Here is a 55949-nt window from a genome sequence, read left to right as displayed (position 1 = left end):
GGCCGCCGGCGTCTTCACGCGCGACCTCGCCCGCGCGCATCGCGTCGTGGCACGCCTCGAGGCCGGCACGACCTGGATCAACACCTACAACATCACGCCCATCGAGCTGCCCTTCGGCGGCGCCAAGGAATCCGGTCTCGGGCGCGAGAACGGCCGCGCGGCGCTGGAGGCCCATACCCAGGTGAAGAGCGTCTTCGTCAATCTCGGGCGCGTCGACGCGCCCTACTGAGTCCGGCCCGGCGCGCGCGCCGGGCGGGGTTCGGTTCTTTTATCCACGCGCCGTGCGAGCGGCCGGGCGGCGCGCCCGGCCCTGCGGGCGCCTTGGGGGAGCCGGCATGGAGATCGAGACCTTCGACTATGTCGTGGTGGGCGCGGGCTCGGCGGGCTGCGTGCTCGCCAACCGCCTTTCGGAGGACGGACGTTCGAGCGTGCTTCTTCTCGAGTTCGGCGGCTCGGACCGCTCGGTCCTGATCCAGATGCCGAGCGCGCTCTCGATCCCCATGAACATGCGAAAGTACAACTGGGGCTACAGTTCCGAACCGGAGCCCAATCTCGGCGGCCGGCGCATGAACGTGCCGCGCGGCAAGGTGCTCGGCGGCTCGTCCTCGATCAACGGCATGGTCTACGTGCGCGGCGCGCCGGCCGACTTCGACCGTTGGGAGCATGAGGGCGCGCGCGGCTGGAGCTATCCCGACGTGCTTCCCTATTTCCGCCGCGCTGAAAACCGCCAGAGCGGCGCGGACGACTACCGGGGCGGCGAGGGCGCGCTCCACACCTCCTACGGCACGCTGGAGAACCCCCTCTACCAAGCCTTCGTCGAGGCGGCCGCGCAGGCCGGCCATCCGACCAACCTCGACGTCAACGGCGGATCCCAAGAGGGCTTCGGGCGCATGGACATGACGGTCCACAAGGGCCGCCGCTGGTCCACCGCCAACGCCTACCTCAGGCCCGCGCTGAACCGCCCGAACCTCGTGGTGCGCACCGGGGCGCTGGTGGAGCGCGTCGTCCTGGAAGGGCGGCGCGCGGTCGGCGTCGCCTACCGCGTCGGTCCGCAGGCGCGCCTGGCGCGAGCGGGCCGCGAGGTCGTCCTGTCGGCGGGATCGATCAACTCGCCCAAGCTTCTGAAGCTGTCGGGCATCGGTCCGGCGGAGGAACTGCGCTCGCACGGCATTGCCGTCGCGCACGATCTGCAGGGCGTCGGCGAGAACCTGCAGGACCACCTGGAATTCTACTTCCAGGTCGCCTGCCGCGAGCCGATCACGCTGTTCCGCTCGACCGGAACGATCGCCAGGGGTCAGATCGGGGCACGCTGGCTCCTCACCAAGCGGGGCCTTGGCGCCACCAACCACTTCGAGAGCTGCGGCTTCATCCGCTCCTCGCCGGACGTGCCCTATCCCGACATCCAGTACCACTTCCTGCCGCTCGCCGTGACCTACGACGGCAAGGGACTGGCGAGCGAGCATTCCTTCCAGGCCCATGTCGGGCCGCTGCGCTCCAAGTCGAAGGGCCATGTGCGCCTCGCCTCCGCCGATCCGGCCGAGGCGCCGCGCATCCTCTTCAACTACATGAGCCATCCGGACGACTGGCGCGAGATGCGGGCCTGCGTGCGCCTGACGCGCGAGATCTTCCGCCAGCCGGCCTTCGACCGGTATCGCGGCCGCGAGATCGCGCCGGGCGAGGCGGTCCAGAGCGACGCCGAGATCGACGCCTTCGTCGAGCGGCACGTCGAGAGCGCGCTGCATCCCTCCTGCACCTGCCGCATGGGCGATCCCGGCGACCCGTCGACGGTGGTGGACCCAGAGGGCCGGGTCGTCGGCATCGATGCGCTGCGCGTCGTCGACTCCTCGATCATGCCGTCCATCACCTCGGGCAATCTCAACGCGCCGACCATCATGCTCGCCGAGAAGCTGAGCGACGCGATCCGCGGTCTCCCCCCGCTCGAGCGGGCGAGCGTTCCCTACCAGCGCGTGAGCTTCGACGCGCAGGCGGCCGAACCCCTGCCTGCGGAAGCCTGAAACGCAAGAACCCGGCCGTCTCCGGCCGGGTTCTTGCGAGAATGGGCGATGGCGTCAGGCCTGTCGCTTTCGCCTGCGGAACGTGTCGCGCAGGTTGTCCCAGAGTTCGATCTTGGCGCCGTTGCGCTTCATGATCACCGCCTGCTGCGTGATCGAGAGCGTGTTGTTCCAAGTCCAGTAGATCACGAGGCCCGCCGGGAACGAGGCCAGCATGAAGGTGAAGATCACCGGCATCCAGGTGAAGATCACCTGCTGGGCGGGATCGGGCGGCGTCGGGTTGAGCCGCATCTGGATGAACATCGTGATGCCCATCAGGATCGGCCAGACGCCGACCATCAGGAGATGGGGCAACGTCACCGGGATCAGGCCGAACAGGTTGAAGACGCTGGTCGGATCGGGCGCGGCGAGGTCCTGGATCCAGCCGAAGAACGGCGCGTGCCGCATCTCGATCGTGATGTAGAGAACCTTGTAGAGCGCGAAGAAGACCGGGATCTGGATGAGCACCGGCCAGCAGCCGGCCGCCGGATTGATCTTCTGCTCCTTATAGATCCGCATCATCTCCTGCTGCTGCTTCATCTTGTCGTCGGCGTATTTCTCGCGCAGCTCGGCGATCAGCGGCTGGGCCGTCTTCATCTTCGCCATCGACTTGTAGCTCTTCGAGGCGAGCGGGAAGAAGATGAGCTTGAGCGTGACCGTGACGAGCAGGATGGCGACGCCGAAGTTGCCGGTCAGACCGTAGAGGTGGTCGATGAACCAGAACATCGGCTTGGTGATGAAGAAGAACCAGCCCCAGTCGATCAACTGGCCGAAGCGCGGGATGTTCTGCGCTTCCTCGTAGTGGTTGATGAGGTCGACGACCTTGGCGCCCGCAAAAACGCGCGTCTGCAGGTCGAGCGTGGCGCCCGGCTGCACGGTGGCCGGGTCCGCCAGGTAGTCCGACTGGTAGAAGGCGCGTCCGTCGGCCGAGTAGCGGAAGCTCGGCTGGAAGGCGCCGTCGCCGGAGCTCGGCACGAGCGCCGTGGCCCAGTACTTGTCGGTGATGCCGAGCCAGCCCGAGGAGACCTTGGGCGGGTTGACGAGCTTCTCCTCCTCGATCGCGTGGTACTTGACCTCCTGGAGGCCGCTCTCGCCGAACACGCCGAGCAGGCCCTCGAACAGGACGTAGGCGGCGGCGACCTCGGGCTTGTTGAAGCGCACGACGCGGCCGTAGTTCGACAGCGTCACGGGCGCCGAACCGCCGTTCTGCACGCTGTCGGCGACCGAGAACATGTAGTTCTCGTCGACCGAGATCGTCCGGCGGAACGTGACGCCTTGCGCGTTCGTGAAGGTGAGGGTGACGGGCGTCTGCGGGGTCAGCGTCTGGCCAGCCTCGGCCTGCCAGACCGTCGCGGGACCCGGCAGGTCGCCGGCGCCCGCGCCGCTGTAGCCGAACTCGACGAAGTAGGCGGCCGTGCCCAGCGCCTCGGGCGATAGAAGGACGATCGTGGGCGAGGTGTCGTCCACGGTCTCGTGGTAGCTCTTGAGGCGAAGGTCGTCGAGGCGCGCGCCGGTCAGGTTGATCGACCCCGACAACTCGGGCGTGTCGATCGCGACGCGGCTGGTCGAGGCGAGCGCCGCCTCGCGCGACTGGCCGGTGATCGCCGCCGCGTCGGAGAGCGGGACCGTGCTCTCGCGGCCCGCGGGAGAGGTGGCCGGGTCCTGCGGCGTGCCGGCCGGCGTCAGCGGGGTCTGGAGCGAGCCTTGGGTTGTCTGGGTCGCGGCCTGCTCGCTCGCCACCCGCGGGTTCACCACGAGGAACTGCCAGCCCACCAGAACGGCGATGGACAAGACCATCGCGATCACGACATTCCGGCTGTTTTCCATCATTCGCTTCCAGGGCGCGGGGTTCGGGCGGACGGTTCCGCTAGCTGCGTCTTGCGCACGCGGCGCGCCAGTTCCCTCGACAGCACGTCGAAGGGAAGGGTGAGGATCTCGCGACGGGCGACGATCACATAGTCGAAGCCGCTCACCATGTCAGCCCCGGCATGGAGGCGGATCGCCTCGCGCAGCCGGCGGCGGATGCGGTTGCGCTCGACCGCGTTGCCGACCTTGCGGGTGATCGTCAGCCCGAAGCGCGGCGGAGCCTCGTCCGGCCGCTTCAGGGCTTCGATCAGGAAATGCGGGCCGTTCAGGCGCCGTCCACGCCGCACGGCGAGGAACTCGGCACGGTTTCGCAGAACCGCGGGCGGGCCCGCTCGCGAGGCTCCGGGCGGACCGGCCCGCCCTTGGGCGGAGTCCGGTTCCGTCCCGGCCTCGTGAGAAATCGTGATCAGGCCGAGAGGCGCTTGCGGCCGCGCGCGCGGCGGGCGGCGAGGACCTTGCGGCCGCCGACGGTCGCCATGCGGGAACGGAAGCCGTGGCGGCGCTTGCGGACGAGCTTGGAGGGCTGGTAGGTGCGCTTCATCTTGGGTCTTCCCGCCGGGTGCGGGCCTTGGTTGGGGGTCTGTCGGGAAACTGTTCGTCGCGGACGCACGAAACAGCCGCTCGGGTCACCCCCGAGCGACACGGCCACCGCTCATGGGCCGGCTTATACGGAGAGGCGCGGGCCAAAGTCAATTCCCGCTCCGGGCGCTCGCGCGGTGCCCTTCCGTTAGCCGTAACGAGCGGCATGGCGCCCGGCATGTCCCTTTCCCGGTGGGAAGAGCCGTCCGGGGGCTGGGCGGGCGGCCCGCGCTCGCCCATGTTGCCCTCGGGGCGGAACCATGCAGGGCCCGTGCGGAGGGCACGGGCGGGAAAGGGCGGCGACGTGAGCGTTGAGACCGAAGGTGAAGCGACGGAGCGGCCCGTTGCCGGTCCGGCCTTCGCCGACCGCTTGTCGGTCCGCCTCTTCACCGTCACGGTGCTTGCGGTGATGATCGCCGAGATCATGATCTTCGTGCCCTCGGTCGCCGCCTTCCGCCGCGAATGGCTCGAGGCCAAGCTCGAGGCGGTCTCGGTCGCGACGCTGGCCGCAAGCTTTGGCGAGGGCGGGTCGCTGCCGACCCCCGCCCAGGAGGCCGAGCTCCTCCACGCGCTCGGCGCGCGCCTCGTCGCGATCCGCGAATCGGGCACGACGCGGCTTCTCGCCCGCCAACCGGACCTCGGGTCCGTGGATCGCAAGGTGGACCTTGAACGCGAGACCGCGCTCGAATCGGTGGGCGAGGCCTTCGGCGTGCTCCTGTCGGACGGCTCGGGCCTCACCCGCCTCGTCGGGCCGGTCGGGGACGGACAGATCCGGGCGGAGATCGTGCTCGACACCGACGCGCTGCGCCGCGCGACGCTCCTCTATTCCCGCAACGTCTTCGCCCTGTCGCTGGCGATCGCCAGCTTCACCGGGCTCCTGGTCTTCGGGGCGATCAGCTGGTTCCTCCTGCGCCCCGTCGGCACCATGACGCGGGCCATGGTGCGCTTCGGCGCGCGGCCGGAGGATACGAGCCGCATCATCGTGCCGGGGCGCCGGCAGGACGAGCTGGGCCTTGCCCAGCGCGAGCTCGCCCGCATGCAGGAGACGCTCTCGCGAACCTTGCGGGAGCAAAGGCATCTGGCCGATCTCGGCCTCGCCGTCTCCAAGATCAACCACGACCTGCGCAACATCCTCGCCTCGGCCCAGCTCATCTCGGACCGCCTGTCCGACCTGCCGGACGCGCAGGTCCAGCGCTTCGCGCCGATCCTCATCCGCTCGCTCGACCGTGCGCTCGGCTACACGCAGTCCGTTCTCGACTACGGCAGGGCGACCGAGAAGCGGCCGAGCCTGCGCCGCGTCGCCCTTCGCCGCCTCGTGGACGAGGTGTTCGAGACGCAGCCCGCCGCGCCTGGCCGGGTCGATCTCGTGAATGCCGTGCCTGCCGGGATCGAGGTCGACGTCGATCCCGAGCAGTTCTTTCGCGTGCTCGCCAACCTCGTGCGCAACGCCATGCAGGCGCTGGAGGGGGAGACCGACGAGGCGGTGATCCGGCGCGTGCGGATCGACGCGGAGGAGCTTGGGGGAGGGGAGGCGGTGATCGGCGTCGAGGATACGGGTCCGGGCGTCTCGGCCGTGGCGCGCGAGAATCTGTTCCGCGCCTTTCGTGGCTCCACCCGCTCGGGCGGCACGGGGCTGGGTCTTGCCATCGCGCGCGAGATCGTCGAGGCGCATGGCGGCGTGATCCGCCTCGTCGAGCGTCGCGAACCGGGAGCTCGATTCGAGATCGCGCTCGCCCCCCGGCAGCCGTCCTTTGCCTGATCGCAGCCGCGCGGCGAGGCGCTCGCCCGCCCAAAACCCCTTCCACGCAAGGGCTTGGCAGGCCCCTCGAGGGAACCGGCCGGAAAGCGTCATCATCGGTTCATTTGCGGCTTGCATTCACCGGGCGAAGCCTTTAGGAACCCCCTCGTGACGGACACACAAGGCGACACCGCCTCGGTCCTCACCGGCGCCCGTAGCTCAGCTGGATAGAGCACCAGACTACGAATCTGGGGGTCAGAGGTTCGAATCCTTTCGGGCGCGCCATCCTAACACATCGAAACGTCTGCCCTTTCGGGCGAAGTAGTTGGCCTCGGTCGGGCTCCGCTTCGTGTTCGCTTCCGCTAGGGGCACGGTTCCCGGTTTGCTTGTGAGCCACGCCTGATCGCCGGCAGGCCGATACCCCTGCCGCCGCACGTCCGTCTCCACGCTTTCCATACGCTCTTCGATCGTAGGTGCGCCAGCGCGCAGTGCCTCGAGGCAGTGCCTCGAGATCGATGATATGAGCGCGAATGGACAACAACGGCGTCCATCACGAGGCCCGAGCGATGATGCCCCGTCCTGCCCATCAAGTTGCTAATCGATGTGCGCTCGCGTTCCCAGCGATGCCGCCACGTCGCCGAGGTCGCGAACCGCGTTCGCAGCGGCTGCGCAAGGCCTGATTGCGGATCTGAGCCTGCCGTGAGCGACCCGTTGATTCAGGTCGTCCCGCAAGGTGATCAGGTCGGTCGAAACAAACGGAATGGCAGCGTTGCGGCCTCACGGTTGGTTCCGATGCAAAATCGGCGTTCCACCGACGTGAGCTGTAGAGGCCCGGCAGCCCTCAGCCCGCGTCTTCTCCCGACTCGCACGAGAGCGAAATGTGACGCGTGCCCCGGCCGAGCGAATGCGTGGCCGTCCTGATCACGAAAAACCCGCCAACGCCGGAGCCGTCATGGCCCCACGGTTCCCTGGAACTCACATGCGCCGAGGCGCCGCGCTCGCTTGGGCGGCAGCCGCCGATCGGCGTGCCGGCACCACTGGCTGCCTGCAGCTCTCAGCGCTCGTCTCAGGCTGTCCGCCTCGTTCAACGATGCCAGCTCAATCCTGCCACGATGCGGGGCGGCACGCCCGTGTCGTTCGCGGGACGCGTCGTCAAGGTCGGCGCCAATGGCGTGTCGCGGTCGAGCATCTCCTCCAGAACCATGGCAATGTCCCTCAGCCGCCCGGCGTCCAGTCGCTTTCCGACATCTTCGCTGGGCGTGAGCGAAGCAAGCCGCAAATCAAGAATCATCGTGGTCAGGTCGATGCGGGTTTGATGATCCACTCATCACTCCTGTTTCGTGAGGCTGACTGACGGATCGGGGATGCCCCGCCCCTACGATCAACCTCATCCGGTTTCCGAAGCGTTGCCGTTTCATAGGTCACGGGTCGCGGCAAAGGGCTCGCAAACGTCTTTCCTGGTCAAAATCGAGTGCGAACGCGGGAAATCGGATCTGCCATGTTCGAAGCGTCGGCACGCCTCGTTTGTCGCGGCTCCGCTCGGCATTCACGCGCGAACCCATGCGCGGCGGGCCGTCCCCGATCGCTCGCGATCCCCGAGGCATCGGCCTCCATGCGACCTGTATCGGCACGCCTGGCGATCAGGACGGCGATCCGCGCGGCATCAGCATGAGGATGCGGAACGACCGTTCAGGCGCGCGGCTTTGCGTCGACGACGACGAGGGGGTCGATATGACGAAGGTTCTCTCCCCGGCTGTAGTCCGAGGCTTCGCCGCCATGCCTTCGGTGCGCGGTTCCCGGTGTCACGCCATGCTGTTCAGGAAGCACGACGGACTGCGCATCAGGGGAGGGGCGGGAGCGCCGAAGCCATGCCGCATCGGCAGGGCGGGGGGCAGGGGGGAACCGCCTCTCGGTCGGGACGGGTGACGTCTGGAGCGCCGCCGCCATCCGCTGTCCGGATGCCGGCGGCGTCGTTCGTCAGTCCGACTCGGAGGGCGTCCGGCGCTCGGCCGCGGCATCGGCCGCCGTCACGGCTGCAGCCTTGTTTCCCCAGGCGCTGCGCACGAAGGTCGCGAGCGCGGCGACCTCCTCGTCCGACAGGCGTCCGGCGAAGCCCGGCATGCGCAGCTTCTGCGGGGCCGTGATCGTCGAGGGCATCTCGGCGCCGAAGAGGATGGCGTGGACGAGGCCCGTGGCGAGCGGCGCGTTGACGGTGGAGTTGCCCGCCAGCGCCGGGAAGACGTTGGGCGCGCCGCGACCGTCGGTGAAGTGGCAGGCGTTGCAGTTGTCCATGTAGAGGCGCGCGCCGAGCGGCAGGTCGGGCTTGGCCTCGGTGAGAAGCCTGGCGGTGGCGTCCGTGCTGCCGCTCGCGGCCGCCGCATCGAGTCGCGCCACCGTGCCGCCCTTCTGGTCGTCCACAGCGGCCGCCTTCGCGCCGCCCGCACCACCGGTACCGATGGAGCAGATGTAGCTGACCATCGCGTCGGCATCCTCGTTGGTGAGGTACTGGAGCGAGTCGGCGACGACGAGCTTCATCTCGCCCGCAACCCCCGCATGGGCGTTTCGGCCCGACACGAGGTAGCGCTTCAGCTCGTCCGCCGACCAGCGCTGGGGACCGCTTTCGGGGCCGCGCAGGTCATGCGCGGTCCAGTTGTCGATCGCGCCGCCGCTGAGGAAGGCAGGGTCGCTGCCCTCGGTGCCGTCCTGCGCCATGAAGAGGTTGCGCGGGCTGTGGCAGGCGGCGCAGTGGCCGGGACCCTCCACCAGATACTCGCCGCGCTTCAGCGTCTCGTCCTGCGATTCCGCGCGGAAACCGGGCGCGTCCAGCGCCATCCAGTTCCAGAGGCGGATGCCCCAGCGCTGGTTGAAGGGGAACTTCAGCGAGGTGACCTCGACCGCGTTGTCGACCGCCGGCACCTCGTTCATGAAGTAGCCGTACATCGCCCGGATGTCGGCTTCCGAGAGCTTGCGGTAGTTCTCGTAGGGCATGGCGGGATAGAGATGCACGCCGCCCCTGCCGATGCCGTCGACCAGCGCCGCGCGGAACTCGTCGAGCGTCCAGCCGCCGATGCCGCTCTTGGCGTCGGGCGTGATGTTGGACGAGTAGATCGTGCCCATCGGGCTGCGGATCTCGCGGCCGCCGGCAAAGGGCTGGCCACCGTCGGCGGTGTGGCAGGCGGCGCAGTCCGCCATCTGCGAGGCGTATTCGCCCGCGCCCTTCGGCGCGGTCCAGTCGGCCGCCAGAACGGGCCCGAGCTTGTCGGCCGGGGTCAGCTGCGGCGGCACGAAGATGATGGCGAGGAGCGCCGCGACGCCCGCGACCACGAGAACGCCGAGGATCTTAAGGAAGGTCTTCATGAGTCCGGTCCTCAAGCCAGCGGCCGCGGGTTCGGCAGGTAATCCTTGCGGATCGCCTCGGCCGCCCAGTAGGCGAGGCCGCCGACGGCGCCGGTCGGGTTGTACTGCGTGTTCTGCGGGAAGGCGGAGGCGCCCATCACGAAGACGTTGTGCGCGTCCCAGCTCTGGAGGTAGCGGTTGAGCACCGAGGTGTTCGGGTCGGTTCCCATGACGGCGCCGCCGACATTGTGCGTCGTCTGGTAGGGGCGCACGTCGTACATGGCGCCCTCCTGCTTGTAGGCGGACTGCATGATCTCGGGCGACAGGCTGCGGCCGATCTCCTCGATCTTGCCCTTCATGAACTGCGACATGCGGATGTCGTTGGGCTGCCAGTTGAACGTCATGCGCATCATCGGCCGGCCGTACTTGTCGGTATAGGTCGGGTCGAGGTCGAGATAGACGTTGCGATACGACATGCACGAGCCGTGCGAGCCGATCGACATGGAGTGGCCGTACCACTCCGCCACGCCCTTCTTCCAGCCCGCGCCCCACTTGGGGGTCTCGGCGGGCATGGCGATGCTGGCGATGGGGCGGCCGTTCGAGGTGCCCGACGAGATGTAGCTGCCGCCGATGAAGCCCTCCTTGCGGAAGTCGATCTGGCCGATGCCGAAGTCGTCGATCGTGACGCCGTTCGAGCCCGTTCCGATGAAGGGGTTGAACTCCTTGTCCTTGAAGAACAGCGTCGTGCCGCCGTTCATCTGGTAGGCGTAGTTGCGCCCCACCACGCCCGTGCCCGCGACCGGGTCGTAGGGCGTGCCGATCTCAGACAGAAGGAGAAGGTGGACGTTGTGCAGCGAGTAGGCCGCCACGATCACGAGGTCGGCCGGCTGGAAGACCTCCTCCTGCGCCTTCTCGTCGAAGTAGGTGACGCCGGTGGACGTCTTGCCGTCGGGGGCCTTCTCGATGCGCAGCACCTCGCATTGAGTGCGGTACCGGAAGTTCGGCTTGCGCTTGAGGGCGTCGAGGACACAGACCTGCGGCGAGGACTTCGAGTAGTTCAGGCAGCCGAAGCGCTCGCAGAAGCCGCAGAAGTTACAGGGGCCGAGGCTCATCCCGTATTCGTTGGTGTAGGCCTGCGAGGCGTTGGCGGCCGGTCGTGTGAAGGGGTGGTAGCCCATGGCCTTCGTGGCCTCGCGGAAGAGCGAGGCGTCGTAGGTGTTGGGCAGCGGCGGCATCGGATAGTCGCGCGAGCGCGGCCCCTCGAACGGATTGCCGCCCTCGATGATCCGGCCGTTCAGGTTGCCGGCCTGGCCGGAGATGCCGGCCATGTACTCGAACCGGTCCATGTAGGGCTCGAGCTCGGCATAGGTGACGCCCCAGTCCTGGATCGTCATGCCTTCCGGGATCATGTCGGCGCCGAAGTTCTCCTCGACATGCGAACGCAGGACGAACTCGCACTCCATGGGACGCCAGTTCAGGCCGTTCCAGTGGATGCCCGCGCCGCCCACTCCGTTGCCCGGCAGGAAGGAGCCGAGCTGGCGATAGGGCAGGGCCGTCTCGTCGAGCGTGCGGCGGATCGTGACGGTGGAATCGCGGGGCTTCTGCATGAAGCCCATGCGGATGCCGTATTTCAGCTCATCGATGACGTTGGGGTACTGGAAGTCGGGAACCGTGTCGCGGTCCTCGCCGCGCTCCAGCGCCAGGATCTCAAGACCCTCGTTGGCCAGCTCCATGCCGAGGATGGAGCCGGTCCAGCCGAGACCGATGATGACGACGTCCTTCTTGGGATCGGTGCGCGCCATGGTTCAGGCCCTCTCGCCGGAGATGGAGACGGGGCCCAGCGGGTAGGCGACGTTGTGCTTGTTGACCCATTCGAGGTAGCTGCCGCGCGCGCCCGGGAAGCCGATATAGGTCCAGGCCTGCATGCGGTGGTTGCCGCCGTAGATCGGGTCGGCGAAGTAGCCCTCGCGCGTGTTCTGCCAGAGGATCGCGAAGAAGTCGCGGATCTTCGGTTCGAGCTTGGGCTCGTTCTTCTCGAGGGCCGCGAGCGCGGCGTCCTGCTTGGCCGCGTCGAGCTCGGCGAAGGCGCCGCCCTGGTTGTCGCGGCACCAGCCGTCGAAGACGGGGATCGCCTGGCGGTAGATCTCGGCTGGCGTCAGCGGCGTCTGGTAGCCGAGGCGCGGGTCGGCGGCGGGATCGTGCGGCCCGGCCATGTACCAGTCCGCCGCGCGGCCGAAGTCGCCCGCAAGCTGCCGGTCGATGAACACGGGAACGCGCGTCTCGATCGCGCCGGGCCCCTCGCCGTCGGAGGGGATCAGCCGGGCGCAGGCCGCCATCACGAAGCGCCACTCCTCGGGCTGGAAGAACTCGGCCTTGTAGGCGTCGAGGGGCGGCGGCTCGGGAAGCGGCTGGGCCTGCGTCGGCATGGCGAGCCCTGCCAGCGTCGCCGTCGCGGCCGAAGCCTTGAGGAAGGTTCGGCGGGATGGGCGCCCGGGAAGGTCGGTCATTGTGTATCAGCTCTTGTCATCTTCGCCGTCGCCGACGGCTCTCGGCCGACGCGATCCTTGGCTGGGAAAATTCTAAGGTGGAGTGAAAATATGGGCAACCATATTTCCGTGGCGGCCTTCCAGAAGATGAATATTCCCCGATCGCGCGACGCGCGTGGTCGGGAACGCGACCCAGACCGCCGCGATCGCCCTTCCGGCGTTCGCGCGGCAGACTGAAGGAATGCATCATGAGATACGTTGTCGGATTGGCCGCGCTCGCGGTCGCCCTCGCGGCGCCGGCACTGGCCCAGACCACGCCCGTGACCTCCAGCGGATCCGCTTCCTCGACACCTGCCGACGGAGCCGAAGAGGTATTGCCCGCGCCCTCCGGCGGAACGTCGGGAACCGTGGAACTACCCGGCGGCGGCACGGTCACCGAGAGCCGCCCGGCCGCCGAACAGGCGGGGCAGGGTGGGCGGGCGACCGGCCAGGGTTCGGACTCGTCCGGCAACCGCCCGGCGGAGGCCTCGACCGGCAACCCCCCAGCCAAGCCGAACTGACCCCGCGAGGGCGGCGCGGCTCGGCTAGACCGTGCGCAGAACGCGCGAGGCGTCGATCACCCGCCGCAGTTCCCGGCCGGCGATACTGCGAGCGTCACCCAGCGCACGCACCGCCGTCATGTGGTCCTCACCTGGCAGGACCAACCGGCGCGTCGCCGCTCCTCCGGTTCCGAGATGCTTGGCGAGCTGCGCCGCCTGCTCGTGGAACGGCGCGGTTTCGTGTTCGCCCACGAGCAACGACACGGATGCGTCGGCGCGCAGCCGCCTGCGCAGCGGCGACCATCGTTCCACCTCCTCATCCGTCAGCCCGATCAGGTCGTGCAGGAACGAGGTGCGCAGAGGGGCGAGGTCGTAGACGCCGCTGAGCAGCAGCGCCGACGCGACGCGCATCCCGGCCGCGTCTGGATCGAGCAGCCAGCAGCACAGGTGCGCGCCCGCCGAATGGCCACTGACGGAAAGAGCCGTTGCGTCGCCGCCGAAGCGCCAGATCTCGGTTGCGACCCAGCGGGCCGCGCGACGCACCTCGTCGACGATCCGATCCATGCGCGCGTGCGGCATGAGATCGTAGCCGATCACCACGGCGATCGCGCCCGCCTCGACCACCGTCTCCGCCACGAACGAGAAGTCCTCCTTGGCGAACATGCGCCAGTAGCCCCCGTGCACGAAGACGTGGACGGGGGCGTCGGGACCCGGCTCCCTCGGCAGGAAGAGGTCCAGCCGCTCTCGCGGCGCCTTGCCGTATGGGATGTCCAGAACCGAGCGTTGCCGCGCGCGCGTGGTCGCGCTCCGGACCGCGTAGTCACGGACAATCTCGTCGAAGCGGGGAACATGGTCCCGCGTGCGGAACGGGTCCATGTTCGGCGTTCTCAGAAGGAGACGGCGATGTATTTGGGCTCGAGATAGTCGAGCACGCCGTGATGCCCGCCCTCGCGCCCGAGCCCGCTCTGCTTGACGCCGCCGAAAGGGGCCGCCGGGTCGGAGACGAGGCCCCGGTTGACGGCCACCATGCCCGCCTCGATGCGGCCGGCGACGCCGAGCGCGCGCTTGAGGTCGCGCGAGTAGACGTAGCTCGCCAAGCCGAACTCCGTATCGTTGGCGGCTGCGACCGCCTCGTCCTCGTTGTCGAACCGGCAGAGCGCTGCGACGGGACCGAAGATCTCCTCGCGCATCAGGAGCGCATCGGGCGGCACGTCGCCGAGCACCGTCGGCGGGTAGAAGTAGCCCGAGCCGCTCAGCGCCTTGCCGCCCTGCAGGACCTTCGCCCCGCGAGCGACGGCGTCCGCCACCAGATACTCGATCTTTTCCACGGCCTTGCGTGTGATCATCGGACCGCAGCGGGTCGCGGGATCGGTGCCCGCGCCGACGGTCAGCGCGGCCATGCGCCCGACCAGTCCCTCGACGAAGCGGTCGTAGATGCCGTTCTGGACGTAGAAGCGGTTGGCAGCGGTGCAGGCCTCGCCGGCGTTGCGCATCTTGGCAATCATCGCGCCGTCCAGGGCCGCGTCGAGGTCGGCATCGTCGAACACGAGGAAGGGAGCGTTGCCGCCGAGTTCCATCGCGCAGCCGACGACGGTTCGGGCGGCCTCGGCGAGCAGCGTGCGGCCGACGCCGGTCGAGCCCGTGAAGGAAAGCTTGCGCACGCGCGGGTCGTCCAGAATGGCGGCGGTGACCGGCCCCGGACGCGACGTTGTGACGACGTTGACGACGCCGTCCGGCACGCCCGCCTCGCGGTAGAGTCCGGCGAGCGCGTAGGCGGTCAGCGGCGTCTCGCTGGCCGGCTTGAGGACCACCGTGCAGCCCGCCGCCAGCGCCGGGGCGATCTTGCGCGTCGCCATGGCGGCCGGAAAGTTCCAGGGCGTCACCAGAAGGGCGATGCCGACCGGTACGTAGTCTACCAGAATGCGGTTCGAGCCCGAGGGCGCCAGACCGAGCTCGCCCGACAGGCGCACGGCTTCCTCCGCATTCCACCGGAAGAACTCGGCGGCATAGGCGACCTCGCCCCTGGCATCCACCAGGGCCTTGCCGTTCTCGAGCGAGATCAGCGCGGCGAGCTCGTCGGCGCGTTGGGTCATCAGCTCGAAGCAGCGGCGCAGTATCTCGGAGCGCTCGCGCGGCGACTTGGCGCGCCACAGGGGCGCGGCCCGGTCGGCGGCGTCCACCGCCGCCATCGCCTCCTCGACGCCGGCGTCGGCGACATGAGCGATCTCGCGTTCCGTGGACGGATCGACGACGGCGATCTGCGCCTCGGTCTGCCGCCATTCGCCGTCGATGAAGAGACCCTTGGCGAAGGGCGCGCAGTCGATGGGCGCCGGCGTATCGGCGGCGGGCGGGGCGGAGATGTGGTTCATGACGCACTCCTTGCAGGCTGCGGCTCGGTCAGAGCCTGGCGGTCGCCGTCGAACGCGGCCGCGACGAGGCGCTTCATCGCATCGAGATCGACGAGGCGCGGGTTGTTCTTGATGAGGCGCTCGATGCCGAGCGCCTGCTCGGCCGTCCAGTCCCGTTTGTCGCGCGGCAGGCCGAGTGCGTCGAGAGAGCGCGGAATGCCGATCGCGCCCAGCAACGAGGCGATCCGCTCGACCACGCGGTCGGCGAAGACATCCAGGGGCTCGCCCTGTGCATCCAGCCCCATCGCCGCGCCGATCTGCGCCAGTTCCGGCAGGCAGGCCGAGCGGTTGAAGGTCATCACATAGGGCAACAGCGCGGCAACGCCGAGGCCATGGGCGGAATGGGTCAGCGCGCCGATCGGATACTGGATCGCGTGGGCGGCCGCCGTGCCCGCGGTTCCGAACGCGCAGCCGGCCGCCAGCGCCCCCATCATGACGTCGGCGCGCGCCGCCTCGTCCCCGCCGTCGCGGAAGGCCCGCTCCAGGCTTCGGGACAGAAGCTCGATCGCCAGCAGCGCGAAATGGTCGGTGAGGGCGCTCTTGCCGACGAAGACGTGCGCCTGGGCGAGGTCGGCGTCGGGTTCGCGCCGCTTGGCCATGAAGGCCTCGATCGCATGGGTCAGGGCGTCCGCCCCGGCGATCGCCGTCAGCTGCGGCGGGCAGGTCAGCGTCAGGTCGGGATCGCAGATCGCCGCCTGCGGGACGAGATGAGGGCTGGAGATACCTACCTTGAGGAGCCGATCGGGGTCCGACAGGACGGCGACGGGGGTCACCTCCGAGCCGGTGCCGGCCGTGGTCGGCACGGCGATCACGGGCAGGATCGGCCCCGGCACGCGCCGCTCGCCGTAGTAATCGGCCGGCGAGCCGCCGTGGGCCAGAAGCAGCGACGCGCACTTCGCCATGTCGAGACAGCTCCCGCCGCCGATCCCGATCACGAGGTCGGGCGCGAAGTCCCGGGCGGCCGCGGCGCAGGCATGGGCCGAGTCGCGCGGAACATCGGGAAGCACGCCGTCGTCGACCCGCACCGCCAGGCCATGGTGGCGGAGGTCCGCCATCATGGCCTGAAACTGCGGGTCCCCGCTCAGCCGCGCGTCCGTGCAGACAAGGGCGCGTCGCCCGAGACGGGCGGCGACCGTTCCAAGGGCCGCACGCTGGCCCTTGCCGAAGAGGATTTCCCGCGGAAGCCGCAGGGCTGCGAAAAGCGTCATGGTCTGTCCTTCGTCGGCGGCGTTCCGCCGAAAGAGCCGGCACGGCCGGTGGTCGGGGATGCGAGCCGGGACACGTCTCCGCGGCACTGCCGGGGTCCGCGTCGCGGGAACCCTGTCGCCCGCCGGCGAGACATGCCGACGATCCGATCGTTTGACGCCGGCCGTGGGCTGAAAGAGGTGGTCGAAGCCAAGGACGCTACCGGTTCCACTGCGTTCTACGGAGCAGTATCACACGATCGTATAGGATATACGATTGAATGTCGGAAATTCGTGTGTTACCGGTTGTGCGTTGTCAAGGGGTGAACATGCGAAACGCGACCGCCTTCCAGCCTGGTCCCTCGGCCTCCACGCCGGTCCAGCGGCCTTCGAGCCTCGTGGACGACGTGTATGGCGCGATCTACGCCCAGCTCATGGCGTTGAAGATCGCGCCCGGTGCGCGGATCACGGTCGACAGTCTGGCGCGCGAGCTCGCGGTTTCTCAAACCCCCATTCGCGAGGCCCTTGGCCGGCTGGAAGGCGAGGGTCTGGTCATCAAGACCCACCTCGTCGGCTACAGTGCCGCCCCGCAGATCACGCGGGATCGCTTCGAGGATCTCTACGAGCTGCGCCTGCGCCTTGAGCCCTATGCCGCCGGTCGCGCCGCCGCCAAGATGACGCCGGAGGCGCTCGATGCCCTGACCGAGGCGGCGGGTGTCATGGCCCGGCGCAACGGCGGCGCCGACGAGCGTGTCCGCTACTCGCAGTTCGCCCGGCAGGACGCCGAATTCCACGACCTGATCGTCGGTTTGGCGGGCAATGCGCTGATCCGCGAGTCGCTGGCGCACCTCCACACCCACTTCCACATCTTCCGGCTGATGTTCCACGCGCGCGTCACGCAGGAGGCGCTCGAGGAGCACGAGCGGATCCTGGCCGCCTTCGCCGCTGCGGACGTCGCTGCCGCCGAGGCCGCCATGCGCGAGCATATCGAACGCTCGCGCGACCGCCTCCGGCCGGCCTTCGAGGCGCTGCCGTGAGCGCCATCGCCGTCCCGGCCACGAACGCCCCGGGAGAGCCCGCGCCCGGGGCGCCGGTTCTCGCGGTGCGCGGCCTCTCCAAGACCTACGGGCCGAACACGGTCCTGTCCGGTGTCGATCTCGACATCCGCTCGGGCGAGATCCTGGCGGTGATCGGCGAGAACGGCGCCGGCAAGTCGACCTTCATGAAAATCCTGTCGGGACATGTCGCGCCGACGCGCGGCACGCTGGCTTTGGAAGGCGAGCCCGTCGCGTTTCGCAGTCCGGCCGAAGCCGAGCGCGCGGGCATCGTCCTCGTGCATCAGGAAATCCTGCTCGCCGACGACCTGACGGTCGCCGAAAACCTCTTTCTCGGGCGGGAGCTGACACGCGGCGGCCTGATCGACGACCGCCGGATGCGGGCGATCGCGCGCGACAGGCTCGCGGCCATCGGCGGCGCGATCGAGCCCGACGCCATCGTCGGCACGCTCAGCCTCGCCGACCGCCAGCTCGTCCAGATCGCCCGCGCCCTTCTGGAACACCACAAGCTGGTCATCTTCGACGAGCCGACCGCCGTCCTCACCTCAGAGGAAGTCGGCACGCTACTGGCCCTGATCCGCCGCCTGCGCGAGGCAGGCGCGGCCATTCTCTACATCTCGCATCGTCTCGACGAGGTGGAGGCGATCGCGGACCGGGTGAGCGTCCTGCGCGACGGGCAGCTCGTGGGAACCTTCGAGGCGACATCGCTCGGCCAGCCCGACATGGCGCGGCTGATGGTGGGGCGCGAACTCTCGACGCTCTTTCCGCCCAAGGCTTCGCCCGCGTCCGCGGTGCCGCTGCTCGAGGTCGAGCATGCCGAGGTGCCGGGCTTCATCCGCGACGTCTCCTTCTCGGTCGCCCGAGGCGAGGTTCTCGGATTCGGCGGCATGATCGGCGCGGGTCGCACCGAACTCTTCGAGGGCATCCTCGGCCTTCGCGCCGGGCGGGTCGCCGCCCTCAGGCTGGACGGCCGCGAACTCCGTATCCGCCAGGCGGCGGATGCGATCGCGGCGGGCATCGGCTACCTGACCGAGGACCGCAAGGGCAAGGGCCTCCTTCTCGACGCGACCATGGCCCCGAACCTCACCTTGAGCGCGTTGCGGCGATTTCATCCCGGCATCGGGCTCGACCGGCGTCGCGAGAACGCCGCGATGGACGAGACCATCCGGCGCTACGATATCCGCGTGCGGGGGCGGGGCGTTCGGGCCGGCCAGCTCAGTGGCGGCAACCAGCAGAAGCTGCTTCTCGCCAAGATCATGCTGACGGATCCCTCGGTGGTCGTGATCGACGAGCCGACGCGCGGCATCGACATCGGCAACAAGGCCCAGATCTACGCCTTCATCCAGTCGCTCGCACGCGCAGGCAAGGCCTGCATCGTCATCTCGTCCGAGATGCAGGAACTCATCGGCCTGTGCGACCGGATCCTGGTGATCCGGGACGGATGCATCGCGGGCGAGCTGTCCGGCGAGGCGATGACGGAGGCCAACGTCGTCATGCTGGCGACGGGAGCGAGCGAGCGAACCGCCGGGAGGACGGCATGACCGACGCAACCATGGCGATGGAGCGGGGCGGGCGCCGCCTGCGCGTGAACTGGGTGGATCTCGGGCCCTTCCTTGCGCTCGCGGTACTTCTCCTGGTCGGCTTCCTGGTCAATCCCGACTTCCTGTCGATCACCAACCTCGCCAACGTCGTGACCCGCAGCGCCTTCGTCGCGATCATCGCCGTGGGCGCGACCTTCGTGATCGCCTCGGGCGGTCTCGACCTGTCGGTCGGCTCCATGGCCGCCTTCGTGGCCGGCATCATGATCCTTCTGATGAACGCGCTCGCGCCCACGCTCGGCTCCTACGCCATTCCCGTCGGCATGATGGCCGTGGTCGCGGCCGGCGCCTTGTGCGGCCTTCTCAACGGGGCGGTGGTCACGCTCGGCCGCATCGAGCCCTTCATCGTGACGCTCGGCACGATGGGCATCTTCCGCGCGCTCATCACCTACCTGGCCGACGGCGGAACCATTCCGATCGACCGAGGGCTGCGGGAGGCCTTCCGGCCCGTCTATTTCGGCTCCGTCGCGGGCGTGCCCGTGCCCATCCTCGTATCGCTGGCCGTCGCCGGGGCGGGCGCCTTCCTTCTGTACCGCACCAAGTTCGGCCGGCGTTGCGTCGCGGTGGGGGCGAACGCCGAGGTCGCCCGCTATTCCGGCATCCCGATCGGTCGCATCCGCACGCTGGCGTTCATGATCCAGGGCGTGTGCGTCGGCATCGCCGCCATCTGCTACGTGCCGCGTCTGGGCGCCGCGACGCCGACCACCGGCGTCCTGTGGGAGCTGCAGGTCATCACCGCCGTCGTGATCGGCGGCACGGCGCTCCGGGGCGGTCGCGGTCACATCTGGGGCACGATCGCGGGGGCGCTGATCCTCGAGTTCATCGCCAACCTCATGGTGCTCTCCGACTTCGTGTCCGAGTACCTCGTGGCGGCGGTGCAGGGCACGATCATCATCATCGCGATGCTGGTCCAGCGAATGTCCAAATAGCCGCCCGCGCCCTTTGGGAGAGGGGCGCCGGCGAAGCTTGTCCAAGGGAGGAAACAATGAAGACGAAACTCATGGCGACCATCGCCATCGGGACGATGCTGGCAGCCGGATCGTCGCTGGCCCAGGAGCGCAGGACCATCGCGGTCTCGATCCCCGCAGCCGACCACGGCTGGACGGCGGGCGTCGTCTACCACGCGCAGAAGGCAGCCGAGGAGATCAGGTCGGCCTATCCGAACGTCGACGTCGTGGTGAAGACCTCGCCCTCGGCGACCGCGCAGGTCAGCGCGGTCGAGGACCTCACCGCCGGCTCGAAGCCCGACGCCCTCGTGATCCTGCCCCATAGTTCCGAGGAGCTGACAACGCCCGTCCAGGCGGTGAAGAAGAGCGGCGTCTTCGTCACCGTGGTGGACCGGGGCCTGAACGATCCCACGATCCAGGATCTCTATGTCGCCGGCGACAACATCGCGGTGGGCGGCACCACGGCGAAGTTCCTGGTGGACAAGCTGGGCGGCAAGGGGGACGTCGTGGTCCTGCGCGGCATTCCGACCGTGATCGACGACGAGCGCATCAAGGGCTTCCAGGACGGGCTGAAGGGATCCGACATCAAGATCCTCGACATCCAGTACGCCAACTGGAACAGCGACGACGCCTTCAAGCTCATGCAGGACTATCTCGCCAAGTATCCCAAGATCGACGCGGTCTGGGCGAACGACGACGACATGCTCCTCGGCGTCCTCGAGGCGCTTCAGCAGTCCGGGCGCAAGGAGATCAAGTATGCGCTCGGCGGCAACGGAATGAAGGAAGTCATCGAGAAGGTCATGGCGGGCGACGCCATGACGCCGATCGAGACGCCGTATCCCCCCTCCATGATCAAGACGGCGATCTACATGACCGCCGCCAACCTGACCGGGCAGGTCCCGATCCGCGGCAGCGTCAAGCTCGACGCGCCGCTGATCACCAAGGACAACGCAAAGGAATACTACTTCCCCGACTCGCCCTTCTGATCCCGGCCCACGCCGATCGGCGCGAGGGCAAGGGGTCCGCGCGCCCCTATTTTCCAAACCGAAGGACATGACATGCCAGGCAAGAAAATCCTGATGCTCGTCGGCGAGTTCAGCGAGGAATACGAGATCTTCGTGTTCGAGCAGGCTATGCACGCGGTGGGCCACACCGTTCACGTGGTCTGCCCCGACAAGAACGCGGGCGATATCATCAAGACCTCGCTCCACGACTTCGAACGCCTGCAGACCTATACCGAGAAGCCGGGACACGACTACGTCCTGAACAAGACCTTTTCGGAGGTGCGCCCGGAAAACTACGACGCCGTGTATTCGGCGGGCGGGCGCGGTCCGGAATACATCCGGATCGACAAGCGCGTGCAGGCGATCGTGCGGCACTTCCATGAGGCGGGAAAGCCGATCTTCACGATCTGCCACGGCGTTCAGGTCCTGATCGCGGTGGACGGCGTCGTGCGCGGCAAGCGCGTCTCGGCGCTGAAGTATTGCGAGCCCGAGGTGACGCTGGCGGGCGGCGAGTTCGTGGACCTCGGGCCGACCGAGGCGATCGTCGACGGCAACATGGTCTCGGCCAGCGGCTGGACGGCGCTCGCCGCCTTCATGCGCGAATGCCTGAAGGTTCTGGGAACCGAGATCCGTCACAGCTAAGGGGAGAGCGCCGTCGCGGCGGCCGGACCGCCGCGACCGGTCTCGTCAGCCCACGCCGACGAGGCGCAGGAGGTCGGCTCGGGTGCCCGGCGAGCCGGCGAGAACGAGACCACCGCCTGGCAGGTCTGCCCAGGTGGCGGGGTCGACGATCCAGCCGCCCGCTTCCTCGACGAGCAGGAAGCCCGCGAAGCAGTCCCAGGCGTTCATGTGCGGCTCCCAGTAGGCGGCGAGCCGCCCCGCCGCGACATAGGCCAGCATCAGGGCGCCCGATCCGTTGCGGATGAACATGCCGCCCTCGTCCAGCAGCCGCCCCACGAAGCCGGCCACGACATGGCTGGGCACGCGGTGGTTGGCGCCGAGGCCGAGGACGCCGTTCTGGAGCGTGCGGTCCGCTGCCACATGGATGGGCTGGCCGTTCAGCGTCGCCCCTGCGCCGCGCCGCGCCGAGTAGAGCTCGTCCGTGGTCGGCGCGTAGACGACGCCCGCCACGATCCGCTCGCCCTCCATCACCGCGATCGACACGCACCAGGCGGGAATGCCGAAGACGAAGGGGCTCGTTCCGTCGATCGGGTCCATCACCCAGCGAAAGCCGGACGTGCCGTCCTGGAGGCCGTATTCCTCGCCGAGGATGCCGTCCTGGGGGAAGCGAGCCGCGATGCGCTCGCGCAGCAGCCGCTCGACCTCCTTGTCGGCGACCGAGACGACGTCCTGTCCGTTCATCTTCTCGTCGATCGTGAGGCGCGAGCGGTCGCGGAAGTAGCCGAGGGCGATGCGGCCGCCCTCGCGGGCGATGGCTTCGGCCAGCGCCTGGCGGTCGGCGACGGCGGCGGCGAGATCGATCGTATCGGGCATGGGGTGCTTTCAGGCGGGGATCAGGGCGACGCCGCGCTCGATGAGCCCGATGCCGACGTCGCTCGCGACAGGGCGGACGCGCTCGATCGCGGCGTCGACGATGAAGAGGCGGCCGACCGCGGTCTCGACCTCGTATTCGATATGGTCGCCGAGATAGGCGGCGCTCGCCACGCGCCCGCTCAAGGTTCCCGGCAGCGGGTCGCCGAGCGTCATGGCGTTGGGGCGGATGGCGAGCTGGGCCGCGCCCTCGCGCGCGGCCGGCGCATGCAAGGGGTGCCGCAGATCGCCGAGCCTTGCCTGCAGGGCGCCGTCGGCGGAGCGCAGCACCTCGCAGGGCACGACGTTCGCCTCGCCGATGAAGTCGGCGATGAAGGCGGAGGCGGGCGCCTCGTAGAGCTCGCGCGGCGAGCCGGACTGGGCGATCTCGCCGTCGCGCATGACGACGATGCGATCGGACACGGCCAGCGCCTCCTCCTGGTCGTGCGTGACGTAGACCGCCGTGAAGCCGAGCCGCTGCTGCAGCTCGCGGATCTCGGTGCGCACGTGGCGGCGCAGGCGCGCGTCGAGGTTGGAAAGCGGCTCGTCGAGAAGCAGCACCTGCGGCTCCAGGACGAGCGCGCGCGCGACGGCGACGCGCTGCTGCTGCCCGCCCGACAGCTCGCTCGGCAGGCGCTCCGCGAAGCCGTCGAGACCCACCAGCATCAGCGCCTCGCGGGCGCGCTCCCATGCCTCGCGCTTGGCCATGCCGCCCGAGCGCAGGCCGTAGGCGACGTTCTCGCCGATCGTCATGTGGGGAAACAGCGCGTAGCTCTGGAACACCATCGAGACGTCCCGCTCGTTGGCCGGAAGGCTCGTCACGTCGCGCCCCCCGATCAGGATGCGGCCCGCCGTCGGCTGTTCGAGGCCCGCCAGCATGCGCAGCGTCGTGGTCTTGCCGCAGCCGGACGGCCCGAGCAGCGTCACCAGCGTTCCCGGCTCGATCCCGAAGGAGAGCGAGCGGATGGCGACCACGGATCCGAAGCGCTTCTCGACCGCCTCGAAGCGAACGGATCCTTTGAGGGGGGCGGATGGGCCGGTCATGCCGGGGTCTCCCTGGAAAGCGTGGCGAGCGGTGCGGCGGCGGCCGGGGCGGCGGCGCGCGCCTCGCGCCGGAGCGTCCTTTGCCCGACCAGAAGCTGGAACACGGCGATCACCGCGATCATCACGACGATCAGCATGGTGGAATAGGCGATCGCCACGCCGTACTCGCCGTTCTCGGTGAGGCCGACGATATAGGCGGTCGCCATGTTGTACTGGGCGCTGACCAGGAAGATCACGGCGCTGATCGAGGTGATCGAGCGCACGAAGGAATAGACCAGCGCCGCCGTGATGGCGGGCTTGAGGAGCGGGAGCACCACGCGGCGCAGCGTCGTGAAGGAGTTGGCGCCGAGCGTCAGCGAGGCCTCGTCGAGGCTGCGGTCGAGCTGCGTCATGGCCGCGATGCCCCCGCGCACGCCCACCGGCATGTTGCGGAACACGAAGCAGACCACGAGGATCAGCGCGGTGCCCGTCATCTCGATCGGCGGCAGGTTGAACGCGAGGACGTAGGACACGCCGATCACCGTGCCGGGAATGGCGAAGGACAGCATCAGCATGAATTCCAGGAGCTCCCGCCCCGCGAAGCGCTGGCGCACGAGAAGGTAGGCCGACAGGAGGCCGACGATCGCGGTGAGGGGCGCGGCGAGAAGCGCGATCTCCAGCGTGGTCCAGAAGGAGTTCCAGGCAACGCCCGTCCAGCGCAGGCCCGTCTCCCCCGCCGAGACCGAGAAGGCCTTGGCGTAGTGGTCGAGCGTCAGCGTGTTGTCGAGCCCGAGCGTCCGGACGAAGCTTCCCACGACGATCATCGCGTAGACGACGAGCGTGAAGAACACCCAGAGCGACACCACCGCGACGACCGCGGCGCGCAGCCGCGGGTCCAGCGAAGCGTGACGGCCGGAATCGCCCTTGCCCGTCACGGTGGTGTAGCTGCGCCCGCGCAGCCAGAGCCGCTGCAGGAGGAAGGCGGAGAGCGTGAAGGCGAGAAGCACGAGCGCCAGCACCGCCGCCCGGGCCGGATCGTTCTGCGCGCCCACCACGGCGAAGTAGATTTCGGTGGAAAGAACGCCGTGGCTGCCGCCGAGCACGAGCGGGTTGCCGAAGTCGGCCATGCTCTCGATGAAGCCGACCAGGAAGGCGTTCGCGAGGCCCGGGCGCATCAGGGGAAAGGTCACGGTCCAGAAGGTGCGCCAGCGGTCGGCGCGCATGGTCTGCGCCGCCTCCTCCATGGAGGGGCTGATGCCCTCCATCACCCCGATCAGCACCATGAAGGCGATCGGGGTGAAGCTCAGCATCTGGGCGATCCAGATGCCGGGCAGGCCGTAGAGCCAGCGCCCGCCGTCGAGGCCCGTCAGCGTGAGGACCCCTTGCGTGACGACGCCCGAGCGTCCGAACAGGAGGATCAGGGCGAGGCCGATCACGAAGGGCGGCGTGATGATCGGCAAAATGGTGAGAAGGCGCAGCAGCTTCTTGAACGGAAAGCGCGTGCGCGTGGCGACCAGCGCGAAGGCGAGGCCGAGAACGGTCGTGCCGAGGCCGGTGGCCAGGGCCAGCGTCACCGTGCGCCAGGCAAGGCCGCAGGCGCCCGAGCCCGCGAGGCAGGCGAGCGACCAGATCGAGGGGTCGCGGATGTTGGACACGAAGCTCGACGCGTCGAACGAGCCGTCGAGCGCCTGGAAGGCGCCCGCGAACAGGCTGGCGAGCGGGTAGAGCACGAAGGCGGCGACGAGGGCCACGACCAGCGCGATGGCCGACAGGACGAAGGCGTCGCCGCGCAGGCGTCCGCGCTCGGCAAGGCCGAAGGACAGGATCAGGAGAAAGGCGAGGGCGAGCGCGAAGGCACCCGCGCCGAAGGGCGGCTGGCCGTCGTCGAGCGGCCCGAACAGCGTCTCCCATCCGCTCCAGTTCCAGCCGCCGTAGCCGACCGCCAGACCTTCCACGACGAGGAACAGGAGGCCGGCGGCTCCGGCAAGGGCGAGCCACGCGCCGCGCCGCTCGCCCGGCCGGGCGAAGCGCAGCGCGACGACGGCGGCGAGCGCAAGCGCGAGCGGCACGAGCCAGAAGGCCCGCCGCAAACCGATCTGGGCAAGGCCGGGCGCCGCCTCGGAACCGAACGGCCAGTCCGAAAGCCAGCCGAGGCTCCACACCCCGCCCTCCAGCCCGTACCAGGGCAGGACGAGGAAGGCGGCAAGGGCGAGAAGAAGGGCGCCGTCGAGCCGGCGAACACGCGAATCCATCGGCTGGGCCTCGTCGATGCGGCGGAGAAGGGCGCCCGGCTCGGGCGCCCCGGTCGTCGGATCAGTTGGCGGAGGCGCCGATCTCGCGATCCCAGCGCTCCAGGAGCGCCTTGCGGGTATCGGCATTGCCGTATTTCGCGAAGTCGTAGTCGATCAGCTTGATGTCGCCGAGCTTGGGGGCCTCGGGCGGCACGGTGGCGCCCTTGTTGGAGGGCAGCTGGAAGGAGTCCGCCTCGGCCGCGTGCGACTGCACCTCGGCGGTCAGCGCCCAGTCGTAGAAGATCTTGGCGTTCTCGAGGTTCTTGGCGCCCTTGACGATCGACATGGAGCCGACCTCGAATCCCGTGCCCTCGCAAGGGGCGACGGTCTTCACGGGGAAGCCCTGCTTGGTCATGGCGACCGCGTCGTGCATGAAGACGATGCCGATGCCGGTCTCGCCGCGCGCCGCGGCCTTCACCGGCGCCGAGCCCGACTTGGTGTATTGCGTGACGTTGGCGTTCAGCGCCTTCTGGTAGCTGAAGGCCTCGTCCTCGCCCATCAGCTGCACGAGCGTCGCCAGCGCCGTGTAGGCGGTGCCCGAGGAGTTTGGGTTGGCGATCTGGATCTCGCCCTTGTACTTGGCGTCGGTCAGGTCGCGCCAGCAGGCCGGCGCCTCGATGTTCTTCTTGGCGAGGATGTCGGTGTTGTAGCCCCAGCCGAGCGCGCCGGAATAAACGCCCACCGTCCGGTAGCCCGAGACCTCGGCCTGCTTCTGGGCCCAGGGTTGAAGCTGGTCGAAGATCGGCGACTTGTATTCCAGCGTCAGCTTGTCGTCGGCCGCCTGCAGGTGCGGGTCGCCCGTGCCCGCCCACCAGAGATCGGTCTTGGGGTTGCGCGCCTCGGCCCGAAGGCGGGCATAGGCCTCGCCCGAGCTCATGCGCACCATGTTGACGTCGATGTCGTGGTCCTTCTCGAAGAGCCGCTCCATCAGCTCGCACCACTTCACGTCGGCGGCGCAGACGAGGTTCAGCGATCCGGCCGCCTGGGCGGGCAGGGCGGCGGTGGCCGCGCCGATCGCGAGCATCGTGGCGAGGATAGTGGTGCGCATCGTCGAGCCTCCCAGCATCGTTATTAGTTTGCACTCGTGTGCAAGCTCGCGTGTCCGCTACCGATTGTCAACCGCCGCGCTCGCTGCCATCTTGTCGGGGACAGGAATTTGCACGGCCTTGCAGCGCGACAGAACGATCTTGACGACGAAGCCCAAACCGAGCCGGCCCACCGCCTTCGCGAGCGCGCAGGAGGTGGCGCGGCTGGCCGGCGTGTCGCGGTCGGCCGTGTCGCGCGCCTTCACGCCGGGCGCCAGCATCTCCGAGGACACGCGGGCCAAGGTGGAGGCCGCAGCCGCCGAACTCGGCTACCACGTCAACCATCTGGCGCGTGGGCTCATGCGACACCAGTCCGGGATCGTCTGCCTGATCGTGGCCGACATCCACACGCCCTACCTGTCGCGCCTTCTCGACAGCCTGTCGCGCGCGCTGCAGGAGGCGGGCAAGGTCGTCATGGTGTTGAATGCCGGCCGCTCGTCGCGCAACGTGGACGGGGCGCTGCGCCAGACGCTGAACTACCGGGCCGACGCGACCGTGGTCCTGTCGGGCACGCCCTACCGCCGGATCGCGCAGAGCTGCCTCGACAGCGGTCAGCGCCTCGTGCTCCTGAACCGCGACGATCATCTGCTGGGCACGGTGAACCTCTCGGTCGACAACGCGCGCGCCGCCCGCATGGCGGCGACGCTCCTCCTGCGCGCCGGCTACCGGCGGCTCGCCCTCGTGACCTCCGCCATCGGAACGCCGAGCCTTTCGGCGCGCCGCCGGCATTTCCTCGAGGCCGCGCGGGAACAGGGCGTCGAGGTCCGGGTCTGGGAGGGCGGGGCGACCGCCTACGAGAGCGGCCTGCAGGGCGGAACCGAGCTTCTGGCCTCGGACGCGCCGCCCGACGCCGTCTTCGCCGTGACCGACCTCCTGGCCTGCGGCGTCCTCGACGCGGCGCGCCACCGCTTCGGCCGCCGGGTGCCCGAAGAGGTCGGCGTGATCGGCTTCGACGACATCGAGCAGGCGGGCTGGGCGTCCTACGATCTGACGACCTTTGCCCAGCCCGTCGCCGCGATCACGGACTGGACGGTTCGCCTCGTCGCCGACGGCGTGGAGGAGGGCACGCGCGACCGCGTCTTCGAGGCGTCGCTCGTCTGGCGCTCCACCGTCGCGCGCGCGACGGAACGGGCGGCCTGACATGCCCAAGCGTCCCAGCATCCGGACAGCAGGCCAGGTCGCGGCCGTGCCGGTGCGCGTTGGAGCGTCGGGCGCCGTGGAGATCCTTCTCGTCACCTCGCGCGAGACGCGGCGCTGGATCGTGCCGAAGGGGTGGCCGATGAAGGGGCGCAAGAACCACCGCGCCGCGGCGATCGAGGCGCGCGAGGAGGCGGGCGTTCGCGGGCGCACGCTGCCGCGCCCGATCGACACCTACAGCTACTGGCGACGCACCGCGAAAGCCTCGCACCTGACCGAGGTCGAGGTCTACCTTCTTCTCGTCGAGCGCGAGCAGACGCGCTGGAAGGAGATGAAGCAACGCTCCCGCCGCTGGTTCGACGTCGCCTCGGCCGCCGAGACGGTCTCGGAGCCGGAGCTGGCGGACCTCTTCCGGCGGCTGGATGCGGGCGAGGCGGCGGCGAACCTCTGGGCGCCCGTCAGCACTCCGGAAGGTTGACCGCGAGGCCGCCGAGGCTCGTTTCCTTGTAGCGGTGGTCCATGTCGCGCCCCGTCTGGCGCATGGTCTCGATGCAGGCGTCGAGCGGCACGACGTGGAGGCCCTCGCCCTTCATCGCAAGCGAGGCCGCCGTCACCGCCTTCACCGCGCCAAAGGCGTTGCGCTCGATGCAGGGGATCTGCACGAGGCCGCCGACGGGATCGCAGGTCATGCCGAGGTGATGCTCCAGCGCGATCTCGGCGGCGTTCTCCACCTGTTCGGGCGTGCCGCCCATGACCGCCGCAAGGCCCGCTGCCGCCATGGCCGAGGCCGAGCCGACCTTGCCTTGGCAGCCGACCTCGGCACCCGAGATCGAGGCGTTGCGCTTGATGATGCCGCCGATCGCGGCCGAGGTCAGAAGGAAGAGGCGCGTCTCCGGCCGGCCGGCCTCCGGGTGGAAGCGCCTGAGGTAGGCCAGGACCGCCGGAACCACCCCCGCCGCGCCGTTGGTGGGCGCGGTCACGACGCGGCCGCCGCAGGCGTTCTCCTCGTTCACCGCCATCGCGAAGACGCTCAGCCAGTCGTTCGCCAGGAGCGGCTGGAACACGTTGCGCGCCGCGTCCGCCTGGAGCCGGTCGTGGATGCTCTTGGCGCGGCGCCTGACGCCGAGCCCGCCGGGAAGCATGCCCTCCTGCCGGATGCCTCGCCCGACGCACGCCTCCATCGCCTCGGTGATGGCGTCGAGCCGCCGGTCGAGCTCGCGCGCCGGCAGGCGGGCAAGCTCGTTCTCGCGCTGAAGTCCCGCGATCGACAGGCCGGTCGCCCTGGCCATGGCGAGCGCCTCGGCGGCGGTGCGGAAGGGGTGGGGGACGACCGCTTCGGCGGGACCCGAGGCGGCGGGGCCGTTGTTGCCGCGCTGCAGTTCCTCCTCGCTCACCACGAAGCCGCCGCCGATCGAATAGTAGACGCGGCGCAGGAGCATCGCGCCCTCGCGGTCCAGCGCCTCGAAGGTCAGCCCGTTGCTGTGGCCCGGCAGCGGGCGGCCTCGATCGAGAACGAGGTCGCGGTCTGGCCGGAAGCGGTAGGCCGGATGGCTGGCGGGGCGCACCTCGCCGCAGGCCTCGACGCCGGCCACCAACTCGTCCACCCGGTCGGGATCGACCTCGTCCGGCGTGAAGCCCGACAGGCCGAGGATCACGGCCCGGTCGCTGGCATGGCCGACGCCGGTGAAGGCGAGCGAGCCGTGCAGCGTGACGCGCAGCGCATCGACAACGGCGCCGCGCGGCCTCGGCCAGTCGCCGTCCCGGATCTCGGCGAGGAAGCGCGCGGCCGCCGTCATCGGTCCCATCGTGTGCGAGGACGAGGGACCGATGCCGATCTTGTAGAGATCGAAGACGCTGAGAAACATGCTGCCAGCCTCGCTCGGCACCGCCGTGGCGGGCTCACCGGGCCCGAGCTAGCCTTCGCGGGGGCGGGGTGGCAAGGACCTTCGAGCCCTCGTGAACACCCGGAACAGGGCGCCGGCCGCCCTCAGCCGGCCTTGCGCATCCGCGCCGCATCCGGGTCGTAGGCGCGGCCGAAGCGGTTGGCGAGGACGTCGGCGAGCGCGATCTCCTCCTGCCGCACGAAGCCGCGCGCCGGGAGCCTCCCTTCGGCGAGAAGGTCGAGCACGGTCGCGATGCCGCTCGCCGTGGTGATCTGGATGGCGCTCATGCGCCGCCCCCCGACCATGCCCGCATAGACCTTGTTGGCATAGGTCTCCTGCTCGTATCGCCCCTCGCGCCAGCCGCAGACGGTGACGAAGATCACCACCACGTCCTGCATCGTGGCCGGCAGGGCATGCTCGAACAGGTCCTTCAGCACGTCGCGCCGGTTGCGCAGGTTGAGGTCCTCCAGGAGGGCCTTGATGATCCGCTGGTGGCCGGGGTAGCGGATCGTCCGGTAGTTCATGGTGCGCACCCGCCCCTCGAGCGACTTGGCCAGGGTGCCGAGCCCGCCCGAGGTGTTGAAGGCCTCGTAGGTGACGCCGTCGAGCGAGAACTCCTCGCGCTCCTCGAGCGCGGGAACCGTGACGAGCCGTCCCTCGACCACCGCCTCGCAGGGCTCGATATACTCGTTGATCAGCCCGTCCGTGCTCCAGGTCAGGTTGTAGTTCAGCGCGTTCGAGGGATATTGCGGCAGGGCGCCGACGCGCATGCGCACCGAGTCCAGTTTCTCGAAGCGCTTGGCGAGATCGTTGGCGACGATCGAGATGAAGCCGGGCGCGAGGCCGCATTGCGGGATGAAGGCGCTCCCCGCGCCCTCGGCGAGCGCCTCGACCTTGCGCGTGGTCGCGACGTCCTCCGTCAGGTCGAGGTAGTGGACGCCCGCCTCGCGCGCGGCCTGCGCGATGCGGCCGGTCAGGTGGAAGGGCGCGGCGGACAGAACCGCGAAGCGTCCCCGAAGCGCCGCCACCAGCGCGGCATGATCCGCGATGTCGAGCGCGAGGGAATGGACGGCGGGATGGGCGTCGAGCTTGGCGAGCTGCTCCGCGCTGCGGTCGGCGACGCAGACGCGGTAGTCGCCGCTGTCGGCCAGCATGAGCGCGATGGCGCCGCCGATCTTGCCGGCCCCGATCACCATGACGTCCTTCATATCCACCTCCCGCGCTGCGTCGTATAAAGGCAGCATAAAGGCGGAGAGGGCGGATCCCAGCGTCGTTGCGACCTGTTCCGCGCCCGCTTTCATGCGAAACGACGACACATCTGGGCAAGGAGGCGAGAAGCGTGGAGCTGACGGCCAAGGACAGGGAACTCTTGGCGCTTCTGGCCGAGAACGCGCGCATGCCCGTCGCCACGCTCGCCAGGCGCCTGTCGATCTCGCGCACCACCGCGCAGGCCCGGCTGGAGCGGCTGGAGCGCCTCGGCGTCATCGCGGGCTACGGCGTTCGGCTGTCCGACGCCTACGCGTCGGGGCTCGTGCGCGCGCATGTCCTCGTCACCATCGCGCCCAAGTCGCTCAGCGAGGTCGTGGCGTCGATCGCGCAGGTCGGTGCCGTCACCGAGCTTCACTCAGTGAGCGGTGCCTTCGATCTCATCGCCATCGTCGCGGCCCCCTCGATCGCGGAGCTCGACGCGCATATCGACGAGATCGGGCGGATCGGGGGCGTCGAGCGCACCCAGTCCTCGATCATCCTCTCGACCCGGCTCCGGCGCTAGAGCGGCCGCGCTCGTCTCAGCGCGCGCCCCAGGTGTCGGACAGGCGGTAGCCTTCCGGCCAGGGATCGGAGGGGTCCAGCATGTGCTGGTGGATGCCGGTCACCCAGGCGCGGCCGGAGATCTCGGGGCGCACCGCCGGCCGGTCGCCGACGCTGGTGGTGCCGAGGATGCGGCCGGTGAAGGTCGAGCCGATCAGCGAGACGGCGGTGAGGCGATCGTCCAGACCCATCTGGCCGCGCGCGTGGAGCACCGCCATGCGGGCCGAAAGCGCGGTGCCGGTCGGGGAGCGATCCACCTTGCCGGGCCGGATCGCGACCGCGGCGCCCGCGCGCAGGCCCTCCTCGGTCCGCTCCACCGGCCCTGCGAAGAGGCAGAACGAGAAATGCCGCCAGTCCGGGTTCTCGGGATGACGGAAGCCCAGCGCCTCGTCGGCCGCGCGCGTGATGCGCACGCCGAGCCGCGCGATGTCGTGCGCCTCATCCGGCACCAGCCGGAAGCCGAGCGCCTGCGCATCCACGATCACGAAGCTGTCGCCGCCATAGGCCGTGTCGACCGTGAGCGTGCCGAGCCCCTCGACGTCCAGCGTGGCGCCCAGCTTGTCGGCGAAGCTCGGCAGGTTTTCGACGAAGATGCGCTCGGCCTTGCCGTGCCGGCACTCGGCGCGCACGCGCACGAGCCCGCCCGGCGCCTCCAGCAGCATCTCCGTGACGGGCTCGCGCATCGGCACGATGCCACCGTCGAGCAGCACCGTCGCCACGCAGATCGAGTTCGACCCCGACATGGGCGGGGTGTCCTCGGGCTCCATGATGATGAAGGCGGCGTCGGCCTCCGGGTGCTTGGGCGGGACGAGGAGGTTCACGTGCCGGAAGATGCCGCCGCGCGGCTCGTTCAGCACGAAGCGGCGCAGCGTGTCGTCCTTGGCGATCCAACGGCTCTGGGCCCAGAGCGTGTCGCCCGGCGGGGGCGCGACGCCCCCCACGATCACGTCGCCGACCTCGCCTTCCGCATGGGCGGAGATCACGTGAATGGTCTTGGTGGAGCGCATGGTCGAAGACCCTTTCAGCCGAGCCAGGACGGCAGGCGGGCGGGCGCACGCCCGCTCACGATCGCCTCGACGCAGTCGTCGAGCGTGCCGAGGCGAACGGCGCAGCCCGACAGGCCCGGACCGTAATGGGCGTACTTGCCCGAGTTCGTCAGGACGACGCGCGCGTCGGGTGGAAACACGGGGCGCGAGATCGAGCACCAGCACAGGTCGCCGATCACCTGGACGCCGGATCGCGACAGCCGGGCGATCAGCCCCTCGCGCGTCGCTTCCGCCAGAACCTGGCGCCCGGCGGTGACGATCGCGTGGACGCCGGGGTGAAGCGGTCGCCCCGCCAGCCTCTCGGCCAGAGCGCGGCATTCCTCCAGCGAGGCGTGCGGGCTGCCGATGGCGACGAGGTCCACCGCCTCCGGGCCGTTGTTGAGCCTTTGCCACCCGGTTCGCAGCTCGTCATGCCCGATCCGGACGGTATCGGCCTGCGGGTCGAGCCGGTCCGCTTCCGGCGTCACGCCCTCGACATGCAGCATCGGGGCGGCCGAGGTCGTGCCGAAGGCCGCGCACAGCGCCTTGAGGTCGTCGCGGCCGGGCTCGGCCGCCGCGAGGCCGCGCAGGAGCGGGATGCAGTCCGGCGAGGCGAGGCCCGCCAGATAGCCCGCGAGCGGCCAGAAGCTGTCGCCGGCCCCCGGTGGACAGCTGAACTCGACGATCCGGCGGGCCATGCGCTCGGCATCGAGATAGGGGCCCGACAGGGGCGCGCGTCCGGTGATCGCGATGCACAGGTCGAGGAAGTCGGGATGCTTGGCGGTGCGCGCCCCGAGCACGCTGTTGGCGAAGATCACGGCGTTGGATTCCGACCAGCCGATCGCCTCGTCGCGCGCCGGCGCGCCGTCGAGGAGATAGGGCGCGCAGGTGAAGGTCGGCCGGCAGCCCATCGCGACATAGCTGTCGGCGAGGCGCGCGGCCGGTGCGCCGAAGCTTTCGGGCACGCCCTGCGCGCGCCAGTTCGCGTGGTCCACCGAGATCGCGTTCATGGTGGCGGGAACGCGCACCCGCGCGCCGAGCCCCTCCATCGCCTCGGCGAAGACGAGGTTGGCGGGGCTGGCATAGATGCAGCCGTCGATATGGACGCGCGTCACGTCGGTGAGCGAGGCCGCGCCCTGTTGGCGGGCGATCGCACAGAGGATGCGCATGGCAAGCGCCGCCGCCGGGCCTTGCGCGCCGTCGAGAAGCAGGCGGTCGCTGTTCGAGAGCGCGAGCGCGCCTTCGGGCAGCGGACGGACGGGGATGGACCCCGCATCCGTCTCGATCGCCTCCGACCCGATCCGCGCCTCGCGCGCCTCTGCCAGCGCCCGGAAGGCGTCGGCGTCGAGGCGCACTACCGGGATCGACCGCTCGAACATCTCGGCGGCCACCAGCGCGCCGAGCGTCGCGACGTCTTCGGGTTCCGCGAAGGCGAGGGCGGCCGGCGCGAAGCCCGCGAGCGCGAGTTCCAGCACGACGCCCGAGCCCGTGCAGGAGCCGCGCGTCGAGGAGACCGCGACCACCGCCCCCGCCAGCGAGGCGCCGTGCTGGGGATGGTGGACGTCGATGATCCGGCCGCTCGCCGGATCGACGCCGCCCCAGAAGCTCAAGGGTTCGGTGAGGTGGAGCACCCGTCCCGCCGCTCGGCCGGGCAGGACGGAGAGGGCCGCGCCCGGCACGGCGTCAGCGCACCACGAAGCCGTGGGCGAAGGGATCGCGGTCGTCGATGAAGAGGGTGTTGATGCCGGTCTGGCGCGCCCATCCCGCGATCGAGGGCACGATGGCGGATTTGTTGCCGACGCGTGCCTCGCGCTCGACGCGCCCGCGGAAGAGCGAGCCGATGATGCTCTCGTGAACGAAGTCGTCGCCGACGGCGAGCTTGCCCTTGGCGGCCAGCTGCGCCATGCGCGCCGAGGTGCCGGTACCGCAAGGCGAGCGGTCGATCGCCTTCTCGCCGTAGAACACGGCGTTGCGGGCGTGGGCCTGCGCGTCGCGCGGAGCGCCCGTCCAGAGGATGTGGCTGAGGCCCCGGATCTCGGGGTGCTCGGGATGGACGAACTCGTACTTTTCGTTCAGCGCCGCGCGCAGCTTCGGCGACCAGCCGACGAGCTCGCCCGCCGTGTGGTCGGCGATGTCGCGGAAGTTCCGCTGCGGTTCGACGATGGCGTAGAAGTTGCCGCCATAGGCGACGTCCACCACGATCTCGCCGAGGCCCTCGACCTCGGCCGTCAAACCTTCGGAGTGGAGGAAGCCCGGCACGTTGGTGAGGCGCACCTCCTCCACGAAGCGGCCCTCCTGGCGGAAGGAGACGTCGACCCGGCCGGCCGGCGTGTCGAGCGCGAGGCGGCCCGGTTCGCGCGGGCGCACGAGGCCGTTCTCCACCGCCATGGTGACGGTGCCGATCGTGCCGTGGCCGCACATGGGCAGGCAGCCGCTCGTCTCAATGAACAGGACGCCGACGTCGCAGTCGGGGCGCGTCGGGGGGTAGAGGATCGAGCCCGACATCATGTCGTGGCCGCGCGGCTCGAACATCAGGCCGGTGCGGATCCAGTCGAACTCGGCAAGGAAGTGGGCGCGCCGCTCCAGCATGGTGGAGCCCTGCAGCAGCGGGCCGCCGCCCGACACGAGGCGCACGGGATTTCCGCAGGTGTGGCCGTCGAGGCAGGAGAAGGTATGGTTGGCCATCGGTGTCTCAGAAGCGTTGGGGCGAGAAGGGGGCGAGGTCGATCGCGGGCGGGCGCTCGGCCGCGAGATCGGCGACGAGCCGGCCCGTCGCGGCCGACTGCGTGAGGCCGAGATGGCCGTGGCCGAAGGCGTAGACGATCTGGCGGCTGGCGCGCGAGCGCCCGATCACGGCGAGCGTGTCGGGCATGGAGGGGCGGTGCCCCATCCAGGGCCGGGCGCCCTCGAGATCGAGGCCCGGCAGGAAGCCCTGCGCCTTGCGGAGCATGGCGTCGGAGCGCTTGAAGTTCGGGGCGAGGTCGAGGCCGCCGATCTCCACCGCCCCGCCGATGCGCACCCCTTCGGCGACCGGGGTCGCGACGAAGCCGTGGCCGTTGAAGTAGAGCTGGCGGCGCAGCGGAAAGGCGCCGGCGGGAAGCGTCACGTTGTAGCCGCGCTCCGACTCCAGCGGCACGCAGTCGCCGAGGCTGGCCGCCAGACGCTTCGACCAGGCGCCCGCCGCCAGAACCGCGAATCTGGCGAGGATCGCCGGCTCGCCGTCGCCGAGCACGATCTCGGCGCCTCGCGCCACGGGGCGGATCGCCTCGACGCGCGCCCGGCGGATCGCGACGCCGCGCCCCTCCAGATAACGTCCGAGCGCTTGGGTGAACTCGCGCGGTTCGCGCACCTGGCGCCCCTCGGCCGAGTACACCGCCGCCGCGTGGAAGCGGCCGGCGATGCCCGGCTGGACCGCCTCGATCGCGTCGCGCCCGCGCAGCACCTCGAAGCGGATGCCCGCGCTCCGCTTCAGCGCCCAGTCGCCCTCCGTTCGGCGGAAGGCGTCCTCGCCGTCGTAGAGGTCGAGCGTTCCGGCCTCGCTCACGTGGTTGCCGAGGCCTGCCTTCTCGACGGCCGCGCTCATCGCGGGCTCGGCGAGGCGGTTGAGGGCGCCCTGCGCGGCGAGGATGCGAGCGTAGCTCTCGGGCCCGCTCGCGCGGATGAAGCGCAGGAGCCAGGGCGCGGCGCGCAGCGCATAGGACGGGCGCACGCTCAAGGGACCGAGCGGGTCGACCAGCCAGCGCGGCACCTGGCCGAGCAGTCCCGGCGAGGCGAGCGGCAGGATCTCGGGATAGGCGAGGATGCCGGCGTTGCCGGCGCTCGTGCCGGAGGCCGGTCCCTCGCGGTCGAGGACGAGGACTTGGCGTCCCTCGTCGGCGAGCGCCAGCGCCGTCATCAGGCCGACGATGCCCGCGCCGACCACGACCGCGTCGTGCTCGGACCGGGATGGCTCGGGCTGCGCGCTCAATGGGTGGCCGCCAGGAACTGCCGCGTCTCGGGTCGCTTGGGCGCCTCGAAGAGCTCGTCGGGCGGTGCGATCTCGGCCATGACGCCCTGATGGAAGAAGGCGACGCGGTCCGACACCTCGCGCGCGAACTTCATCTCGTGCGTCACGCAGATCATGGTCATGCCCTCGCGCGCCAGCATGCGCAGCGTGTCGAGCACCTCGCCGACCAGCATCGGGTCCAGCGCCGAGGTCACCTCGTCGAAGAGCATGTATTTCGGCGACATGGCGAGCGCGCGGGCGATCGCCATGCGCTGCTGCTGGCCGCCCGACAGGCGGCTCGGATAGACGCCGAGCTTGTCGGCGAGGCCCACATGCGTGAGCTGCCTGACCGCGATCTCCTCGGCCTCGCGCTTCCCCATGCCCAGCACCTTGCGGGGCGCCAGCATGACGTTCTCGATGACGGTCAGGTGCGGAAAGGCGTTCCACTGCTGGAACACGATGCCGACCTTGCGGCGCAGCTTGTCGAGGTCGGTGGAGCGGGCATGCACCTCCGTTCCGTCGATCAGGATCGAGCCGGAATCGATCCGCTCCAGGCCGTTGATGCATGTGAGGAGGGTCGACTTGCCCGAGCCCGAGCCGCCGATGACGCTCAGGACCTCGCCGGTCGCGACGGTCAGGTCGATTCCCTTGAGGACCTCGAGCGGCCCGAAGGATTTGCGTACGTTCCGGATCTCAATCATGGGGCGACCAGCGTTTCTCGAGATGTCCGCCGAGCCTGGCGATGGGGAAGCTGATGAGGAAGTAGATGGCGCCGCAGACCAGGAGGATGAAGAGCGGCTCCTGCAGGCGCGTGACGAGGATCTGCGAGGCGCGCAGGAGCTCGATCAGCCCGAGCCAGAGCACCAGCGCCGAATCCTTCATGACGCCGAGCGTCAGGCCGATCCAGGAGGGCAGGGCGATGCGGGTGGCGAGCGGGGCGACGATCGACGTCATGTCCTGCCGCCAGGTGAGACCGAGCGAGCGGGCGGCGCGGCGCGTGGTCGGCGGCACGGCCTCGATCGAGCCGCGCACGATCTCGGTGCAGTAGGCCGCCGTATAGAGCGAGAGCACGACGCAGGAGGTGGTGAAGGGGCCCCAGCCGAGCTTGGCGATCGCCTGGAAGGCGTTGCCGAGCACGAGCTGGATCAGGAGCGGCACGGAGCGGAAGACGTCGAGCACGAAGGTAAGCGGCGCCGACCAGTAGGGACCGGCCTGGAAGCGCAGGATGCCGAAGAGGATGCCGAGCACGGTTCCCCCCGTCACCGCGATCGCGGTGACGGCGAGCGTCATGCCCGCGCCCCGCAGCAGGAAGAGAAGGTCGTTCCAGGTCATGGCGGTTTCGAACACAGGCCCCGACCTCAGTAGCGGAACAGGCGCGCGGCGAAGAGCCGGGCGGCGAGCGTGACCGCCTTGGCGATCAGGTAGTAGATCACGGCGGCGATGGCGAAGAACTCGAAGGTGCGGAAGGAGCGCGCGTTCAGCTCCTGCGTGACGCCCGCCAGATCCGTGTTCATGCCGACCGTGACGCCGAGCGAGGTCATGAGGATCGCCCAGACCATCTGGTTGGTGGCCGGCAGGAAGGCGATGCGCAGCATCTGCGGCAGGACGATCAGACGGAAGGCCTGGAGCGAGCCCATGCCGAGCGAGCGGCCGGCGCGGGCCTGCGTCTCGGGAATGGCCTTCAGCGCGCCGCGGAAGTTCTCGGCGAGATAGCCGGCATTGTTGAAGGCGATGCCCATCAGGAGCGAGGTGAAGGGGCTGAGGTGGATGCCGAAGGCGCCGAGGCCGAAATGGGCCATGTAGATCTGGAACAGGGCGGGCGTGTTGCGCGCCGTCTCGACCCAGGCCGCCGCGAAGCCTCGCAGGATGCGGCTTTCGGAGCGGCGGAAGAGCGTCAGCGCCACCGCGACCACGAGGCCGATCGCCATCGACAGGAGCGCGATCTCGAGGGTCACCAGCGCGCCGTCGAGCATGCGGGGCAGGGCCTGGAACGCCTGGTTCCAACGGAAAGTGTAGCTGAACATGGCCTCGGACGCCGATGGTGAGGTAATGGCGGCGCCCGGTCCTCCCGACCCGGCGCCGCCCGAAGCTTAGCGCTTCGTGAAGCGTGGCGCTTCGTGAAGCGAAGCGTTCTTCTTAGCGGTAGACGCCCGGCGCCGTCAGGTTCGGCGCCTCGCCGCCCACCCACTTTTCGTAGAGCTCCTTGTAGCGGCCGCTGCGCACCTGGTGGTTCACGAAGAGGTTGAGGTAGTTGATGAGGCCGTACTCGTCGCGGTTCGTGAACAGCGAGACGTAGTCGATGTCGAAGGGCGCCTTGCCGACGACGGCGATGTTCTGGAAGCTGCCCGACTTCAGGTTGGCCTGGGCGACGGTCGAGGTGGAGACGGTCGCGTCGAGCTGGCCCTGGCTGAGCGCCAGAAAGACGTCGGCCTGCGTCTGGTAGGGGCGGAACTCGCCCGTGCCCCACTGCTTGACCTGATTCTCGAGCGCGATCGCCTCGTAGGTGCCGGCGGTCGCGCCGACCGTCTTGCCCTTCATGGTCTCGAACGAGGTCACGCCCGACTTGGTGTTGGCCGTGACCGCCATCTCGAAGGCGAAGTAGGGCACCGAGAAGCCGACCGTCTTGGCGCGCTCCAGCGTGTCGGAGGTCGAGGCGACGCCGACGTCGACGCGGCCCGACATCAGCGCCGGAATGCGCTCGGGAAACGGCGTCTCGACGATCTCGGCCGTGACGCCGAGCGCCTTGGCGAGGTCGTTGCAGTAGTCGACATCGAAGCCGACCGGATTGTTCTGCGCGTCGCGCGAGCCCATGGGCGGGAAGTCCAGCACCACGGCGCAGCGCAGCGTGCCCGAGCCGATGATGTCGTCGAGCTTGTCGGCCTTGGCGGGCATTGAGAGCGCGGCCACCGCCAGGGCGGTGCATGCGAGGAACTTGATCTTCATGGCCAGTTATCCCCTGCTCGATGGTCGGGTCGAAGGACCGGACGCTCCGTCGGCGACGCCAACCAAACAAATATACAAAAAGTGTGCAAGAGCATTTAGGGTGCTCTGGACGCGGATGCGCATCATGGTGGACGCATCACGCAGCGCAAGACGAGGGGAAACGCGATGACGCAGGTCGAGCCAGCCATGAGACAAGGGCGCCGGATCGCGGTCGCGGATCTCGCCGAGCAGATCGAGGCGATCCTGCGCCGGCACGGCCTGAACGAGGTGCAGGCCGGCGCGCTCGCGCGAACCATGGTGGCGGGCGAGCGCGACGCGTGCAAGTCGCACGGCATCTACCGGATCGAGGGCGCGCTGCGCACCGTGGCCGCCGGCAAGGTGCGCCCGGACGCCGTGCCGAGGCTGGCGGAAGAGGGCGAGGGGCCGATCGTGCGGGTCGATGCGCAGCACGGATTTGCCAACCCTGCCTTCGAGCTCGGCGCGCCGGCTCTGGCGCGGGCCGCCAGGCGCCACGGGCTGGCCGCGCTCGTGATCAACGACTGCACCCATTTCGCCGCGCTCTGGCCCGAGGTGGAAGCGCTGGCGGCCGAGGGGCTGGCGGCGCTCGCGCTGTGCCCGAGCTATGCGAGCGTCGCGCCGGCCGGGGGCATCCGGCCGCTACTGGGCACCAATCCGCTCGCCTTCGGCTGGCCGCGCCGGGAAGGGCACCCCTATGTCTTCGATTTCGCCACCTCGGTCGCCGCGCGTGGCGAGCTGGAGCTGAAGCGACGCGCCGGGGAGGAACTGCCCGAGGGCTGGGCGATCGACCGGGACGGACAACCGACGCGCGACCCGGAAGCCGGGCTCGCGGGCGCGATGCTTCCCTTCGGCGGCCACAAGGGATCGGCGATCGGCACGATGATCGAGCTTCTCGCCGGGGTCATGATCGGGGACCTGACCAGCCCCGAGGTCCTCGACAAGCTCGGCACGACGACGCTCGCCCCGATGCATGGCGAGCTGATTCTCGCCTTCTCGCCCGAGCACTTCGCCAGGGGGCGGCCGGGCGATCCGCTCCAGCGGGCCGAGGCGCTGTTCGAGGCGATCCTCGGCCAGGGCGCGCGCCTGCCCTCGCAGCGCCGCTTCGCCGCCCGCGCCGTGTCCGAGCGCGACGGCATCGAGCTGACCGGGCCCGAGTTCGCGCTTCTGGACCGGCTTCTGAACGGTGCGGCCTGAGGGCTCCCCTGCCGCGACGCTCACGCGTCTTCGCCCGTCGCGGGTGCTTCTGAAACCCGGTTTCCTGTGGTTAAAGTGAGTTGAAAGGTGTTCGGCGCCGCGCCCGGCGCGTCCCGAACGCCCGCCTATCGGCACCAACGCACGGGAAACGCCCATGGATGCCTCGCGCAACACCCCCCGGACCGCCGCAACCCTGACGGGCGAGACCGACCGCGCCTCAGCCAAGCTTGGGCTGAAGCTGCGGCTCTCGCGTCAGACCAAGGGCCTGACCCTGAAGGAGCTGGCCCTGCGGGCCGGCTGCTCGGAAAGCCTCCTGTCCAAGATCGAGAACGGAAAGGCCTCGCCCTCGCTGCCCATGCTGCACCGGCTGGTCGAGGTGCTCGACACCAATATCGGCCGCATGTTCGAGGAGGTGGACGGCGAGGAGGGCATCGTCTTTCGCGCCGGCCATCGCCCGCTGATCGCGCTCGATCCGCTCCGCCAGGGCGAAGGGATTTCGCTGGAGCGGGTCATCCCCTATTCGGCCGGCCATCTCCTGCAGTGCAACATCCACCATATCGACGCGGGCGGCGCCAGCGCCGGACCCATCCGCCATGCCGGCGAGGAGGTGGGTTACGTCATCGCGGGCGAGATCGAGCTGACGGTGGGCGAGCGCGCGTTCCAGCTCTCGGCCGGAGATTCCTTCGTGTTCCAGTCCGAACGTCCCCACCATTACCGCAACACGGGCGCGGAGCGCGCGAGCATCTTCTGGGTGAACACGCCGCCGACATTCTGAGCGCCGCAGCGGGCGGATCTGGTCGAACACCCCGCCGAGACGGCGTTGTCGCGACCCGCAGGATGCCACGTGTTTCATCATGCGCTGCACAAAAAGAGGGCGCACTGCAAAATCGCTCGTTCACTGTTCAATCGTGTTGACAGCGCTTCAAGTCTCTTGAATTCTCCGGATGCCGCCGACGGCACGGCCCGCGGACGGAGCCGCCCGATCCACCGATCCAGGAGACTCGACATGCGCCTCTCTGCCCTTCTCACCGGCGGCGTCGCCGCTCTCGCCTTTGCCGCGGGCCTCGGGGCCACGTCGGCGATGGCCGACACGTTCGCGCTGGTCACGATCAATCAGCAGGCCCTGTTCTTCAACCAGATCAACGACGGGGCGAAGGCCGCCGCCAAGGCTGCCGGCGCCGAGCTGGTGATCTTCGACGCCAACAACGTGCCCGCCGCCCAGAACACGGCGATCGAGAACTACGTCACCCAGAAGGTCGACGGCATCATCCTGATCGCGATCGACGTGAACGGCGTGAAGCCCGCCATCACCGAGGCCAAGAAGGCCGGAATCCCGGTGATCGCGATCGACGCGCAGATCCCGAACGGCGACAACGTCTCGTTCGTGGGCGTCGACAACACCAAGGCGGGCGAGGAGATCGGCAAGTTCTACGCCGACTACGTCAAGAAGGAGATGAAGGGCGAGGCGAGCGTCGGCGTCGTGGGCGCGCTCAACTCCTTCATCCAGAACCAGCGCCTCGACGGCTTCAAGAAGGCGGTTGAGACGAGCGGTGCGAAGGTCACCTTCCTCGATACGGTGGACGGGCAGAACGTCCAGGACGTGGCGCTGGGGGCGGCCGAGAACCTGATGACCGCGAACCCCACCATGACGACGCTCTACGCCACCGGCGAGCCGGCGCTGATCGGCTCGGTCTCGGCGGTCGAGAGCCAGGGCCGGCAGAGCGACGTGAAGGTCTTCGGCTGGGACCTCACCGCGCAGGCGGTGAAGGGCATCGACGAGGGCTGGGTCGCGGCGGTCGTGCAGCAGGACCCGGCCGGCGAGGGCAAGGCCGCCGTCGAGGCGCTCGCCAAGATCAAGAAGGGCGGGACGGTCGAGCCCGTCATCAACATCCCCGTGACGATCGTCACCAAGGCGAACGTCGACCAGTTCCGGGGCATGTTCAAGTAGGCGCCCGAAGCTTGCCGTCGGCGCCTGAAGCTTCGGCCAGGCGCCCGAAGCCCGAAGGCGGGGCGTCTCGCCCCGCCCCCACATCTCCCGCGCGAGCCACGCCATGACCGCCATTCCCGACCGGGTCGCGATGACCGGCATCTCCAAGCGATACGGCCCGATCCAGACGCTCCACGACGTCTCGCTCCATCTCGCCCCCGGCGAGGTGCTGGGGCTGGTGGGCGACAACGGCGCCGGCAAGTCGACGCTGTCCAAGGTCCTGTCGGGCGCGGTGGTGCCCGATTCGGGCACGATCCGGATCGACGGACAGGAGGTCGCCTTCGCGTCCCCCGCCGACGCGCGCGCCGCCCATGTCGAGATGGTCTACCAGGACCTTTCGCTCTGCGACACGGTGGACGTCGCGGGCAACATCTTCCTCGGCCGCGAGCCGCGCCGCTCCTTTGGCGGCCTGAAGCTCCTCGACAAGCGCCGTATGCACGACGATGCGCGCGCCATGCTGGAGAGGCTCGGCATCGTGATCGCCGACACGCGCCTCATGGTCGAGAACCTGTCGGGCGGCCAGCGCCAGTCCATCGCCATCGGGCGCGCGGCCTCGTTCGACCCCAAGGTCCTGATCATGGACGAGCCGACCGCCGCGCTCGCCGTCGCCGAGGTCGAGGCGGTGCTCGAGCTCATCCGCACCGTTTCGGCGCGCGGGGTGAGCGTCATCCTGATCACCCATCGCCTGCAGGATCTCTTCCTCGTCTGCGACCGCATCCAGGTCATGTATGAGGGCCGCAACGTCGCCGAGCGGCGGGTCGAGGACACCAACATCGAGGAGGTCGTGAACCTCATCGTCGGGCGCAAGTTCCAGGCCCGCTCGGCGCGGGCGCAGGACGCGGAAGGAGGACGGGCATGACCCCAAACGGTATCGTGGGCGGCGAGGCCCCCCTCCATGCGCCGGCGGCGGCCGCGCGCGTGCGCAAGGCGACCGTCCGCGATCGCTTCCTTGCCAACGGCGCGGTCGGCTCCATCGCCATCTTCTTCGTGGTGGTCTGCGTCTTCTTCGCCTTCGCGACCGACGCCTTCCTGTCGACGCCGAACCTTCTCAACGTCATCCGCCAGTCCGCACCGCTCCTGATCGTGGCGGCCTCCATGACCTTCGTCATCACGACAGGCGGCATCGACCTGTCGGTCGGCTCGGTGCTCGCGCTGGTCTGCGCCCTGTCGGCCGCGCTCCTGCAACTGGGCGTTCCCTGGCCGGTGACGATCCTCGCCATGCTGCTGCTCGGCGCCCTGATCGGCGCCCTGCAGGGCTTCTTCATCGCCTACGAGGGCATTCCCGCCTTTATCGTGACGCTGGCGGGGCTCTCGGTGATCCGAGGCGTCGCGCTCCTGATCACGGGCGGCTACTCCATCCCGATCGAGCCCGACAGCATGTTCGTGACGCTCGGCCGCGGCTGGTTCCTGGGCGTGCCCATTCCCGCCTGGATCGCGCTGGCGGCGCTTCTCGTCGCCTATCTCGTCTTCAACGGCACGCGCTTCGGCCGCTACGTCACGGGCATCGGCGCCAACAAGGAGGCGGTGCGGCGCGCGGGCGTCGACACGCGGCGAACCCTGCTCGCGGTCTACATGCTGTCCTCAACCGCGGCCGCGCTTGCCGGCATCGTGCTCGCCGGCCGCCTCGGCTCGGGCTCGTCGAATTCGGGGCAGGGCTTCGAGCTCGACGTCATCGCGGCGGTCGTGCTCGGCGGCACCTCGCTCTTCGGCGGGCGCGGCACGATGGTGGGGACGGTCCTCGGCGCGCTCACCGTCGCGGTGATCGCCAACGGGCTGATCCTGTCGCACATGTCGCCCTTCCTGACGCCGATCATCACCGGCACGATCATCCTCGTCGCGATCTGGCTGAACTTCCGCCTGTTCCGCGGCGCCGGCCGGGGACGCTGATCCGATGGCGCTCGATTTCCAGGAGCGACCGCGCCGCCGCGTGGAGGAGACCGGCATCGGCGTGCGCTCCGGCTTCGTGATGACCGTGGACGGCCCCGTTCCGGTCGGCGAGATGGGCGTGACGCTCATGCACGAGCACATCCTGATCGACGGCGCGAAGAGCTGGCGCTGCCCCTGCCACCCGCCCGACCCGGTGCTGAACGAGGGGCCCGTGCGCCTCGAGATCATCGGCGAGCTGCGCATGAACCCCTACATGAACCGCGACAACGTCTCGCTCGACGATGGCGACCTCGCGCTCGCCGAACTCGGGCAGTTCCAGGCGCTGGGCGGCCACACGGTGGTGGACCCCACCAACTTCGGCATCGGGCGCGAGCCCGAGAAGCTGCGCCGCATCTCGCGCATGAGCGGTCTGAAGATCGTCATGGGCTCGGGCTTCTACCTCGAGTTCAGCCATCCCGAATGGCTGAAGCGCATGGACGTCGACGAGGTGGCCGAACTCATCGTGCGCGATGTCGGGGGCGCCGGCGAGAAGCCGGACATCATGGCCGGCATCATCGGCGAGGTCGGCGTGTCCAAGGACTTCACGCCCGAGGAGCGCAAGTCGCTGCGCGCCTCGGCGCGGGCCTCGGCCCGCACCGGGGTTCCCCTGTCCATTCACCTGCCGGGCTGGGAGCGGCTCGCCCACGAGGTGCTCGACGTCGTGGAAGGCGAGGGGGCGGACCTTCGTCACACGGTCCTGTGCCACATGAACCCGAGCCACGACGACCTCGGCTACCAGACGAGCCTGGCCCGGCGCGGCGCCTTCCTGGAATACGACATGATCGGCATGGACTACTACTATGCCGACCAGGACGCGCAGTGCCCGTCCGACGAGGAGAACGCGCGCGCCATCCGGGCGCTTGTGGACGCCGGGCTCGCCGACCGGCTGCTCCTCAGCCAGGACGTCTTCCTCAAGATGATGCTGACCCGCTACGGCGGCTTCGGCTACGCCTACGTGCTCCGCCACTTCGTGCCGCGCCTGATGCGCCACGGCATCCCCCGGGACGCGATCGACGCGATCCTGACCGAAAACCCGCGCGCCGTCTTCTCGGCCGCCGCCTGACCCCCGAACACCAGGAAAACCGCATGACGCGCAAGAAGGTCCTCCTCGCCGGCGAGAGCTGGGTGTCCACCGCGACCCACATCAAGGGCTTCGACCAGTTCCCGACCGTCACCTACCACCAGGGCGCAGACGAGCTCCTGGCGGCGCTGAAGGACAGCGCCTACGACATCTCCTTCATGCCCGCCCACCAGGCGCAGCGCGACTTCCCGCAGTCGATCGAGGCCCTGCGCGCCTACGAGGCGATCATCCTGTCGGATATCGGCGCCAACACGCTGCTCCTTCATCCCGATACCTGGATCCACTCCAAGCCGACGCCCAACCGCCTGAAGCTCCTGCGCCAGTATGTCGAGGAAGGCGGCGCTCTCCTGATGTTCGGCGGCTACTACTCGTTCCAGGGCATCAACGGCGGCGCGCGCTACGCCCGGACACCGGTCGAGGACGTGCTGCCGGTCACGTGCCTGCGCTTCGACGACCGCGTCGAGGTGCCGGAAGGCTTCGCCCCGGTCGTCACCGGCGATGCGTCCCACCCGATCCTCCAGGGTCTCGGCCGCGAGTGGCCGACGCTGCTCGGCTACAACGAGGTGGAGCTGAAACCCGGCGCCGAGGTGCTGGCGACGGTCTCGGCCGAGTACGGCTCGCAGCCGCTTCTCGTCACGGGCACCTTCGGCCGGGGCCGCTCGGTGGTCTGGACCTCGGATGTCGGCCCGCACTGGCTGCCGGGCGACTTCATCCGCTGGGACGGCTACGCCAGGCTCTTTGCGGCCATGCTCGACTGGGCGACCGCGAAGTAAGGGGCGAGGCGCGCGATGGCGGTCCATGTGGTCGGCAATGTCGGGCTCGACACGACCTTCCGGCTCGCGCGCTTTCCCGAGCCGGGCGAGACGCTGAACGCGAGCGCGGTCACCGTGGCGCTGGGCGGCAAGGGGGCCAACCAGGCGCTCTCCGCCCAGCGGGCGGGCGCGGTCACGACCCTCTGGGCGCCGCTAGGCGCGGACGCGGAAGCCGAGGCCGTGCGTCGGGGGGTGGAGCGCGAGGCCATGCCGACGCGCGGGCTCACCGTCCTGCCGGACACGCCGACCGACCGCTCGACCATCCTCGTGGACGAGGGCGGCGAGAACCTCATCGCGAGCGCGGTCGACTGCGCCCGGCGCTTCGACCCGCTGGCGAGCGGCTGGCTGGGGCAGGCGGAGGCGGGCGATGTCCTCGTCCTCCAGAACAACCTCGCGCCGCAGGCCACCCGTGCCGCGCTCTCGCGCGGCCGCCCCCTCGGCCTGAACACCGTCCTCAACGCCAGCCCGCTCGGCCAGAACGAGGCCGTGCCGGTCGATCTCGCCGACGTCGTGGTCGTCAACCGCGTCGAGGGCGAGGCGCTGACCGGCGAGCGCGAGCCGGGCCGCATCGCGACGGGGCTTCTCGGTCGAGGCGCGAGGGCTGCCGTCGTCACGCTCGGGAGCGAGGGCGCCGTGGTCCAGGCGGCCGGCGAGGGCGAGGCGCGCCGCCACCCCGCCGAGCCGGCGCGCGCGATCGACACGAGCGGGGCGGGCGACGTCTTCTGCGGAACGCTCGCTGCCCGCCTGTCGCTTGGCGAACCGCTCGACCGGGCCGTCCGCCTCGCCATCGCGGCGGCGGCCGTCGCCGTCACCCGCCACGGCACCTTCGGCTGCGGGCCCACCCGCGCCGAGTTCCAGATCATCGAGACGAGAGAAAACGCATGACCGCCCCTTCCAAGCCCATCGGACAGACCTCTGGCAACGCGCTCCAGGAGATCTTCGGGCGCTCGCGCGTCCTGGTCGGCGTGGTGCATCTGGCCCCGCTGCCGGGCAGCCCGCGCTTCGACGGCGAGGCCGTGGAGACGATCTACCAGCGCGGGCTGGACGACGCGCGGGCCTATCTCCACGGCGGCTGCGACGGGGTGATCGTCGAGAACCACGGCGACGTACCCTTCTCGAAGCCCGACGCGATCGGCCCGGAGACGGCGGCGCACATGTCGGTGGTCTCAGACCGCATCCGCCGCGAGCTCGGCCGCCCGCTCGGCATCAACGTCCTCGCCAACGCCGCGATCCCCGCGCTCGCCATCGCCAGCGCCTCGAACGCCAGCTTCGTGCGCGTCAACCAGTGGGCCAACGCCTATGTCGCCAACGAGGGCTTCGTGGAGGGCGAGGCGGCCCGCGCCATGCGCTACCGCGCGGCGCTGCGCGCCAAGGGCGTTCGCATCTTCACCGACGCCCACGTCAAGCACGGCGCCCACGCGATCGTCGCCGACCGGCCGGTCGAGGAGCAGGTCAAGGACCTCGTCTTCTTCGACGCCGACGTCGTGATCGCGACCGGCCAGCGTACCGGCCACGTGGCCGAGCTGTCCTACATCCGCATGATCAAGGAAGCCGCCAACCTGCCGACGCTGGTGGGCAGCGGCGTCACGAAGGAGAACCTCGGCGACATCCTGTCCGTCGCCGACGGCGTGATCGTCGCGAGCTCGCTGAAATACGACGGCGTCTGGTGGAACCAGGTCGACCCGGATCGCGTGAAGGCCTTTACCGCCGGGCTCGCGCGGTGAAGGCCGGTCCGGCGATCCGGGAGGAGCGGCTTCACGATCGCCTCGCCCGCTTCGCCCGGATCGGCGCGACGGCGCGCGGCGGGGTGAACCGGCAGGCGCTGACCGAGGGCGACCGCGAGGCGCGCGCGCTTCTTGCCGAGCTGGGCAGGACGCGCGGCTTTGCCCCGCGGCAGGACGCGGCGGCCAACCTCTTCCTGCGCCGGGAAGGGCGCGATCCATCGCTGCCTCCGCTCATGCTCGGCAGCCATCTCGACACGCAGCCGACCGGCGGTCGCTTCGACGGCGCGCTCGGCGTTCTTGCCGCGCTGGAGGTACTGGAAGCGCTGGAGGATGCCGGCGTGGAAACGCCGCGTGCCGTCGAGCTCGCCTGCTGGACCAACGAGGAGGGCAGCCGCTTCGCGCCGGGCGCGATGGGCTCGCAGGCCTTTGCGGCCGGCGCGCTCGCGCCCGAGTGGCTGGAGGCTCGAAGCCCGGACGGCGCACGGCTCGCCGACGAGCTGGACGGGACGCTCCGGGCGCTGCCCGGCGTGCCGATCGCTCGCCTGGGCACGCCGCTCGCCGCCTATCTCGAGCTGCATATCGAGCAGGGCCCGGTGCTGGAGCGCGAGAACATTCCGGTCGGCGTCGTCACGGGCATCCAGGGCACGGTCTGGCTGGAGGTCGTCATCGAGGGGCGCGCCGCCCATGCGGGCACGACGCCGCTCGCCTTCCGGCGCGATCCCATGGTGGCGGCCGGCGCGATCCTCCACACGCTTCACGAGGGCATCATGCCGGGCGATGACGACGCCCGCTTCACGGTCGGCCGGATCGACGCCTATCCCGGCTCGGTCAACGCGATTCCCGAGCGGGTGACCTTCTCGGTGGACCTGCGCCACCCCGATGCCGAGACGCTCGGTGAGCTGGAGCGAAGGGTGCGGGCGGTCTGCCGGCGCGAAGCGGAGCGCGCGGGCTGCGCGCTGACGCTGCGCCCGCTCGTCCATATGCCGCCGGTCGCCTTTCCCGCCGCGATGGTCGAGCTCGTCGAGGCGGGAGCGCGGCGCGCGGGACTGGCCAGCCGGCGCCTCGTGTCGGGCGCCTTCCATGACGCCCTCTACCTCGCCTCGCGCGCGCCGGCGGCCATGATCTTCTGCCCCTGCCGCGACGGCGTCAGCCACAACGAGGCCGAGGACGTGGAGCCGCGCTTCGTGGCTGCGGGCGCGACGGCCCTTCTGGAAGCGGCGACCGGGTTCCTGCGCAGCTCCGCTCCCGCCGCCGCCTGAGGCCGTCAGGGAACCAGAAGCGCGGTTCCGATCCATCCGAACTGCCGGGCCTCTTCCAGAAGCTCGAAGGCGGGCCAGGCCAGCAGGAAGGGGAGGCCGTCGGCCAGGGTGCGAACGACGCGTCGTGGCCGGACCTCGATCACCGGGACGTCGCGCCAGGCCGACAGGCGCGGGCCGAAACGCGGCACCCTCCGGCGGTAGCTCTCGTAGTCCGCGCCGAACTCGGCGGCGAGGAACTGCTCCTCGCGCGCGATCACGAAGCGGAAGATCGCGGCGACCGCCAGCGCCAGGACCAGCCCGACCGTCAGGCTCCCCGACAGAGCGCCGACGCCGAACATGGCGAGGTAGGTGAAGACGTAGAGCGGGTTGCGGCTGATCGAATAGGGTCCGAGGTCCACGATCTCGCGCGTCTTGCGCCCGCCAATATAGAGCGAGCACCAGGCCCGCCCCAGAACGCCGACGGCGATGGCGCAGAAGCCGAGCGTTTCCATCGTGTCCTCGATGAGCGAGTTCTCCGCCCAGAGGGGGCCGATCGCGACGCAGACGGCGAGGAGCGCCAGTCCCGACAGGCGCAGCACCCGTTTGCGGCGCTGCTGGACGAGGCCAATGTCGATGGCGTTCATGAAGGGACCCTCGCCGTTGCGTTCGGTACGAATCGATGCCGCCGCTATGAACGGCAATCGGGGCGACACGCGGACGCCGCCGACCGCTCTCCCGACCGCGTGCCGTTCCACGACCGGCCCGGCCCTTCAAGCTCCTTGAGGTAGGGTTAACGAAGGGTTGACGTTGCCGCCGCGCGCGAGATCCCGATATCGGAGGCAAACGCTTCGGGAGTCGTCGGATGTTGCCCTTGATGTCAGGACCGGACCCGCATGGCTTCGGAACGCTGGCGCTCGCGATCGTCGTGGGGGCGGGCGGGGCGCTCGTGGCCGTTTCCACGCTCATGGGATGGGCCGCGCTGGAACTGATGTGCCTCCTGGAACAGGTTCGCGAAGCCTGAACCGGGCGCATGGCGCGGCAGCCACCGGGACGGCAAGCTTGCGCCAGGCTCTGGTGGCGCCTACCTCCTCCAGCGACTGGAGGAGCGTGCACGACGATGACCAAGTCTGTTCCGATCGGCGAAGCCTCGCGCGCCAGCGGCATCAAGGTTCCGACGATCCGCTACTACGAGCAGATCGGCCTTCTGGCCGCGCCGCCGCGCACCGAGGGCAACCGCCGGCTTTACGACGCCTCCGACCTGCGGCGGCTGCGCTTCATCCGCCATGCCCGCGAGCTCGGCTTCGAGATCGAACCGATCCGCGAGCTTTTGGCGCTCGCCGGTGAACCCGATCGCCCCTGCGAGAGCGCGGACCGGATCGCCGCCGCGCACCTGGCCGACATCGACCACAAGATCGCCCGGCTGAGCGCCTTGCGGGCCGAGGTCGCCCGCATGGCCGACTGCACCAATCATTCGGTCGCCGGGTGCCGCGTGATCGAGGTGCTCGGCGACCACGGCGAGTGCATCAGCGAGACGCACTGACCGCCGCCTCCTTGCCGCCGCGTCAGGCCGCCACGCGCCCCGCGTCGACCTCGACCGTCAGGTGGGAGAGGTCGTGGATGTGGGCGAGCTTGGCCCGGTAGGCCGATAGCGGCAGCGGACGCTCCGTCGCGATCGAGACGATCGCCGCGTGGTGGCCGGGTCCGACCTGCCACACGTGGAGATCCGTGATCCGGTCGCCCCCGGTCTCGATCGCCTCGCGGATCTCGTTCGGGAGGTCCTCGCCTTCCGGCACGTAGTCGAGGAGCACGGCGCCCGCGTCGCGCACCAGCCCCCACGACCAGCGGGCGATCACGAGAGCGCCGACGATGCCCATCGCGGGGTCGAGCCAGATCCAGCCGTAGAGGCTGCCCAATGCCAGGGCCGCGATCGCCAGCATCGAAGTCATCGCGTCGGCGAGAACGTGGAGATAGGCGGCCCGAAGGTTGTTGTCGCGTCCGCCCGCGTGACCGGCCGCGCCGTTGTGGTCATGGCCGTCGTGGCCGTGGTGCCCATGGCCGTGATGGTCGTCCTTCAGGAGCCAGGCGCTCGCGAGGTTGACGACGAGCCCGCCCACGGCGACGCCGATCGCCTGCCCGAACGAGATGGGCACGGGCGAGGCGAGGCGCAGGGCGCTCTCGTAGGCGATGAAGAGGGCGATCAGCGCCAGGATCACCGCGCTCGCGAAGGCGGCGAGGTCGCCGAGCTTGCCGGTGCCGAAGGTGAAGCGCGGGTTCTGCGCATGGCGGCGCGCGAAGCCGTAGGCGAGCCCCGCGATCAGCATGGCGGCTGCATGCGTCGACATGTGCAGACCGTCGGCGACGAGCGCCATGGAGCCGTAGACCGTGCCCGCCACGATCTCGATCCCCATCATGGCGACCGTCAGCGCGATCACGGCCCAGACCTTCCGCTCGTTGCGGGCGTGCCCGTCTCCGAGGAAGACGTGGGAATGCCCGGCCGTGTGGTTCGTCGTCGACATCGTACGCGTCTCCGTCACTTCAGGTAGGTCCGCACGACCGCGAGAAGGTCGGCGGCGCCCTTGGCGCGCTCCGGGTCCGCCTCGTGTTCGGGGTCCACGACGTGGTTGCGCACATGCTCCTCGATCAGCTCTACCGTCAGCCCGTTCAGCGCCCCACGGATCGAGGCGACGAGCTGGAGCGTGTCGCCGCACGGCGCCTCGTCCTCGAGGCTGCGAGCGACGGCCTCGAGCTGCCCTTGCAGGCGGCGGACGCGGGCGACGAGCCGGGTCTTGTCTTTCGCGAGATGTCCCATGGGGTAGCCCCCTACCCTATAGGGGGTAGCGGAGGCAAGCCTCGCTTCGCCGTGGAAGCGGTTCAGGCAGCCTGCGTCAGGCGCGGGGCGCCAGCGCGCCCATGCAGGAGTTCGGCGACCGACGCCGCGTCGACCGGCCTCGAGAAGAGATAGCCTTGTCCTTCCCCGCAGCCGAGGGACCGGAGGAGATCGGCCTGGTCCTCGGTCTCGATCCCTTCCGCGATCGTGCGCACCGCAAGACCGTCGGCCAGCGCCATGACCGAGCGCAGCACCGCCATGGAATGGCGGCTCCCGCGCCCGTCGATCACGAAGCTTCGGTCGATCTTGATCTTCGAGATCGGGAAGCGATGGAGGTAGCCGAGCGAGGAGTAGCCCGTGCCGAAGTCGTCGAGCGCGAAGGTCACGCCCAGCGACAGGAGGTCCGCGAAGATCGAGGCGAGACGGTCGTTCTCGCCGACGAAGGCCGACTCGGTGATCTCCAGCTCGAGCCGGCGGGGATCGAGACCGGAGGCCGCCAGCGCGCGGCGCACCGCGCCGCGCACGTCGCCGGCCGCCAGCTGGAGCGGCGACACGTTGACCGCGATCCGGACGGTTTCGGGCCATGTCGCGGCGTCGCGGCATGCGATCTCCAGGACGCGCGCGCCGAGCTCGTGGATGAGGCCCATCTCCTCGGCGACCGGGATGAAGGCGGCGGGAGACACGAAGCCCCGCTCGGGATGGCGCCAGCGCACGAGCGCCTCGGCACCGGTCCACATGCGGTCGGACAGTCGCAGCTGCGGCTGGTAGGCGACCTCGAAGGCACCGCTGTCGATCGCCTGCTTGAGGTCCGCTTCCAGGGCCAGCCGGTCGAGGCGCGCGGTCTCCATGCCGGCGTCGAAGGCGACGATCCGCCTCTCGGCGGACCGCTTGGCGCGATAAAGCGCGACGTCGGCCCGCCGCCGCAGGGTCGCGGCGTCGCGGCACCCGTCCCCGATCCCGGCGATGCCGACGCTGGTGCCGACCGAGACGCGGTGGCCGCGAACCGTCAGCGGCTGCACGATCGCCGCTTCCAGCCGCTCCGAGACGTGGAGCGCGACGGCCGCGTCGGCGGCGGACAGGAGCACCACGAACTCGTCGCCGCCGATGCGGAAGAGGGCGGCGTCCTCGGGCAGGATCGCCGCGGCCCGTCGCGCGGTCTCGGCCAGCACCGCGTCGCCCGTGGCATGACCGAGCGCGTCGTTGACGCCCTTGAAGCGGTCGAGATCGAAGGCGAGGAGCGTGACGGGGTCGCCGGCATCGAGCCGCGCGTCGAGGGCGGCCTCCAGCGCGCGCCGGTTGCCGAGGCCCGTCAGGCTGTCGTGGAGGGCGGCAAAGCGCAGCGTCTCCTGCATGCGCTCGCGCTCGGTAACGTCGCGCAGCATCAGCGCGCCGAAGCGGAGCCGGCGGGCCGGCCGGCCCCGAGCCGCCTCTCCGTCGAGCCAGAAGGAGGCGACCGCATATTCGAGGAGGCGCTCGTCGGGCGCCGCCCCGACCGCTTCGATCCCGCGAAGCCTCGCGCCGTGCGCGGTCTCGCTTCCGAGGTCGGCCATGCTCCGGCGCAGCGTCGCGCCGAGGGCCGCGGGAAGATCCTCGATGCCGGCGTCCCGGGCGAGGCCGAGGAGACGGCGCGCGGCCTCGTTGGTGCGCAGGATGCGGCCGGCGTCGTCGGCGAGGATCACCGCGTCGAACCCGTCGTCCACGACGCGCTCCAGAAGGCGCAGCGTGTTCTGCGTCTCGCGGCGGGCCTTCCACAAGAGCAGCCCGCGCAGGCCGAACTCGCGCGCCGCGCTCCAGCCCACGAGACCGGCCAAGGCCACGTGCAGGCCGCCCGTCTGAAGCATCGCGGCGTCCCGCACGTAGAGCCAGACCGCCAGCGCTTCGACGAGCATCATGCCACAGCTCAGCACGAGGAGGCTCCGCCGCATCGAACAGCGCGTCGCGACGACGGCCCCGGCCGCTGCCACGAGAAGGAGGAGGGCAAGCGGGGGCGTCCAGGTGGTCAGCGCCCGGTCCTGGAGGAGCGTCTCGGTCGCCAGGGCGATCACGGTCGATCCCGACACGATCCCCGCGCGCGGAACCGGGAAGAGGTCGTGAAGCTCGATCGCGCTCGCGCCGACGATCAGGCTCTTGCCGCGAACGACGGCGGGATCGACGCGGCCCGCGAGAAGGTCCGTGTAGGATACGCGCGGGATCGTCGCCGCCTCGATGCCGTGGTCGATCCCGAACTCGCCGCCCGACGCCTCGCGGTTCGCCAGAACCGAGGGCATGGCGGCGACCACTTCCTCACCGATCGGCGTGGCGCGCGGAAACCGGCGAACCCGGCCGTCTCCGTCGAGCGGCACGTTCACCGAGACCGGCCAGGAGGCGTCCAGAAGCGGAGCGATCGGCAACGAGGCGCGCAGCTGCCCCGAGAGGGTGGTGTCGGGCCGCTGGAAGGCGGCCAGGAACGTATCGACGCCGCTCTCGCCGAGCGCTTGGGCAAAAAGCGCGTCGTCCTTCGCCCCGGAGGCCGAGGAGAAGTCGACGTCGAAGGCGATGCCGGCCGCGCCGGCCTTTGCCGCGGCCCGGACGAGCTCGCCATGGAGGCGGCGCGGCCACGGCCAGACGCCGACCTCGGCGAGGCTCTTCGCGTCGATATCCACGAGCACGACCTGGCCCGAGGCCGCACGCGTTCCAGCCGCGAAGCGCAGGTCGCCGAGCGCGGTGTCGAGCGACGGCGTCAGGCCGGACAGGCCCGCTGCCGCCATCAGAAGACCTACGGCGATAAGGCCGGCGACCCCGGCAAGACGCCTGGCAAGCGGCTTTGAGGCCGGGGCCGGCGGAGTTTGATGCGAAACACCCATGCCCGATACCGGCCCTCAGCCGTTCGCCTACTTCTTGCCGCCGCCGTTTCCGTTGCCGTTTCCGTTGTTGCCCTTGCCGTTCCCGCCGTCGTCGTGGGAGCCGTTCGGGCCGCCGTTCCCGTTGCCGTTGCCGTTGTTGCCCTGGCCGTTGCCGCCGCCGTTGGAGCCGTTGGGGCCACCGTTTCCGTTGCCGTTGCCGTTGTTGCCCTGGCCGTTGCCGCCGCCGTTGGAGCCGTTGGGGCCACCGTTTCCGTTGCCGTTTCCGTTGTTGCCCTGGCCGTTGCCGCCGTCGTTGGAGCCGTTGCCGCCGCCGTTGCCGTTACCGTTGTTGCCTTGGGCGTTGCCGCCACCTTCAGAACCGTTGGGACCGCCCTGATTGCCCCCGCTGCCGCTCGACGTGTTGCCACCTCCGCTGGTTCCGGTGTCGCTGCCCTTGGAGCCGCTCCCGGCGCTCGTGCCGCCCTCGTTCGACCCCGCGCGCCCGGCGGCGGCCGTTTCTCTCGACGCCGCCCCGCCGACCGCCTCGGACGCGTCCCGATCGCCGCCATTGGAACTGAGCCCGCCGCCGAAGCCACCGAAGCCGCCCGCGCTCGGCGCGTCGGTCCGGCTCTCGGCGCGCGCGGCGGCTCCGGCCGCGAAACCGAAGGTCCGCGTGGACGCCTCGACGCTGGCGCGCGCGCGCTCCGCCGCCGGTTCCGCGCGGAAGCCCTGGAGCGTCTGCCCGGCCGGCGCGACGCTCGCCGCGGCCGGGCGGCCCGGCGACACGGCGGGCGCCTGCGGGCCTGCGGTCTGCAGAC

At 69.9% G+C, this 55949-nt stretch carries 52 protein-coding genes, 1 tRNA gene and 1 pseudogene (1 of these 54 running past the window's edge); 25 read left to right on the top strand and 29 right to left on the bottom strand.

Annotated features, from left to right (window positions below):
* Together betB and betA are read left to right on the top strand one after the other, a co-directional pair.
* On the top strand, positions 1–229 hold the final stretch of the coding sequence (gene betB / locus AUL35_RS10380) for a betaine-aldehyde dehydrogenase (RefSeq protein WP_374754488.1). 1232 nt of this gene lie to the left of the window's left edge; 229 of the gene's 1461 nt are visible here — the last part of the coding sequence; the start codon falls outside the window, past its left edge; its stop codon occupies positions 227–229.
* A gap of 106 nt (positions 230–335) precedes the next feature.
* Positions 336–2015 carry a choline dehydrogenase gene (gene betA, locus AUL35_RS10375; RefSeq protein WP_062014562.1) on the top strand — a complete coding sequence of 560 codons (1680 nt, stop codon included), beginning with the start codon at positions 336–338 and terminating at the stop codon, positions 2013–2015.
* Between the two features lie 54 nt (positions 2016–2069).
* Here the strand turns inward: betA and yidC are convergent, their stop codons facing one another.
* From yidC to rpmH, 3 genes are all read right to left on the bottom strand, one after another.
* Positions 2070–3878: a membrane protein insertase YidC gene (gene yidC, locus AUL35_RS10370; RefSeq protein WP_062014561.1), complete on the bottom strand. Its 1809-nt coding sequence runs from the start codon at positions 3876–3878 to the stop codon at positions 2070–2072.
* Positions 3878–4231, bottom strand: a complete 354-nt coding sequence (gene rnpA / locus AUL35_RS10365) for a ribonuclease P protein component (protein ID WP_062014560.1) — start codon at positions 4229–4231, stop codon at positions 3878–3880. The genes yidC and rnpA overlap by 1 nt, the downstream gene beginning before the upstream one ends.
* A gap of 92 nt (positions 4232–4323) precedes the next feature.
* Entirely contained in the window at positions 4324–4458 is a 135-nt protein-coding gene (gene rpmH / locus AUL35_RS10360) for a 50S ribosomal protein L34 (RefSeq protein WP_062014559.1), read from the bottom strand.
* 342 nt (positions 4459–4800) lie between these two features.
* Here rpmH and AUL35_RS10355 point away from each other — a divergent pair, with 342 nt between their 5' ends.
* Both AUL35_RS10355 and AUL35_RS10350 read left to right on the top strand, forming a co-directional pair.
* Positions 4801–6255: a HAMP domain-containing sensor histidine kinase gene (locus tag AUL35_RS10355; RefSeq protein ID WP_062014558.1), complete on the top strand. Its 1455-nt coding sequence runs from the start codon at positions 4801–4803 to the stop codon at positions 6253–6255.
* Between the two features lie 187 nt (positions 6256–6442).
* A tRNA-Arg gene (locus AUL35_RS10350) sits at positions 6443–6519 on the top strand.
* A 799-nt stretch (positions 6520–7318) separates the two neighbouring features.
* Here the strand turns inward: AUL35_RS10350 and AUL35_RS10345 are convergent.
* The 4 genes from AUL35_RS10345 to AUL35_RS10330 form a co-directional block, all read right to left on the bottom strand.
* Positions 7319–7558 (bottom strand): hypothetical protein, encoded by a 240-nt coding sequence (locus tag AUL35_RS10345; protein ID WP_062014557.1) that lies wholly within the window; start codon positions 7556–7558, stop codon positions 7319–7321.
* Between the two features lie 653 nt (positions 7559–8211).
* Positions 8212–9591: a cytochrome c gene (locus AUL35_RS10340; RefSeq protein ID WP_062014556.1), complete on the bottom strand. Its 1380-nt coding sequence runs from the start codon at positions 9589–9591 to the stop codon at positions 8212–8214.
* Between the two features lie 11 nt (positions 9592–9602).
* Positions 9603–11372, bottom strand: a complete 1770-nt coding sequence (locus tag AUL35_RS10335) for a GMC family oxidoreductase (protein WP_062014555.1) — start codon at positions 11370–11372, stop codon at positions 9603–9605.
* Between the two features lie 3 nt (positions 11373–11375).
* Complete coding sequence (locus AUL35_RS10330) at positions 11376–12077, bottom strand: gluconate 2-dehydrogenase subunit 3 family protein (RefSeq protein WP_062014554.1); 702 nt, start codon at positions 12075–12077, stop codon at positions 11376–11378.
* A 227-nt stretch (positions 12078–12304) separates the two neighbouring features.
* On the opposite strand from AUL35_RS10330, the gene AUL35_RS22080 reads away from it, so the two are divergent.
* The gene (locus AUL35_RS22080) at positions 12305–12616 is read left to right on the top strand and encodes a hypothetical protein (RefSeq protein ID WP_156417931.1); all 312 of its coding nucleotides are present in this window, start codon (positions 12305–12307) and stop codon (positions 12614–12616) included.
* A 24-nt stretch (positions 12617–12640) separates the two neighbouring features.
* Here AUL35_RS22080 and AUL35_RS10325 read toward each other — a convergent pair whose 3' ends face one another.
* The 3 genes from AUL35_RS10325 to AUL35_RS10315 are packed head-to-tail and all read right to left on the bottom strand — an operon-like array spanning position 12641 to position 16211.
* Positions 12641–13471, bottom strand: a complete 831-nt coding sequence (locus AUL35_RS10325; RefSeq protein ID WP_062014553.1) for an alpha/beta hydrolase — start codon at positions 13469–13471, stop codon at positions 12641–12643.
* A gap of 11 nt (positions 13472–13482) precedes the next feature.
* Positions 13483–14964, bottom strand: a complete 1482-nt coding sequence (locus AUL35_RS10320; RefSeq protein ID WP_062014552.1) for an NAD-dependent succinate-semialdehyde dehydrogenase — start codon at positions 14962–14964, stop codon at positions 13483–13485.
* Entirely contained in the window at positions 14961–16211 is a 1251-nt protein-coding gene (locus AUL35_RS10315; protein ID WP_062014551.1) for an iron-containing alcohol dehydrogenase, read from the bottom strand. Before AUL35_RS10315 ends, AUL35_RS10320 begins: the two co-directional genes overlap by 4 nt.
* Before the next feature lie 305 nt (positions 16212–16516).
* On the opposite strand from AUL35_RS10315, the gene AUL35_RS10310 reads away from it, so the two are divergent.
* The 5 genes from AUL35_RS10310 to AUL35_RS10290 all read left to right on the top strand — a co-directional run bounded on the left by AUL35_RS10310 (position 16517) and on the right by AUL35_RS10290 (position 21433).
* A complete protein-coding gene (locus tag AUL35_RS10310; protein WP_062014602.1) occupies positions 16517–17224 on the top strand; it encodes a GntR family transcriptional regulator in 708 nt (235 codons plus the stop codon).
* Positions 17221–18783, top strand: a complete 1563-nt coding sequence (locus AUL35_RS10305) for a sugar ABC transporter ATP-binding protein (protein WP_082666248.1) — start codon at positions 17221–17223, stop codon at positions 18781–18783. The genes AUL35_RS10310 and AUL35_RS10305 overlap by 4 nt, the downstream gene beginning before the upstream one ends.
* Positions 18780–19769, top strand: a complete 990-nt coding sequence (locus AUL35_RS10300; RefSeq protein ID WP_062014550.1) for an ABC transporter permease — start codon at positions 18780–18782, stop codon at positions 19767–19769. Before AUL35_RS10305 ends, AUL35_RS10300 begins: the two co-directional genes overlap by 4 nt.
* Before the next feature lie 56 nt (positions 19770–19825).
* The gene (locus tag AUL35_RS10295; RefSeq protein ID WP_062014549.1) at positions 19826–20773 is read left to right on the top strand and encodes a substrate-binding domain-containing protein; all 948 of its coding nucleotides are present in this window, start codon (positions 19826–19828) and stop codon (positions 20771–20773) included.
* 72 nt (positions 20774–20845) lie between these two features.
* Entirely contained in the window at positions 20846–21433 is a 588-nt protein-coding gene (locus tag AUL35_RS10290) for a DJ-1/PfpI family protein (RefSeq protein ID WP_062014548.1), read from the top strand.
* 45 nt (positions 21434–21478) lie between these two features.
* Here AUL35_RS10290 and AUL35_RS10285 read toward each other — a convergent pair whose 3' ends face one another.
* The 4 genes from AUL35_RS10285 to AUL35_RS10270 form a co-directional block, all read right to left on the bottom strand.
* Complete coding sequence (locus tag AUL35_RS10285) at positions 21479–22285, bottom strand: inositol monophosphatase (protein ID WP_062014547.1); 807 nt, start codon at positions 22283–22285, stop codon at positions 21479–21481.
* A 9-nt stretch (positions 22286–22294) separates the two neighbouring features.
* Positions 22295–23365 (bottom strand): ABC transporter ATP-binding protein, encoded by a 1071-nt coding sequence (locus tag AUL35_RS10280; RefSeq protein WP_062014546.1) that lies wholly within the window; start codon positions 23363–23365, stop codon positions 22295–22297.
* Positions 23362–25596, bottom strand: coding sequence for an iron ABC transporter permease (locus AUL35_RS10275; RefSeq protein WP_062014545.1), 2235 nt, complete (start codon positions 25594–25596; stop codon positions 23362–23364). The genes AUL35_RS10280 and AUL35_RS10275 overlap by 4 nt, the downstream gene beginning before the upstream one ends.
* A gap of 61 nt (positions 25597–25657) precedes the next feature.
* On the bottom strand, positions 25658–26683 hold the full coding sequence (locus AUL35_RS10270) for an ABC transporter substrate-binding protein (RefSeq protein WP_062014601.1): 1026 nt from the start codon (positions 26681–26683) through the stop codon (positions 25658–25660).
* 139 nt (positions 26684–26822) lie between these two features.
* On the opposite strand from AUL35_RS10270, the gene AUL35_RS10265 reads away from it, so the two are divergent.
* A complete protein-coding gene (locus AUL35_RS10265; protein ID WP_062014600.1) occupies positions 26823–27860 on the top strand; it encodes a LacI family DNA-binding transcriptional regulator in 1038 nt (345 codons plus the stop codon).
* 1 nt (position 27861) lies between these two features.
* Positions 27862–28335 carry an NUDIX hydrolase gene (locus AUL35_RS10260; RefSeq protein WP_062014544.1) on the top strand — a complete coding sequence of 158 codons (474 nt, stop codon included), beginning with the start codon at positions 27862–27864 and terminating at the stop codon, positions 28333–28335.
* Here AUL35_RS10260 and AUL35_RS10255 read toward each other — a convergent pair.
* Together AUL35_RS10255 and AUL35_RS10250 are read right to left on the bottom strand one after the other, a co-directional pair.
* Positions 28316–29722 (bottom strand): L-serine ammonia-lyase, encoded by a 1407-nt coding sequence (locus tag AUL35_RS10255; RefSeq protein WP_062014543.1) that lies wholly within the window; start codon positions 29720–29722, stop codon positions 28316–28318. The two genes, AUL35_RS10260 and AUL35_RS10255, sit on opposite strands and share 20 nt — an antisense overlap.
* Positions 29723–29844: 122 nt before the next feature.
* Positions 29845–30948, bottom strand: coding sequence for a saccharopine dehydrogenase family protein (locus AUL35_RS10250; protein ID WP_062014542.1), 1104 nt, complete (start codon positions 30946–30948; stop codon positions 29845–29847).
* Positions 30949–31079: 131 nt separating this feature from the next.
* On the opposite strand from AUL35_RS10250, the gene AUL35_RS10245 reads away from it, so the two are divergent.
* Positions 31080–31511 (top strand): Lrp/AsnC family transcriptional regulator, encoded by a 432-nt coding sequence (locus AUL35_RS10245; protein WP_062014541.1) that lies wholly within the window; start codon positions 31080–31082, stop codon positions 31509–31511.
* 16 nt (positions 31512–31527) lie between these two features.
* Here the strand turns inward: AUL35_RS10245 and AUL35_RS10240 are convergent, their stop codons facing one another.
* The 8 genes from AUL35_RS10240 to AUL35_RS10205 form a co-directional block, all read right to left on the bottom strand.
* Complete coding sequence (locus AUL35_RS10240) at positions 31528–32556, bottom strand: proline racemase family protein (RefSeq protein ID WP_062014540.1); 1029 nt, start codon at positions 32554–32556, stop codon at positions 31528–31530.
* 14 nt (positions 32557–32570) lie between these two features.
* Positions 32571–34253: an aconitase X gene (locus tag AUL35_RS10235; protein ID WP_062014539.1), complete on the bottom strand. Its 1683-nt coding sequence runs from the start codon at positions 34251–34253 to the stop codon at positions 32571–32573.
* A 4-nt stretch (positions 34254–34257) separates the two neighbouring features.
* A complete protein-coding gene (locus AUL35_RS10230) occupies positions 34258–35259 on the bottom strand; it encodes a 4-hydroxyproline epimerase (RefSeq protein ID WP_062014538.1) in 1002 nt (333 codons plus the stop codon).
* A 7-nt stretch (positions 35260–35266) separates the two neighbouring features.
* Positions 35267–36541: an FAD-binding oxidoreductase gene (locus tag AUL35_RS10225; RefSeq protein ID WP_082666247.1), complete on the bottom strand. Its 1275-nt coding sequence runs from the start codon at positions 36539–36541 to the stop codon at positions 35267–35269.
* A complete protein-coding gene (locus tag AUL35_RS10220) occupies positions 36538–37260 on the bottom strand; it encodes an amino acid ABC transporter ATP-binding protein (RefSeq protein WP_062014537.1) in 723 nt (240 codons plus the stop codon). Before AUL35_RS10220 ends, AUL35_RS10225 begins: the two co-directional genes overlap by 4 nt.
* Complete coding sequence (locus AUL35_RS10215; RefSeq protein WP_062014536.1) at positions 37253–37906, bottom strand: amino acid ABC transporter permease; 654 nt, start codon at positions 37904–37906, stop codon at positions 37253–37255. Before AUL35_RS10215 ends, AUL35_RS10220 begins: the two co-directional genes overlap by 8 nt.
* A gap of 11 nt (positions 37907–37917) precedes the next feature.
* A complete protein-coding gene (locus tag AUL35_RS10210) occupies positions 37918–38583 on the bottom strand; it encodes an amino acid ABC transporter permease (protein WP_062014535.1) in 666 nt (221 codons plus the stop codon).
* Between the two features lie 112 nt (positions 38584–38695).
* Entirely contained in the window at positions 38696–39502 is an 807-nt protein-coding gene (locus AUL35_RS10205) for a transporter substrate-binding domain-containing protein (protein ID WP_062014534.1), read from the bottom strand.
* A gap of 186 nt (positions 39503–39688) precedes the next feature.
* On the opposite strand from AUL35_RS10205, the gene AUL35_RS10200 reads away from it, so the two are divergent.
* The 10 genes from AUL35_RS10200 to AUL35_RS10155 all read left to right on the top strand — a co-directional run bounded on the left by AUL35_RS10200 (position 39689) and on the right by AUL35_RS10155 (position 49503).
* The gene (locus tag AUL35_RS10200) at positions 39689–40714 is read left to right on the top strand and encodes an Ldh family oxidoreductase (RefSeq protein WP_062014598.1); all 1026 of its coding nucleotides are present in this window, start codon (positions 39689–39691) and stop codon (positions 40712–40714) included.
* A 154-nt stretch (positions 40715–40868) separates the two neighbouring features.
* Positions 40869–41489, top strand: coding sequence for a cupin domain-containing protein (locus tag AUL35_RS10195; RefSeq protein ID WP_082666246.1), 621 nt, complete (start codon positions 40869–40871; stop codon positions 41487–41489).
* Between the two features lie 231 nt (positions 41490–41720).
* On the top strand, positions 41721–42662 hold the full coding sequence (locus tag AUL35_RS10190) for a substrate-binding domain-containing protein (protein WP_062014533.1): 942 nt from the start codon (positions 41721–41723) through the stop codon (positions 42660–42662).
* A 103-nt stretch (positions 42663–42765) separates the two neighbouring features.
* The gene (locus tag AUL35_RS10185) at positions 42766–43560 is read left to right on the top strand and encodes an ATP-binding cassette domain-containing protein (protein ID WP_062014532.1); all 795 of its coding nucleotides are present in this window, start codon (positions 42766–42768) and stop codon (positions 43558–43560) included.
* Positions 43557–44588, top strand: coding sequence for an ABC transporter permease (locus AUL35_RS10180; RefSeq protein WP_082666245.1), 1032 nt, complete (start codon positions 43557–43559; stop codon positions 44586–44588). Before AUL35_RS10185 ends, AUL35_RS10180 begins: the two co-directional genes overlap by 4 nt.
* Positions 44589–44592: 4 nt before the next feature.
* Positions 44593–45690, top strand: a complete 1098-nt coding sequence (locus tag AUL35_RS10175; RefSeq protein WP_062014531.1) for a phosphotriesterase — start codon at positions 44593–44595, stop codon at positions 45688–45690.
* A gap of 23 nt (positions 45691–45713) precedes the next feature.
* The gene (locus tag AUL35_RS10170; protein ID WP_062014530.1) at positions 45714–46481 is read left to right on the top strand and encodes a glutamine amidotransferase; all 768 of its coding nucleotides are present in this window, start codon (positions 45714–45716) and stop codon (positions 46479–46481) included.
* Between the two features lie 15 nt (positions 46482–46496).
* A complete protein-coding gene (locus AUL35_RS10165; RefSeq protein ID WP_062014529.1) occupies positions 46497–47405 on the top strand; it encodes a PfkB family carbohydrate kinase in 909 nt (302 codons plus the stop codon).
* Complete coding sequence (locus AUL35_RS10160; protein ID WP_062014528.1) at positions 47402–48244, top strand: BtpA/SgcQ family protein; 843 nt, start codon at positions 47402–47404, stop codon at positions 48242–48244. Before AUL35_RS10165 ends, AUL35_RS10160 begins: the two co-directional genes overlap by 4 nt.
* Positions 48241–49503: a Zn-dependent hydrolase gene (locus tag AUL35_RS10155; RefSeq protein ID WP_062014527.1), complete on the top strand. Its 1263-nt coding sequence runs from the start codon at positions 48241–48243 to the stop codon at positions 49501–49503. The genes AUL35_RS10160 and AUL35_RS10155 overlap by 4 nt, the downstream gene beginning before the upstream one ends.
* A 5-nt stretch (positions 49504–49508) precedes the next feature.
* Here the strand turns inward: AUL35_RS10155 and AUL35_RS10150 are convergent, their stop codons facing one another.
* Positions 49509–50126 (bottom strand): isoprenylcysteine carboxylmethyltransferase family protein, encoded by a 618-nt coding sequence (locus tag AUL35_RS10150; RefSeq protein WP_062014595.1) that lies wholly within the window; start codon positions 50124–50126, stop codon positions 49509–49511.
* A gap of 227 nt (positions 50127–50353) precedes the next feature.
* On the opposite strand from AUL35_RS10150, the gene AUL35_RS22075 reads away from it, so the two are divergent.
* Positions 50354–50503: a hypothetical protein gene (locus tag AUL35_RS22075; protein WP_156417930.1), complete on the top strand. Its 150-nt coding sequence runs from the start codon at positions 50354–50356 to the stop codon at positions 50501–50503.
* Positions 50504–50599: 96 nt separating this feature from the next.
* Positions 50600–51022: a helix-turn-helix domain-containing protein gene (locus tag AUL35_RS10145; protein ID WP_062014526.1), complete on the top strand. Its 423-nt coding sequence runs from the start codon at positions 50600–50602 to the stop codon at positions 51020–51022.
* 22 nt (positions 51023–51044) lie between these two features.
* Here the strand turns inward: AUL35_RS10145 and dmeF are convergent, their stop codons facing one another.
* From dmeF to AUL35_RS22565, 4 genes and pseudogenes are all read right to left on the bottom strand, one after another.
* A complete protein-coding gene (gene dmeF, locus AUL35_RS10140; RefSeq protein ID WP_062014525.1) occupies positions 51045–51998 on the bottom strand; it encodes a CDF family Co(II)/Ni(II) efflux transporter DmeF in 954 nt (317 codons plus the stop codon).
* 14 nt (positions 51999–52012) lie between these two features.
* Positions 52013–52291 carry a metal/formaldehyde-sensitive transcriptional repressor gene (locus tag AUL35_RS10135; RefSeq protein WP_062014524.1) on the bottom strand — a complete coding sequence of 93 codons (279 nt, stop codon included), beginning with the start codon at positions 52289–52291 and terminating at the stop codon, positions 52013–52015.
* Between the two features lie 62 nt (positions 52292–52353).
* Positions 52354–55056: an EAL domain-containing protein gene (locus tag AUL35_RS10130; protein ID WP_192847080.1), complete on the bottom strand. Its 2703-nt coding sequence runs from the start codon at positions 55054–55056 to the stop codon at positions 52354–52356.
* 123 nt (positions 55057–55179) lie between these two features.
* Positions 55180–55949 (bottom strand): annotated as a pseudogene (locus tag AUL35_RS22565) (hypothetical protein); the annotation flags it as partial.

Source organism: Aureimonas sp. AU4 (assembly GCF_001463765.1).
Lineage (GTDB): Bacteria > Pseudomonadota > Alphaproteobacteria > Rhizobiales > Rhizobiaceae > Aureimonas.
The sequence above is the reverse complement of the archived record's forward strand: the minus strand, read 5'-3'. Positions and strand labels throughout refer to the sequence as shown.

What these genes read in the sequence shown, in the direction of transcription:
- betA (WP_062014562.1), top strand. Translation starts at nt 336, where the DNA reads ATGGAGATCGAGACCTTCGACTATGTCGTGGTGGGCGCGGGCTCGGCG.
- yidC (WP_062014561.1), bottom strand. Translation starts at nt 3,878, where the DNA reads ATGGAAAACAGCCGGAATGTCGTGATCGCGATGGTCTTGTCCATCGCC.
- rpmH (WP_062014559.1), bottom strand. Translation starts at nt 4,458, where the DNA reads ATGAAGCGCACCTACCAGCCCTCCAAGCTCGTCCGCAAGCGCCGCCAC.
- AUL35_RS10340 (WP_062014556.1), bottom strand. Translation starts at nt 9,591, where the DNA reads ATGAAGACCTTCCTTAAGATCCTCGGCGTTCTCGTGGTCGCGGGCGTC.
- AUL35_RS10335 (WP_062014555.1), bottom strand. Translation starts at nt 11,372, where the DNA reads ATGGCGCGCACCGATCCCAAGAAGGACGTCGTCATCATCGGTCTCGGC.
- AUL35_RS10330 (WP_062014554.1), bottom strand. Translation starts at nt 12,077, where the DNA reads ATGACCGACCTTCCCGGGCGCCCATCCCGCCGAACCTTCCTCAAGGCT.
- AUL35_RS22080 (WP_156417931.1), top strand. Translation starts at nt 12,305, where the DNA reads ATGAGATACGTTGTCGGATTGGCCGCGCTCGCGGTCGCCCTCGCGGCG.
- AUL35_RS10325 (WP_062014553.1), bottom strand. Translation starts at nt 13,471, where the DNA reads ATGGACCCGTTCCGCACGCGGGACCATGTTCCCCGCTTCGACGAGATT.
- AUL35_RS10320 (WP_062014552.1), bottom strand. Translation starts at nt 14,964, where the DNA reads ATGAACCACATCTCCGCCCCGCCCGCCGCCGATACGCCGGCGCCCATC.
- AUL35_RS10315 (WP_062014551.1), bottom strand. Translation starts at nt 16,211, where the DNA reads ATGACGCTTTTCGCAGCCCTGCGGCTTCCGCGGGAAATCCTCTTCGGC.
- AUL35_RS10310 (WP_062014602.1), top strand. Translation starts at nt 16,517, where the DNA reads ATGCGAAACGCGACCGCCTTCCAGCCTGGTCCCTCGGCCTCCACGCCG.
- AUL35_RS10300 (WP_062014550.1), top strand. Translation starts at nt 18,780, where the DNA reads ATGACCGACGCAACCATGGCGATGGAGCGGGGCGGGCGCCGCCTGCGC.
- AUL35_RS10295 (WP_062014549.1), top strand. Translation starts at nt 19,826, where the DNA reads ATGAAGACGAAACTCATGGCGACCATCGCCATCGGGACGATGCTGGCA.
- AUL35_RS10290 (WP_062014548.1), top strand. Translation starts at nt 20,846, where the DNA reads ATGCCAGGCAAGAAAATCCTGATGCTCGTCGGCGAGTTCAGCGAGGAA.
- AUL35_RS10285 (WP_062014547.1), bottom strand. Translation starts at nt 22,285, where the DNA reads ATGCCCGATACGATCGATCTCGCCGCCGCCGTCGCCGACCGCCAGGCG.
- AUL35_RS10280 (WP_062014546.1), bottom strand. Translation starts at nt 23,365, where the DNA reads ATGACCGGCCCATCCGCCCCCCTCAAAGGATCCGTTCGCTTCGAGGCG.
- AUL35_RS10275 (WP_062014545.1), bottom strand. Translation starts at nt 25,596, where the DNA reads ATGGATTCGCGTGTTCGCCGGCTCGACGGCGCCCTTCTTCTCGCCCTT.
- AUL35_RS10270 (WP_062014601.1), bottom strand. Translation starts at nt 26,683, where the DNA reads ATGCGCACCACTATCCTCGCCACGATGCTCGCGATCGGCGCGGCCACC.
- AUL35_RS10260 (WP_062014544.1), top strand. Translation starts at nt 27,862, where the DNA reads ATGCCCAAGCGTCCCAGCATCCGGACAGCAGGCCAGGTCGCGGCCGTG.
- AUL35_RS10255 (WP_062014543.1), bottom strand. Translation starts at nt 29,722, where the DNA reads ATGTTTCTCAGCGTCTTCGATCTCTACAAGATCGGCATCGGTCCCTCG.
- AUL35_RS10250 (WP_062014542.1), bottom strand. Translation starts at nt 30,948, where the DNA reads ATGAAGGACGTCATGGTGATCGGGGCCGGCAAGATCGGCGGCGCCATC.
- AUL35_RS10240 (WP_062014540.1), bottom strand. Translation starts at nt 32,556, where the DNA reads ATGCGCTCCACCAAGACCATTCACGTGATCTCCGCCCATGCGGAAGGC.
- AUL35_RS10230 (WP_062014538.1), bottom strand. Translation starts at nt 35,259, where the DNA reads ATGGCCAACCATACCTTCTCCTGCCTCGACGGCCACACCTGCGGAAAT.
- AUL35_RS10220 (WP_062014537.1), bottom strand. Translation starts at nt 37,260, where the DNA reads ATGATTGAGATCCGGAACGTACGCAAATCCTTCGGGCCGCTCGAGGTC.
- AUL35_RS10210 (WP_062014535.1), bottom strand. Translation starts at nt 38,583, where the DNA reads ATGTTCAGCTACACTTTCCGTTGGAACCAGGCGTTCCAGGCCCTGCCC.
- AUL35_RS10205 (WP_062014534.1), bottom strand. Translation starts at nt 39,502, where the DNA reads ATGAAGATCAAGTTCCTCGCATGCACCGCCCTGGCGGTGGCCGCGCTC.
- AUL35_RS10200 (WP_062014598.1), top strand. Translation starts at nt 39,689, where the DNA reads ATGAGACAAGGGCGCCGGATCGCGGTCGCGGATCTCGCCGAGCAGATC.
- AUL35_RS10195 (WP_082666246.1), top strand. Translation starts at nt 40,869, where the DNA reads ATGGATGCCTCGCGCAACACCCCCCGGACCGCCGCAACCCTGACGGGC.
- AUL35_RS10190 (WP_062014533.1), top strand. Translation starts at nt 41,721, where the DNA reads ATGCGCCTCTCTGCCCTTCTCACCGGCGGCGTCGCCGCTCTCGCCTTT.
- AUL35_RS10185 (WP_062014532.1), top strand. Translation starts at nt 42,766, where the DNA reads ATGACCGCCATTCCCGACCGGGTCGCGATGACCGGCATCTCCAAGCGA.
- AUL35_RS10180 (WP_082666245.1), top strand. Translation starts at nt 43,557, where the DNA reads ATGACCCCAAACGGTATCGTGGGCGGCGAGGCCCCCCTCCATGCGCCG.
- AUL35_RS10175 (WP_062014531.1), top strand. Translation starts at nt 44,593, where the DNA reads ATGGCGCTCGATTTCCAGGAGCGACCGCGCCGCCGCGTGGAGGAGACC.
- AUL35_RS10170 (WP_062014530.1), top strand. Translation starts at nt 45,714, where the DNA reads ATGACGCGCAAGAAGGTCCTCCTCGCCGGCGAGAGCTGGGTGTCCACC.
- AUL35_RS10165 (WP_062014529.1), top strand. Translation starts at nt 46,497, where the DNA reads ATGGCGGTCCATGTGGTCGGCAATGTCGGGCTCGACACGACCTTCCGG.
- AUL35_RS10160 (WP_062014528.1), top strand. Translation starts at nt 47,402, where the DNA reads ATGACCGCCCCTTCCAAGCCCATCGGACAGACCTCTGGCAACGCGCTC.
- AUL35_RS10150 (WP_062014595.1), bottom strand. Translation starts at nt 50,126, where the DNA reads ATGAACGCCATCGACATTGGCCTCGTCCAGCAGCGCCGCAAACGGGTG.
- AUL35_RS10145 (WP_062014526.1), top strand. Translation starts at nt 50,600, where the DNA reads ATGACCAAGTCTGTTCCGATCGGCGAAGCCTCGCGCGCCAGCGGCATC.
- dmeF (WP_062014525.1), bottom strand. Translation starts at nt 51,998, where the DNA reads ATGTCGACGACGAACCACACGGCCGGGCATTCCCACGTCTTCCTCGGA.
- AUL35_RS10135 (WP_062014524.1), bottom strand. Translation starts at nt 52,291, where the DNA reads ATGGGACATCTCGCGAAAGACAAGACCCGGCTCGTCGCCCGCGTCCGC.
- AUL35_RS10130 (WP_192847080.1), bottom strand. Translation starts at nt 55,056, where the DNA reads ATGGCGGCAGCGGGCCTGTCCGGCCTGACGCCGTCGCTCGACACCGCG.